Genomic DNA, 56,379 nt, shown 5'->3' with positions numbered 1-56,379 from the left:
CTCGCTGGATTTGCAGGTGGTACTGCAGATGCTTTCACCCTATTTGAGCGTTTTGAAGCTAAGCTAGAAATGCACCAAGGCCACTTAACAAAAGCAGCAGTAGAGCTTGCCAAAGACTGGCGAACCGACCGAATGCTGCGCAAGCTAGAAGCGTTGCTTGCAGTAGCCGACAGCGAAGCGTCGCTAATTATCACCGGCAACGGTGACGTAGTGCAGCCAGAACATGACCTGATTGCTATTGGCTCTGGCGGGCCATTTGCCCAGTCTGCTGCATTAGCATTACTTGAAAATACCGAGCTAGGCGCACGCGAAATTGCTGAAAAAAGCCTTACCATCGCCGGAAACATCTGTGTGTTTACCAACCTAAACCACACTATTGAAGAATTAGACGCCAAAGCCTAAGGCTTTGCAGGAAGAAATTATGTCGGAAATGACCCCAAGAGAAATTGTCTCAGAATTAGACAACCACATTATTGGCCAAAGCGACGCTAAGCGTGCGGTAGCGATTGCCCTGCGTAACCGCTGGCGTCGTATGCAACTTGATAACGAGTTGCGCCAAGAAGTGACCCCAAAAAACATCTTAATGATTGGCCCAACGGGTGTAGGTAAAACCGAGATTGCTCGTCGTTTAGCCAAACTAGCCAACGCGCCGTTTATTAAGGTAGAAGCGACCAAGTTCACCGAAGTGGGCTACGTGGGTAAAGAAGTTGAAACCATTATTCGTGATTTAGCTGATGTTGCGTTTAAAATCACCCGCGAACAAGAAACCGAAAAGTTCCGCTTTCGCGCCGAAGACCAAGCCGAAGACCGGATACTAGATGCCTTACTTCCGCCTGCTAAAGACACTTTTGGTCACGAAGAAGACACCAAAGAAAACTCGACTCGCCAAACATTTCGTAAAAAGCTACGTGAAGGCCAGCTCGATGACAAAGAGATCGAAATCGATGTAGCTCAACCACAAGTTGGTGTAGAGATCATGGCACCTCCTGGTATGGAAGAAATGACCAACCAGCTGCAAGGCATGTTCCAAAACCTTTCTGGCAACAAAGACAGCAAGAAGCGCAAACTCAAGATCAAAGAAGCCTTTAAGCTGTTGGTTGAAGAAGAAGCAGCCAAAATGGTTAACCCAGAAGAGCTTAAAGAAAAAGCCCTGCATGCGGTAGAAAACAACGGCATCGTGTTTCTAGATGAAATTGATAAAATTTGTAAACGCGCCGATACCTCAGGCCCGGATGTAAGCCGCGAAGGTGTGCAACGAGACCTATTACCTTTGGTAGAAGGTTCAACGGTAAGTACCAAACACGGCATGGTGAAAACCGATCACATTTTGTTTATTGCCTCTGGTGCTTTCCAAGTGGCTAAACCTTCAGATCTAATCCCTGAACTACAAGGTCGTTTGCCGATTCGCGTAAACCTTAGCGCTTTAAGTGCCGAAGATTTCGTCCGAATTCTTACCGAGCCAAATGCCTCTTTAACCGAGCAGTACAAAGCCTTAATGGCCACCGAAGGTTTAGACATCGAGTTTACCGAAGACGGTATTCGTCGCATCGCTAATGCGGCATGGCAAGTAAACGAGCGCACCGAAAACATTGGTGCTCGCCGCTTGCACACGGTAATGGAAAAGCTGATGGAAGAGCTAAGCTTTGTTGCCTCAGACAATGCAGGCCAAACCATCGTAATTGATGCCGATTACGTGACTAAGTACCTAGACGACTTAGTAGCAGATGAAGATTTAAGTCGCTTTATTTTGTAATCATCTTGCTAAGTTAATTCAAAGCCGCCAAGTTGGCGGCTTTTTTATGCCTCTTGTTTGTTGGTTTGCTGATTAAGCCTTCTGTAAAAGACTTGATATTTCTTAATTGAAAACGGCAACTTAGGGTTTATACTGGTAGCGATTATTCGGGCCAATTTAGGATCCAGACCATGGAATATAATACCTCTGAACTTTGTGACCTTTATGCAGATACGGTTGACGTTGTTGAACCGATGTTTGCCAGCTACGGTGGCAGAAACGCTTTTGGGGGCGAAATTACCACCATTAAGTGCTTTGAAAATGCCGGCTTAATTGCTCAGGTAGTTCAAGAGTCTGGAACTGGCCGAGTATTGTTGATTGATGGCGGTGGTTCGCTACGTCGCGCCTTGGTAGATGAAAGCATCGCCGAAACGGCAGCCGACAATGAATGGGACGGCATTATTGTTTACGGTTGCGTGCGTGATGTGGATGCGCTGGAAGACCTAGACATAGGCATTCAAGCCCTAGCCTCTATTCCGGTAGGCGCTGATGCAGAAGATGAAACCGGCGATGTGAACATTCCGGTTAACTTTGGTGGCGTGACCTTCCTTCCAGAAGATCACATTTATGCAGATACCACCGGGGTAATTTTATCGCCAGAGCCGCTAGATATAGAATAAGCGCTCAAGTAACTAATTATTCGGCGTGAACGTCTTCAATACGGCCTAATAAGGCTTTAAGACGTTCTTGCCAAGCTTGTTGCTCCTGCACTAAACGGCCGTTTTCGTCGTTTAATTTGCTGTTTTGCTCTTTAAGCTCGTCAATTTCCATACGTAATAGTTCAATGCTATCAACTGCTACCTGAACTTTTGCTTCTAATTTTTCTAATACATCAAAAGACATTAATATTTCTCCCGTTAATTCCGTCTCAAAGCCAACTCAGCTTGTTTTTTGTTGAGTCAGTCATCATGGATATATGAACGCTAGTTAGTGTTCACCTACTGATGGTGACTGCTTTTAAAGCAGCATACTCTTGTCATCTATAGCCAACAAGGGTAGAAATGTATTTCCCTAACTAGTTGTTGAATAAATAATCATGAATTTACAAAAAGGCCGTTATCGTCACTACAAAGGCCCAGAATACCAAGTTATTGATACTGCAATACACTCAGAAACAGAAGAAGTATTGGTGCTTTACAAGCCTTTATATGGCGAGGGGAAGCTATGGGTAAGACCCTACGATATGTTTTTTGAAAACGTGGAGTTTGAAGGTAAGCAAGTGCCTCGGTTTGCATTTATCGAGGCACAGTAGCTATAGCGCTAAATATTTTGCCCCATATCAATGGCTGGCATGTCGCAGCTAGGCGTGCCAACCACTTTTGCCGGTACGCCAGCCACTGTAGTATGAGCTGGAACAGACTCTAATACTACGCTACCTGCACCTACTTTAGCACCGCGGCCAACTTCAATATTGCCAAGGATTTTAGCTCCGGCCCCAATCAATACACCGCGACGAATTTTTGGGTGGCGGTCACCACGATCTTTACCGGTACCACCTAAAGTTACCGACTGCAAAATTGACACTTCATCTTCAATAACCGCGGTTTCCCCCACCACAATACCGGTGGCATGATCGAGCATGATGCCTTTACCAATGGTCGCTGCTGGGTGAATATCTACCGCAAATACCGCTGAGATTTGATTTTGCATATAACGGGCTAAGGCTAGTCTGCCCTTGTGCCAAAGCCAATTTGCTACTCGATGGCCTTGCAAGGCATGAAAGCCTTTTAAGTAAAGTAACGGGATGGCGTAGTATTTTACTGCCGGATCACGATCTTTTACCGCAACAATGTCTGCGGCTACGGCTTCTAAAATACCAGGATCAGCCAACAAAGCTTCTTCAATAAACTCTCGCAGCAAAATCGCTTGAACCGTTGAGCTGTCAAGCTTACTCGCAAGCTGAAAACTTAATGCAGAAGACAAGCTGTGATGATTTAGAATGGTGGAGTAAAAGAAACTCGATAGCATTGGCTCGTCTGCCGCCATGCGGGTTGCTTCATCTCGGATTTGTAACCATACCGTCTCAGCTAGAGTTTGTTTGATTTGATAATCCTTTACCTTTGCCACTACTTCACCTTACTCAAGATCTAATTTCTTTTCTTGCGGAACCACCGATTGAGGGTCTTGGTGGATCAATACATCAGCTTCCGGCCACTCGGCCATAAAAGCAGCTTCAACCTCATCGGCAATTCTATGCGCCTCATACAGGCTAAGCTTATCATCAAGCTCTAAATGAAGTTGTATAAATTTTGTATGCCCAGATTGGCGAGTACGAATATCATGAGCACCCAATACCCCTTCAACCGCTAAAGCAGAGCTAAGCACTTGTTTTTGAAAGGCCTCTGGAAGCTGCCTATCCAATAGATTTTGTACCGACTCTTTACCAATGCCAAAAGCGCCGTAACAAATATAAATGGCAATAAGCACAGCGAACAAGCCATCAGCCCAATACCAACCATAAAAGCTAAGCACTAAGGCCACCAGCACTGCAATATTCATGTATATGTCCATGGCATAGTGCATCGAATCGGCTTTAATTACCGCGTTATTGGTTTTAGCGATAACGTAGCGCTGGAACATGACTAAGGCAAAAGTAATAACAGTAGAAATAACCATTACCGTAATACCTACGGTGCTGTGTTCAATGGCTTTGGGGTGTAGCAATTCGCTCACGCCGCCAAACATCAGCATTAAGGCCGAACCGGTAATAAAGGCCGCTTGCGCAAGACCAGCTAAATGCTCTGCCTTACCATGGCCAAAACTGTGTTCTTTGTCGGGGGGCTGCAGGGCATAGCGCACTGCTAGAAGGTTCACTAACGACATAGCAATGTCCATTAGTGAATCAATTAAGGAAGCAAGAATACTTACCGCGCCAGTATATAAAAATGCGGCGCTTTTAATAACAAGCAAGGTCACCGCTACACAAGTTGCAACCCATGTAGCTAAGGTGACCAAGCGCTGATAACGTTGCTTATCCACTTTACAAATTCTTTGGAAGATTTTGTAAAGTATAACGTTTAGTGCATGTTAAAGTTGAGCTTTTTTATCGCCCTTCTGCATACGCTTTTGCTGTTTTTCCATCTTTTTAGCGCTTAACTCTTGGTATTTCTGCTGTTGCTCAGGGGTTAATACTTGATAAATTTCCTGTTGAGCCTGTAGCATATTCATCATACGAGTTTGATGATTAGCTTGCTGCACATCAATAAACGCTTGAGCGGCACCTTCGTCAAAACTGGCTGCGGTGATAATTTCCATACGCTGTTGATACATCGCTTGACGCTGTTCCGCATTGGCTTGAGGTTTATGCTGCTGCATAATCTCTTTTACTTGAGCCTTTTGCTCATCAGTTAAGTCTAGCTGCTTCATCATCTTCATGGCTGGATGTCCGCCACGTTGCTTACCTTCACCATTAGATTTAGCAGCAAAGGCTACAGGTGCAACAACAAGTGCGCCAACAAGGGTAGTAACTAGTAACTTTTTCATTTTCTTTCCTCAGGTCTATTCGGTCATTTGTAGTCTACAAAAGCCAATGCAAACTAACCGCAGCAAAGTGTAAAGCTATGTAAAAGGCGAACATTAAGCACGGCAAAGCGCTGTGAGTTTTGTACAATTTGCTTATTAATGTTGAATAGAGAATCGCCCAGTGGATTTACTACTTATAGATGACGACAAAGAACTGACCGAGTTACTCGGCGAACTCTTAGAACTAGAGGGATTTAGTTGTGAGGTATGCAACGACGGCTTGAGCGGCTTAGCCAAGCTAGCAGAAAAGCGTTACGACTTAGTACTGCTCGATGTAATGATGCCGGGTAAAAACGGCTTCGAAGTATTAAAAGAATTGCGTAAAGACAACCAGCAACCGGTATTAATGCTTACCGCCAAAGGTGATGAGATAGACCGAGTGCTGGGTTTAGAGTTAGGCGCTGACGACTACTTAGCCAAACCCTTCAGCGAGCGAGAATTGCTAGCGCGTATAAGAGCCATTTTACGTCGCACTCAAAACAGTCCGCCAGCCGATCCTAAACAAGACCTTATTTGCCACCAAGATCTGACCCTCTCTGTTGCTAAACAGCAAGTACACTGTGATGAGCAAGAGTTAGAGCTCACCAGTACCGAGCTGTTATTGCTACAACACTTGCTGGAGCAGCCAGGCAAGCTATTAGAAAAAGATAGCCTAAATCAAAAAGTATTGGGCAAACGCCTACAAGCGTTTGATCGCAGCTTAGATATGCACATTAGTAATTTACGTAAAAAGATCCCTGATCGCAAAGACCAACTGCCGCGTATCAAAACGGTGAGAGGCAAAGGTTACATGTGGTTAGAGTGGTAATAATGAAGCGCTTAATCAACAACCTGTTTGTAAAAATCTTCATCTCATTTTGGATGATTTTGCTGGTTACGGCCTTTGTGTCGATTAACCTGTCCAGAATGCTTAGCGAAGACAACTTCAAAGCGCCTAAATGGGCGGTAAAAAACTTACATGAATTTGCCCTACGTATAGAGCGTAACCCTGAACGCATGTTAAGCCCGCGTTTAGAGCCCCACCTTAAATCTCGTTTTGGTAAGCCCTTTATCGTTAATAGCGAAGGCGAAGTGGTAAACCGTGAAAACATCAGCCGGGGCATGAGGCGCTTTTTAGTTAACCACGATAACATTGAAGACCCTCGAATCATGCTCGATAAAAAGCACATTTTGATTGGTCCGCAAGCGCTTACCATCGATAACCAGCGTTACCTGCTCTATGTAGAGCGCCGAAGTAACCCAGAACAGCTGCACGCTATCCGTAACTTTGGTGTATCACCGTGGTTTTTATCGCTAGTAGCCGTGGGTTTAAGTTTAGCGCTTTGTTTCTTACTTACTCGTCACATCGTAAGGCCACTTAAAAAACTGCAATCTGCCGCGAATAAAGTATCACTGGGATATCTAGATACACCACTACCGGAGATCAATCGTGGTGATGAAATTGGTCAACTGTCTGATAGCTTGCAGAGAATGGTAGACACCCTTAATCAAGCCATTAGCAACCAACAACGCCTGCTTAGCGATATATCTCACGAGCTGCGCTCGCCGCTTACTCGCTTAAACATGGCACTCGCGCTACATAAAAAGCGCCAGCAAATGACTCCCGAGGTGGAACGAATAGAGCGAGAATCGCAACGCCTAGCCGAGATGATTGACGCCTTGCTATCTTTATCGCGCATGCAAGTTAACGCCAAACAACAAAAAATGACCTTGCAGGAACTCATTGAAGACTTAGTTAGCGATTGTGAGTTCGAAGCAGAACAGTTAAACAAACAGTTTAGTGCCAACTACCCGCAGCAACTGAGTGTGATTTGTTACCCAGAGCTACTCGCATCGGCACTTGAGAACGTTTGTCGCAACGCCCTTAAATACGCAGATCGTAAGGTTAAACTAAGCGCTAGTGTGCAAGACAACCTGCTCACCTTGATTGTGCGAGATGATGGCCCAGGCCTTCCAGATGACGAATTAAATAGCATTTTTCGACCATTTTATCGTAGCGGTGAAGCACGAGACCGTGACAGTGGCGGAGTAGGATTAGGCTTGGCGATTGCCGAATCGGCGATTCGCCAACACGGTGGTAGCATTAGTGCCAGCAATCATTCGCGTAAAGGGCTAGAAGTTAGCCTACGCTTGCCACTACAATAGCGCTTTTCGCAGCCACTTGGATTAATCATGATTAACATTGTGCTATATCAACCAGAAATACCGCAAAACACCGGCGCAATTATCCGTTTAGCGGCGAACAGCGGTTGTAACTTACATCTTATCGAGCCTTTAGGTTTCGCCTGGGATGATAAGAAAGTTAAACGTGCCGGCTTGGATTACCACGAGTTTGCCGAGGTAAAACGCCACCCAGACTACCAAGCCTTCTTAAACAGCGAGCAGCCTAAGCGCTTGCTTGCTTGTACCACCAAAGGCAGCGGTTTTCATAGTGACTTTGCTTTTGAAGCGGGTGATTATCTAATGTTTGGCCCTGAAACACGCGGCCTACCCGATGAAGTGCTAAATGAGATAGATGGTCAATTTAGGCTGCGTATTCCAATGTTGGCCGATAGCCGCAGCATGAACTTATCTAATGCTGTATCGGTATTTGTTTACGAAGCTTGGCGCCAACTAGGCTATGTAGACGGTGTATAACTAAGCCAATACTAAAGGTGTTCAGGCCGTGCAAATACGTGATTACCAACACAGCGATCTGAACACCATTATTAACATTTACAACCTTTCTAAACTCGACGAGTTACGCTTTGAGCAAAAAACATTTAGTCTTCTGCCATTAACTCAAGATCAGCAACGTTTCGCCTCTCTTAAACAATCAACTATTTTTGTCTATGAAACCGATAAGGTAGTAGCTTATGGCGCGCACCAAGGCTCGGTGATAAGCGCTTTGTTTGTCCATCCCGACGCTCGAAGTAAAGGGTTCGGCAAACAACTGCTAGAGCACCTATTAAACAATATCAACGACACTGCCCGCTTATATGTTGCCAAAAGCAATTGGCCTGCCAAAGCGCTCTACCAAGATCATGGTTTTGTTGTCAGCGATACCTTTCAAACCAGCTACAATGGTGTTGCTGTAATAGCCAACGAAATGCTGCGCTCAGTTAAGCCTTATGCTTAAACCAGCGCTGGCTCTTTAAAGCCTGATAATAAATCCACCCCAGGCTCAATCCTCTAATTGCCATAAAACCGCACATCGCTAACCACAGGGCGTGGTTCCCCCAACTTTGAGTAAACCACCAAAGCGGAAAGAACCCGGCGAAACTAGCCAATAACATCGAGTTACGCATAATGCGCCCCTCAGAAGTAGCAATGAAAACACCATCTAAGATAAAGCACCATACCGAGACTAACGGCAGCAAAATCATCCAATTAAGATAGCTAGCCGCAGTGCTGCGGATTTCGGGTATATCGGTAAGCAACGCAACCAGTTGCTCACCCAATACTCCAAAAACCAAACTAAAGCCAATGCCCGCCACTAAGGCTAACTGCAAACACTGTTTAATCGTTACCACAAACAAGGCACGGTCATTTTTGCCCTTTGCTTTACCCGCTAAGGCTTCTACGGCGTAAGCTAAACCATCTAAAGCAAAAGAAACAAACATCAAGAAGTTAAGTAATACTGCATTGGCCGCAACAATGTGGTCGCCCAAACGCGAGCCTTGAAAAGTGATGAAAGCAAAACAAGCTTGCAAGGCAAGTGAGCGCAAAAATATGTCTCGGTTTAGCGAGAATAATCCCGCCAAATGCTGGCGATTAAAATCGGCCCAACAATCCTTTAACGACGGTAAGGCATTAAATCGTGTTAAAAACTGCTTGCGGCACAACGCCAAACCAACAGCCAATGAGAAATAGTCGGCAATCACGCTGGCTAAAGCAGCACCCTGCACTTTCCTATCTAGCCCCACCACAAACAGCACATCCAAGGCAATGTTAGTGGTATTGGCTACAATCAGCAGTAGCATGGGGGCTCGAGCATTTTGCATGCCCAATAACCACCCCAACAACACTAAGTTAAGCAGTGCCGCTGGTGCGCCCCAAATACGGGTAGAGAAATACTGCGCCGCATAAAATTGAACCTGCTCACTGCCACCGGCTAAAGCCAAACCCAGTTGCAATATTGGTTGGCTAAGCAGCAGTAAGGCCAATCCAATAAGCACAGCAATGCAGGCAGAATTAAAGCCTATTCGCTGTAACGCTAGCTGATCATCTGCACCAAAAGCTTGCGCACTTAAGCCTGTGGTCGACATGCGCAAAAAACCACATAACCAATACACCAGGCTAATCATCATTGAGCCTAAGGCAACCCCACCAAGATAATAAGCATGATCTAAATGGCCAATAACAGCCGTGTCCACCAGCCCCAATAAAGGAATAGTGATGTTAGACAAAATCATTGGCACGGCAATGGCCGCAATGGCGGAAAAACGCGAAACAGACATGAAAGGGAAACTAAGCAGGCGATAGCGAGAGTGTAAGAGTTAGTTACACTCTCGGCAAGCCTTTAAAAGCTAGGGACTGTTTATAGCAAAGCAAACAACCAATGGTCTGCCAACAAGGCAACAAACAACAACATCAAATACACTATCGAGAAGGCAAATAGGCGCATTGCGTCACGCTGGTTATCCCCCTTATACAGTCGCCAAGCTAAGTGCATAAAACGCAGGTTAAGTGCACAACTTAACACGAGGTAAAGCACCCCACTCATGCCCACTAAAAAGGGTAGCCAAGCAACAGCGAACAGCAGCAGAGAATAAAGAACTATCAACTTTTTGGTAAAGCCCACACCGTGGGTAACCGGCAGCATTGGAATATTAACCTTGGCGTAATCTTCACGGCGAGCAATTGCCAAGGCCCAAAAGTGTGGCGGAGTCCAAGTGAATATCAGCATTACTAGCAATAAGGGTTCAGCCGATATGGCGTTGTTTACTGCCGTCCACCCCAACAATGGAGGCATAGCACCTGCTAAGCCGCCAATTACAATGTTTTGCGGCGTTGCTCGTTTAAGCCAAAGGGTATAAATCACCGCATACCCCACTAAGCTAGCTGCAGTTAGCCAAGCCGTAAGAGGATTAACCCACCAGTACAGCATGACAAAACCCACCACCGATAAGAGAGAGGCCCATAGCAAAGCCTGCCAATTGGCTATCGCACCAGTAGGTAAAGGGCGTTTGTGAGTGCGCGCCATTGCGGCATCTGCTTCACTATCAATGTAGTGATTAAAGGCGGCAGCGCCCGCAGCCATTAAACCTATGCCTAGATTACCTACTAGCAAAGCCTGCCAAGGCGGCAAACCAGAAGTTGCCAAGCATGCTCCTACCACCGCAGTGAGCACAATAAGGGCTACCACTTTGGGTTTGGTGAGTTTGTATAAGGCGCGCCAATTAATGCCTTTGTTGAGTGAACTTGGCGGGTTAAGCGTGTTCAACTTCGCCATAATGCGTCTCCTTTTGCTCAACGAATGTTGCTACGGCCGCACCCTGATAGTGAGCCAAGATTAAACTGATTAGACTTAACAACAACATGGCAGCCACTAAGTTATGCGCCACAGCTATCGCCAAGGGTACTTGCCAAAGCACATTGGCAACGCCTAAACCGACTTGAGTAAACAATATAAAAATCAGCCTAGAGGCACGCCCTCGCTCCATATCACTATGTCGTCGCTGAATGTAACTTAGCGCCAGAATGAACAAGTAAATGGCTGTTACGCCTGCCCAAATACGATGGGTAACATGAATGGTTTTGCGCTGTTCATGACTAAGCACACCAAATTCGTAATCATTGCCAGTAGCAAGCGGCAGCGGATCAAACGCATCCAGCTGGTAAGAGCTTAGCCATTCTTCATGGCAAAGCGGCAAGCCCTGACAAGAAATGGCCGAGTAGTTAGCCGATGTCCAGCCACCTAATGCTATTTGCACAACTAGTACCAATAAACCTAGCCACAACCAACGGACACTTCGCTGGGGCTTAGCTAATGGACGTTTTGCAATCATCAACCACGTAAACAATAAAGCCAGCATTGAAAAACCACCCAATAGGTGGCCCATAACCACAATGGGCATTAAACCAAGTGTCACCGTAAGCATGCCTAATATGGCTTGAAAGCCAATAAGCAGCACCGAGGCTAGCGCCCAAAAGCGGTGTTGCTTTTGCCAAAATGCCAGCGCAGCTAGTCCCACCACTAGCAAACCTAAACCGCCAGCAAAGTAGCGATGAATCATCTCATTCCAGGCTTTGTGAGCTTCTAGCGGCCGCTCTGGATAAGCATTAGCCGCGTGTTGAATATGCTCTTCACTTTGTGGAACCACTAACTGCCCATAACAGCCAGGCCAATCGGGGCAACCTAAACCGGCATCAGTTAAGCGAGTGAATGCGCCTAAACCAATGACAACAACGGCAAGTAAAATAGCGGCAATTAATCCCTTTTGCATATGCTGTCCTTAAACTCTATTGAAACCGCGAGTTTTTAATCAGTCGCTTCAAATCGGTGATTAGCCCTTTGATCTGCTCATCACCTTGAGCGGGTTGGTAGCTCAATATCACCCAACCTGTTGGGTCTATCACTAACCACTGTTGATCGTAATCAGCCAGTTGTTGATTAGCTTGTCCCAGCCTCATTTGCTCAAGGCCGTCGTTAATTTGATTAAGCTGTTCACCGGAAGTGAGGGCAACTTTTTGAGTTTGCTGTTTGGCGATGCCCAAAGCTAACCAAGCATTATTGAGTTTGCCAAGCTGTTGCAAACAAGTTTGCGAACAGTCGCCATCAATAACCTGAGCAATCGACCACTTACCTATGGGATAGTTTTCCAGCTGTCTTGGCGGCTCCATCCACTCCCCATGACTGAGTGCACCTGGTTCATACCAACCCATTTTAAGTACCACCCAAGCCAAAATAAGCGGCACTAAAAATACCGAAGCAAGTAACAACATGGTTTTTTGGTGACTTCTCATAAACCTTCCTTGTTTCTATTTTGCACGCAAAAATAAACGGTTAAGCCAGCGGCAACTAAGGCCATTAGCAACCATTGCAGCGCATAACCTTGGTGCTTTTGCGGCGATATTGACACTAACTGTTCAGAACTATGCTCAAGTTGGCTGTCTAGCACAAAAGGCAACAATTCAAGATTCCAATAATCGGACAAAGCCGCAATGTTGATTTGCTGAACCCGCAATCCCTGCGGCAGCTCTTCTAACCAGTGCTGCTGGCTAAGTACCACTGGCAAGCTGATTTCTCTTAATCGATAGCGCGAAGGTAGCTCTTGAGCACTTATGGCTTCTGGTAGTAAACGCCTATCTGCTCCAGCGGGCTGCCAAGCAAGACGCACTAGTACATTGCCTTGAGGGGTATCGGCTAAGGTATAGGCGTCGTACCCCACTACTCCTTCATTTACTTTATTGTCTAACCACAAAAACTTATCCGTGCTTGCGATGTCACTGACTCTAACTAATTGAAACGGCTGCACACCCGAAGCAAGGGCCTGTTCTAAACTGGTTTCGAGCTGCGATTGCTGCTGGTATTGATCTAATAACTGCTGTTTTTGTTCACTGCGTTGCCATTGCCACAAGGAAAGCTTGACCATTAGCCCTATCAGCGCAACCATAAGCACAACAAACAGTATCAAGCGGTAAGAAACTGTTTTTTTATCAGCCTGTTGAGAGAGCTTAGTTATGGTCATAAAACTGCTAATTACCGCGTTAATCCTGTTTGTGGTGGTGAACATGCTGTTTGCTTTACGGGTAATGCTAAAGGGCGGAGAAAAACCAATGACCCATTATTTGGGAAAACGCTTAATCTTTAGCGTGTTGGTTATCCTTTTGGTTTTACTCGCCATGGCCTTGGGCATTATTCAACCCAACCCACGCCCTTACTAAAGCACATAGACAAAAATAAACAGACACAACCACACCACATCTACAAAGTGCCAATACCAACTCGATGCCATAAATGCAAAGTGACTCTTACCGGTGAAGTGGCCTTTTAGTACCCGCAAAAACATCACCGTAAGCATGATTGCGCCTAAAGTAACGTGTAAGCCGTGAAAACCCGTGAGTAAGAAAAAGGTATTGCCATAAATGCCTGAATCAAGGCGCAAGCCTAATTCCTGATACGCGTGAATGTATTCTTCAATTTGGAAAAATAAGAAAGCAAAACCTAGCACCAAGGTAATGGCTAACCACATTTTAAGTGGCCCACGTTTATCTTTTTCTAAACTCACATGAGCAAAGTGCAAAGTCACTGACGAAATCACCAGAATTACAGTATTCAACAGTGGCAAGCCGAACCAGCCCATCGCTTGGGTGGTTGTACCGCCGGGCGTTTCAACTAGCGGCCACATGGCAGTAAACTCTGGCCATAACACCGCGCCAGTCATTTCATTATTACCAGCACCGCCCAACCAAGGCACAGCAATCATTCTGGCGTAGAATAACGCTCCGAAAAATGCACCAAAGAACATCACCTCAGAGAAAATGAACCAACTCATGCCTTGGCGAAAAGAGCGGTCCATTTGGGCACTATATAAGCCATCCATACTCTCTTGGATAACATTGCCAAACCAACCAAACATCATGGTAACAATTACCACAAAGCCACATGACAATATCCAAAGGCCGTAGCTTTGTTCACTGCCCATTTGTTGAACAGAAAAACCAGCGCCCATGGCGATTAGGAATAAACCCACCGCGCCAACAATTGGCCATATACTTTGCGCAGGAACGTAATACTTCTCATAAGGCTGCGTCATTGCTCACCTCTCCATCGGCACTTACTTGTGCAGTTTCAGATTCAATCGGCTCGCCCTCTACGGCAAATAAGGTGTAAGCCAAAGTTAAGGTATTTATATCTTTAGGTAACTCAGGATCTACATAGAAGAACAATGGCATGTCTTGTTGCTGACCTGGAGCTAGGGTTTGCTGCTCAAAACAAAAACAGCTGACTTTTTTTAGATGATTGGCCGCCAAACCAGGGCTAACCGAAGGAACCGCCTGCACCGTGCCACGTTTGGGAGTAAGGTTACTAGCACTAAAATCAACCTGTAGCGTCTCACCTGGATGGACTTTTACTTGGTTAACCTTAGGGCCAAACTTCCAATTAAGCCCTTGCGGCACATAGCTAATAAACTCCACGGTTACGGTGCGCTGTTGGTCGGTAACAAGGCTTATTTCACTGGCTTCTGTAGCTGTTTTGCCGTTAATGCCGGTAACCTGACAAAATACGTCATACAGCGGCACTAAGGCGTAACCGAAGCCGAACATAGCCACTACTACAAGCAGCAGCTTTGTGACTAAACGGCCATGGCCAAGCATATTATTTAATCTCCGGCGGTGTAGAGAAACTATGGTAAGGCGCTGGCGATGGCAATGCATCCCACTCTAAGCCCTCTGCGCCTTCCCAAGGTTTAGCCGGAGCAGGTTCACCGCTTCGAATACACTTAATCACCATGTACAGGAAGATGAACTGCGACAAACCAAAGGCAAAACCACCAATACTCACAATGGCGTTAACATCGGCAAACTGCAACGCATAGTCTGGAATACGCCGTGGCATGCCACCTAAGCCTAAAAAGTGCATAGGGAAGAACAACACATTTACCGAGATAAGCGAACACCAGAAATGTAGCCGGCCCAAGCCTTCGTCGTACATATTACCGGTCCACTTTGGTAGCCAATAATAAGCAGCGGCCATAATCGAGAATACCGCGCCTGTTACCAGTACATAATGGAAGTGCGCCACCACAAAATAAGTGTCGTGATATTGGAAATCCACCGGCGTAATCGCCAACATCAATCCCGAGAAACCACCAATGGTGAACAGCACAATAAAGGCCAGCGCGAATAACATCGGCGTTTCAAAGGTCATTGAGCCGCGCCACATGGTGGCCACCCAGTTAAATACCTTCACCCCAGTAGGCACCGAGATCAGCATGGTACAAAACATGAAGAACAACTCAGCCGCCACAGGCATACCCGTAGTAAACATATGGTGCGCCCACACAATGAAGCTTAAACCAGCAATAGATGCAGTGGCGTAAACCATCGAGGCATAACCAAATAACCTTTTACGAGAGAAGGCTGGAACAATCGCCGAGATAATGCCGAATGACGGCAAAATCATAATGTAAACTTCAGGGTGACCAAAGAACCAGAATATGTGCTGGAACAATACGGGGTCTCCCCCACCAGCAGCATCAAAAAACGACGTACCAAAATACTTATCTGTAAGCACCATGGTCACTGCACCCGCTAATACCGGCATCACAGCAATCAGCAAAAATGCAGTGATAAACCAAGTCCATACAAACAGCGGTAACTTCATGTAAGTCATGCCGGGTGCACGTAAGTTCATAATGGTAACAATCACATTGATCGCCCCCATAATCGAACTAATCCCCATAATATGCACCGAGAACACAAACAAAGCGGTACTGTCTGGGCTGTAGTTAGTAGAAAGCGGCGCGTAGAAAGTCCAACCAAAGTTAGGGCCACCACCTTCCATAAACAACGAGGCCAACAGCATGGTGAAAGCAAAAGGTAAAATCCAAAAGCTCCAGTTATTCATGCGAGGCAAGGCCATATCTGGCGCACCAATCATCATAGGAATCAGCCAGTTAGCCAAACCGGTAAAGGCCGGCATCACTGCACCAAACACCATGATTAAGCCGTGCATGGTGGTCATTTGATTGAAAAAGTTAGGTTCAACTAACTGTAAACCTGGTTGGAACAGCTCGGCGCGGATCACCATCGCCATCGCGCCACCGGTAATAAACATGGCAAAACTAAACCACAAATACATTGAACCAATGTCTTTATGGTTAGTGGTCAATACCCAACGCATTAAACCGCGCGGGGCACCGTGATGGTGCTCATCATGGTCAGCATGAACGTCACTAATCGTGCTCATTATCTCTCTCCCTACTGCGCTGCGTTTTGCACGGCCACAACATCCTTGGCCTGCACTAAATCACCGGTATCATTACCCCAAGCGTTACGCTCGTAGGTAATTACGGCAGCCAGCTCTTTTAAACCTAGCTGTTTACCAAAGGCTTGCATCGCAGTGCCCGGTACACCATTCACAACTACTTCAATATGTTTGCCCACATCACCAATAGCGATTGGACTGTCTTTCAAGCCAGGGAACACACCTGGTAAGCCTTCACCGTTAACTTGGTGACAAGCCGCACAACTTTTGTCGTAGACTTTTTTGCCCAGCGACATCAGTTCGTCTTGCTCCATAGTCATAGCAACCAGTTCTAACTCTTGGGCTTGTTTGGCTTGATAAGCAGCTTCTTCTTCGGCTAACCAAACATCGTAATCGGCCTGCGTTTTAGCGATAACCACAATCGGCATAAAGCCGTGGTCTTTACCACATAACTCAGCACACTGGCCGCGGTATATGCCGGGTTTATCAATGATGGTCCAAGCCTCATTAATAAAACCTGGGTTGGCGTCTTTCTTAACTGCAAAATCCGGTACCCACCAGGAGTGGATAACATCTTCCGAAGTCATCAAAAAGCGTACTTTTTTATCGATGGGCAATACCAGCGGTCGGTCTACCTCAAGCAAGTAGTTTTTGCGTTTTTCCAGCTTGCCGTTAACTTCATCCATATCAGATGCCAGCACACTGTAAAATTCCAGTTCACGGTCAAAGTATTTGTAATGCCACTTCCACTGGGAACCTGTTACTTGAATGGTGATATCGGCATCGGAAGGATCTTCCATGGCCAACAGGGTTTTAGTGGCAGGAATCGCCATCCCAATCAAAATAATGAAAGGAACGATGGTCCAAATAATTTCTACTTTGGTACTTTCATGAAATTGAGCCGGCTTGGCTCCTTTAGACTTGCGATGATGAAAAATAGCCCAGAACATGGCGCCAAACACCAGCACCCCAATAGCACAACAAATATAAAAAATTGTCATGTGCAGGCCATAAACCTGCTCACTAATGGCGGTAACACCCGGACGTAAGTTGAATGACATTTCTTGCGCAAATACTTGCGACGAAAAGAATGTCAGCATTATTAGCTGAATCCATCGGCCCACAGCGCTCTCCTTTGCTAGTAGCCAACGACAACAACTCTCCAAACTAGGAAAGTAGCTGCAGAAAAAGGGAAATCCCCCACCCCAAAAGTAGTAGACAGCAACAGCTAAATACAAGCTACTGCTTATAAATTAACCCCTAAGTTAAAGAAATGTAAATATATTGTTGAGATTTTTATGGATAAACACAAAAGATGTGATGCTAACGACAAAAGCCCAAATCGGGCTGATTTGGGCTTAAAAAGAGCGGAACTTATTGCTATGTAAGGCTTACATCCAATCGGCAGTGCGAATAATACCTACCGCCAAGCCTTCGATTTCGATGCTTTGATACTCTAAATCAACTTCAATAGTTGAGAGCTCTTCATTCTCTGGGTGCAAGTAAACCATTTTACCGTCGCGCTCAAAACGCTTAACCGTAACATCGTCTTCTAAACGTGCCACCACCACTTGCCCATTATGAACATTATTGGTTTTGTGCACCGCTAACAAGTCACCATCCATAATGCCGATGTCTTTCATACTCATTCCCTGCACCCGCAGTAAATAATCAGCATGAGGATTAAACAAGTTAGCATCTACCGCATAGTGCGACTCTACATGCTCCTGCGCCAAAATAGGCTCGCCTGCAGCCACTTGGCCGATTAAGGGTAAACCGGGTTCTAAGTCTTCGGCCACTGGCTCATTAGCGCTGGCTGGCAAATACTCTTCACTAATGCGAATACCGCGCGAAGCTCCAGGGATCATCTCAATAGCCCCTTTCTTAGCAAGTGCTCGTAGGTGCTCTTCTGCCGCATTAGCGGAACGAAAGCCTAATTCTTTAGCGATCTCTGCACGGGTTGGCGGCATACCCGTTTCGGAAATATGACGACGAATTAATTCAAATACTTCTGTTTGACGGGGTGTTAAGGGCTTCATAGTCTACCTGTAAGTTTATACAGCACACTGTTAGTATATACAGCATGAGCAATGAAGCAAGGATTTATCTAAATCAGTGACTTATTGTAGGTTTCAGTTTCTTTGGAAATCTTTCCGCTACTTTAAAACTACGCTCCAAATTTTGAGTTGTAGATTGCAATGTGATGGAAACTGAGTCAGAAGTAAGATGCTAAGTATCTAGCTAACTCCCCTTTGGGCAAAAGCGTGTTTCAAGTTGACCTCGTGAATGTCCGGAAATGGCACAGAGTTACCGCCTTTAGCAACTAAATCTCTACTACGCTCTTCCCCTGATAGTGATAAAATCGCCGCATCAGAATTACCGAGAAACACTATGTTTATTCATCATGTTAACGGCATCGACTGGCTGGTGATTACAGCTTTTGAAGAACTAAAAACAATGTTTATCGAAGAAGCGGGGGCGATCCCCTCATGCTTCTCTACTGCCAGCGAGCTGAGCCTGATTGATCAAGCCAAGCGCACCCATGGATATTTGCCTACATTCAGCGGCGTAATCACCGATACGGGCACTTTTCAAAGCCAATTTAACGAAGAAGATTTAAACCCACAGCTTGCCTGCTTAGTGGAGGGACGCGGGCGGGTGTTTATCTATCACGGCGGCTTTGTCGCTTTTGTGGATGACGAGCAAACCTTTATTACTCGATTGGACTGACAATTACTTTGTAAGTTGAAACCAGCGAACTGGAATCGCTAAGCATTCATTCGCATGCGTTTCGTTTATTAACAGTGTACGAATTGAATGGAGTTGGGCTCTATATTTAGAGAAAAAAGCAATGCTGCGGTTAACTGGCGAGCAATCCCCCTAGACAAACTGACTTAGAAAGAGTTTTAAAAAAGCGATTTTTGACGCTCAAACATAGCAAAAATTGTTATTTCCACCCCAAACCAAAAAACCAATAAGAAATTGAAAAAATATAGATAAAAAGCTCAAACGCTGGCACCAAAACTATAAGCAAATTTTTAACTAAGAATTTTGCTACTAAACGAAATTCTCGGCCGCGCTAAGCTTGCTAAAATTGAAAGCAACAAGAGATTCCACGAAATGGCTGCCTTCATTTTTCTAAACGATTCTATCCTTAAGCGATGCTTAGACTAAAACACGACGCCTTATAATTCAGAGCTTTTAATCGAACAGCTCTTAGAGGTAAAACCTGCTTCATCAACATGAAAAACTTTCATTATTTAGTTGCTTTATCTGAATTAGACTCATTTATGATAATTAGGGTAATGCGTAGTGGTGGTATAGAAATAATGAGTAAACATGTAGCGGTGTTAGATGGTGGAATGGGCCGAGAACTTAAAAGAATGGGAGCGCCTTTTTCACAACCTTTATGGAGTGCTCAAGCACTGATCGAATCACCTTCCTTAGTACGCCAAGCTAATCAAAACTTTATAGATGCGGGCGCCGAAATAATTACTGTAAACAGCTACGCTTGTGTGCCTTTTCATCTAGGTCAGGAATTATTCGAACGCCAAGGGGCAGTGCTTGCGCAACTGGCGGCTAAGATCGCTAACTCTGTAGCAAAGGGTGCTATAAGCAACAGCCAGCGCTCGATTACGGTTGCTGGGGCCATCCCACCGGTACTAGGCAGTTATCGACCCGATCTGTTTGAACCAAAGCAAGCAATGGGCATACTCGACACTTTGGTAGCAGCTCAAGAACCCCATGTAGATATGTGGATTGCCGAAACCATTTCTATCATTGAGGAGTTTAGTACTATTCAACAGGCACTTAAAAACAGCACTAAGAAAAAGTACTACTCTTTCACCCTGCAAGATGTCCCCAGTGAGCAGGCAAGCCTAAGGTCTGGCGAGTTACTTGCTGACACAATAAAACAAGTTTGCGATACCGGCGCTGATGGAATGCTATTTAACTGTTCTATTCCTGAGGTTATGGCCGAGGCAATAAAACAGACTAAGGCGCTAAGTAAAGCGTTCGGAAAAGAGTTAGAAATAGGCGCTTATGCCAATAGCTTTGGTCCCATTCAAGCAGGTCATAAAGCCAATAACTCATTAAATCAAACTAATGCTGTATCGGCTGAAGAGTACCTAGAGTTTGTAAAACAGTGGCACCAGCTTGGAGCCACCATCATAGGGGGTTGCTGTGGTATTCATCCTGAACACATTCAAGCAATTAGCCACTGGAAATACGCTGAGCATTAAGCGCTCGAAGCAATAGAACCTGTTAAATTAATGGCCTTGGCTCAACATAAATACCACTGTTGCCGCCAAAGTAAGTCCTAAGCAGCGATTAACAATTAGCATTTGCGAAGAGGATTTTAGTAAGCGTTTTAGCGCCGCGCCAAAGTAGGCCCACACCATGGTACACAAAGTTGTGACAATTAAAAAAGCTACGATGATAACACTCACCTGCAATAGGTAGTTTCCCGACACATCGGTAAATTGCGAAAATACGGTCATGGCAGCAATCCAAGCTTTTGGGTTCAACACCTGAATTAAGGCACCAGCTCCAAAACCCGCTGAATGCTCTACTCTATCTTTCTCGGCCACACTATGCTGGCTGATGCCCCAAGCAATATACAATAAATAAGCTGCTCCCAAGTATTTGAGAGCGCTATATAACTCAGGATTGGCGGTAAGTAAGCTAATTAGCCCTGCACTGGTGCCCGCAAATACAATCAGCACTCCGAATGAGGTGCCTGCAATAAATGGCAAAGCTGCAGCAAAGCCAAAGCGATTGGATATGCCCAATAAAGCTAAATTACCAGCTCCAGGTGTAATAGACATGGATGTAGCAAACAACAAAAAAGCGACTGCAATTTGAACACTCATAAACATCCACTCCACACAAATTCGATATTCAGCATAGTTTTAATAGCGAGGTGAATAGTTTATTTGCTTATGCAGGAAGAACTTTGCTTTATGCGTTAAAATACACCCCATTAAAGGCAGAATATTTCAAAATTAAATATGAGTAGACAAGAAAACACCCAAGAGACGCTTGATGATACCGATATTGCGATCCTGAAGCATATTCAACGTGAAGGTCGCATTAGCAATAGTAAGCTGTCTGAAAAGGTTAACTTAAGTGAAACACCTTGTTGGCGGCGCTGGAAAAGACTCGAAGAAGCCAATTACATCAGTGAATACACCGCAGTGCTTAATCGCAAAAAACTGGGCTTTAGCATGGTAGGCTTTACCTTAGTTTCACTAGGTAGTCATGATGTTGAAAACACCGATAACTTCGAGGAATTTGTATCAGCCACCGAGTGGATCCCACTGTGCCATTGCATCGCAGGTGGGGCTGATTACATGGTACAAGTAATCGCCAAAGACTTAGATGAATATTACGAACGCATTAGCCAATTGCGAAGAGTACGCGGTGTAAGTGCCTTGCACTCCAATATCTCGGTTAAAGAGATAAAGAACAGCTACTCCATCCCCTTAGAGTAAGGCAGAGCAGAGTCTTAAGAAATTAGCGCAATAGCAACAATGCACACTTAATAAACCAAAGGAATTCAACCAGGAATAAGTTCTTGGTTGAATAACACAAGCTTAATTTCCAGCACGGTGTACTACGTAAATAACAATATCTTGATTGTTATGAATATCGCTAGGAACAAGCTTCCTCCTTCGTTAATCGCCCCTAAACGTTCTGGAGTATCTGACTTTTTAACCGCAATCATCGCAATGCGGTATCGGCCCTTCATCATTACCTCAACCTCATAAACCAAGCTTGAGCTGATGGCTGAGGCACAAAATGAAGAATCAACCTTGACGGTTCCAACCCTCGCATTCTAGTCGCTAGGTCGGCACCAAAGCGCTTGTAATAAAAAGCGAACTAAGTACTAAAAGCGGAAAGTTAAGGCTTGTTGTCTTTGTGGAATTTTTGCTTAGAGAGCAATAAAGGACGACTTTTGTACGATCAAAATCAAATAATTCGTACTTTAAGATAAATAAAAGCCGCTGGCCAATTGCTTAAAAAGTGACTGAGGTATATGCTTAGCCCCTATTAATAATACAATATGATTTACTGGAGTTGAAAATGACAAAACCTGTCATCGGTTTCATCGGCCTTGGTCTTATGGGCGGCAACATGGTTGAAAACCTGCAAAAGCGCGGTTACCAACTAAATGTAATGGACTTAAATAAAGAGGCTGTTGCAACGTGTGTTGCTCGTGGTGCTAAAGAAGCAAGCTCAGCAAAAGAACTAGCAGCATCTAGTGACATTGTAATGCTTTGTTTAACCACTTCTGCAGTAGTTGAAAAACTTATCTACGCTGACGACGGCATTTTAGCTGGTATTAAAGAAGGCGCGGTATTAGTAGATTTTGGCACTTCTATCCCAGCCTCTACCCGTAAGATTGGTGAAGACCTAGCCGCTAAAGGCGCAGGCATGATTGACGCACCATTAGGTCGTACTCCTGCTCACGCTAAAGATGGTTTGCTAAACATTATGGCAGCTGGCGATATCGATACTTTTAACAAAGTTAAACCGGTATTAGACGAGCAAGGTGAAAATGTATTCCACCTAGGTGCTCTTGGCGCTGGTCACACTACTAAGTTAGTAAATAACTTTATGGGTATGACTACCGTTGTTGCTATGTCGCAAGCTTTCGCTGTGGCCGATCGCGCTGGTGTAAACCGCCAACAATTATTCGACATTATGTCAGCAGGTCCTTCTAACTCACCATTCATGCAGTTTTGTAAAAACTACGCTGTAGATGGTGTTAGTGACTTAGGTTTCTCTATTGCTAACGCAAACAAAGACCTTGGCTACTTCTTAGAAATGGTAAAAGACTTAGGTACTGAGTCTAAAATCGCTGAAGGTTCTTCAGCTAACTTAGCCGCTGCACTAGATGCAGGCCTAGGCAACGGCAATGTACCAGAGATTTTCGATTACTTTCTTAAACTAGAAAAGTAACTCGAGCTATTAATAACAAGGGTGTAACAGCTAAGCTGTTACACCCTTGTTTGTTTTAAAGCCAGCATTTCTCCAAGCTAGCATCAACAGAATACTGGCAAACAACCCTGCCGATAGCGGCTCACTAACTCTGGTAGCTTCTGCCACAATCAGCACCGGATTAATGTCTATCCAATAGTAATCTTCATCGCCTTGCACCAAGGGGCTGTTAAAAATACGCTCAACCTCATCAGGTGTAATCAGGGTTTGATTGTTCAACGATGGGTTCATCAAAAACGCACCATTCATATGAGGCAAACCTAAATTATGACCGAGTTCATGTGCTAATAGCTCTCCACCAAAAGATCCTGCAGCATAGGAAGACTCAACCACAAAATCGTTACCAAAGTACTCACCACAACCAACAATCCCCGTAAGCACAAAGCTGCCACAGGCGCTAATAGTGTCGATGAAATAGAAGTTAACTACATTGGCTGGGCCAACGTGCTGATTAAATAACTGGGTAACTTCTGCGCTAGTGGTTATATCAAGCAGTTCAGGAAACACCAACTCGCTGGCCGTACCAATACGAATATCGATGATATTTTGGCCAAAGCTAGCTTGCGAATATATTTCATCCATTGCCGCTTCGTTGGTTGTTATAAAGGCCGCCTGAACCATTGATGAAACAAATAGCAATAAGGCGAATACTGAGCTTTTTGTGGACAGGGTCATAACACATTCCTTAGCGTGGTAAGCCTAATGAAAACCTTGAATAACATATTATTAACAATAGCATCCACAACTGAATAAACTAATTTTTGTAGCAAGAATAACCTACCCAGAGTAACTCTTGAGCCATATTTCAGTTATTTATCTAGATCCTGAATTATTTAAGATATTGCATCAAATCAAAGCCAAATTTAGATAAGTCTGCTACCCTATGCCCTGTATCAATTCACCACTATAAGCTCTTGAGATGTTACATTTACCCTCTCCAGTTTTAGCCGTTTTGCGAGCAATAATTGGCTTTTTTACTCGCGGAAAATTTGTCCCAGACAATCCCATCACTGAGTTCAATTTAGATTTAACTCAGCCGATTATTTATGTGATCCCTAGTCATTCATTGGCCGATGTATTAACTCTACAGCTAGCCTGTAAAGAACTTGGCTTACCCGATCCCTTTGAACCGGTAATGTTTGCTGGCGAAGCGCATAAACGGGTAGCTTTTTTAGTTGATGGCAAAGGCGAAACCCTAGAGCAAACCATTGAGCAGTTTACCTCCGCCTTGGCCATTCACCGTAGTGACGAAAGCCACAACGCGCAGTTGGTGCCAGTTAAGTTGTTTTGGGACCGTTACCCGGGGCGCGAGAGTGTAGACGACTTAATGGGCGGCAAGCCAGAACGCCCTGCAGGGGTGTTAAAGAAAACCTGGCAGGTTATTTTTAAAGGCCGTGAAAACTTAGTCCGTTTTAGTCCACCGGTTTCGCTTAAAGACATGGCACAACGCCAAGGCTCCGACAAACGTATTGGCCACAAACTGGCACGTGTTGCCCGAATTCACTTTAGCCGCATGCAAATGATCGCAACCGGCCCCAAGTTACCAAACCGTCGCCACATGTTTGAGCAGCTACTGGCTTCGGCAACCATTCGTGAAGCGATTAATGAAGAAGCAAAAGCCAAGAACATCGACAAGGCTGCCGCTCGCCAAGCCGCCTTAAAATATTTAGAAGAAATTGCTGCCGACTTCTCGTATCGTAACTTACGCATGGCCGACGCGGTACTCAGTTGGGTTTGGAACAAAATCTATTCCGGCATTGAAGTAAACCACGCAGAAAAAGTGCGTAAGCTGGCCCAAGAAGGTCATGAAATAGTTTACGCACCTTGTCATCGTAGCCACATGGACTACCTACTGCTGTCTTATGTTTTATACCACCAAGGCATGGTGCCGCCGCACATTGCAGCTGGAGTAAACCTAAACTTCTGGCCTGCCGGTCCGTTCTTTCGCCGCTCTGGTGCGTTTTTTATTCGCCGCAGTTTCAAAGGTAACAAACTCTACTCCACCGTATTCAGAGAGTACTTAGGGCAACTATTCAGCCGCGGTTATTCGGTAGAATACTTTACCGAGGGCGGTCGCAGCCGCACTGGGCGTTTATTGCCACCTAAAACCGGCATGTTAGCCATGACCGTTCAAGCCATGCTAAAAGGATTGGAGCGCCCGGTAACGATTGTCCCCGTGTACTTTGGTTACGAGCACGTAATGGAAGTAGGCACTTACTACAAAGAGCTAAAAGGCAAATCTAAAGATAAAGAATCGTTATTTTCCCTGTTTGGCATGCTGCGTAAATTGCGCAACTTTGGCCACGGCTATGTAAACTTTGGTGAGCCGATTAACGTAAACCAAAGCTTAAACAAACTAGCGCCGGAGTGGCGAGAACATCCAGAAGAAGGTTTAAAACCCAACTGGTTGGTGCCTGCGGTTAACGATATTTCCAACCAATTAATGGTGAATATTAACAGCGCCGCTGCGGTAAATGGTTTGTGTTTAAGCGCCACTATTTTATTAGCTGCCGAGAACCGAGCCCTGCCGCGCAAGCAACTGGTTAAGCAGATAAGTTTATACACATCTTTAATCGAAAATGTGCCTTATAGTGACCACGTAACACTACCGGAAGTGGATGCAGAAACGCTGTTGGATCAGGCTATTAGTCTCGATAAGTTTGAAATTCGCAGCGACTATCTAGGCGAAATTATTGGTCTAGATGAAAAACAGCAGGTACTGCTTAATTTCTATCGCAATAACATTATCCATTTGCTGATTATTCCAGCCTTTATTGCCACCGCGTTATTGCAACATCGTAGCCTGTGCCGCAGTCAATTAGTCGCCTTACTTGAGCAGCTTTATCCTTTACTAAAAGGTGAATTGTTCCTGCGTTATCAAGTAAGTGACATGAGCGATCTGGCTGACCGCTACTTAGAAGAATTTGCCGCACTAAAACTAATTAGTGATCAAGGCGATTGCTTTAACATTGACAGCCAACGTCGTGGACGTTTGTTGCTGCTAGCTCAAGTGGCTCAAGAAAGCTTGCACCGCTACGCCATTGTTGCGGCATTGCTAGCCAAGCGCCCTCACCTAGAGCGTGCAGAGTTAGAACAGCAAGCATTGGCCGGCGCACAACGTTTAGCGCAGTTACACAATATCGACGCGCCGGAATATTACGACAAACGCATAACCACCAACTTGCTCTCACTAATCCGCGAGCAGGGTTTAAGTGACAGTCAATCGGCAGAGGGTTTGTTCAAACAACTCTCGCCATTGCTGGCCGATGGGGTGTATCAATCGATCAGTGAATTGTTAGACTTAGAAGCTTAAGCCGCACTAATAGCCAGCCATGCATAATGGCTGGCTATGCCTATAAACACCGCCAAACCTACATAGTTGTTGTTTAAAAAAGCTTGGAAACACGCTTCTCGCTCACGATACCTAATCAATTTTTGCTGATAGACAAACAATACCGCTGCAGCGAGCAAACCAAGATCAAAGATAAAACCTAATTGCTTCACATGACCTAAAAGCGCCAAGCACAGCAAACTGGCAGCCTGCAACAGCGCCACAATGAGTTTATCGAAACGGCCAAACAAGATGGCGGTAGACTTAATGCCCACTTTTAAGTCGTCATCACGATCAACCATTGCATACTTGGTATCGTAGGCCACTGTCCAACACACATTAGCCACTAATAGCAACCACGCCTCGGCAGGCACAGCGTTGGTTTGCGCCGCGTAAGCCATGGGAATACACCAACTAAAAGCCAAGCCAAGAAACAACTGCGGTAAATGGGTATAGCGTTTCATAAACGGATAAATTGCCGCCAATACAAGGGCTGCAAAAGATAGCAAAATAGTAAGGGTGTTTTGACTTAGTACCAACAGAAACGACAACACCACCAAGCCAAAAAATAGGGTGAGCGCTTCACGCTCGCTGACCACTCCAGTGGCCAACGGACGCTGAGCAGTGCGTTTCACATGGGCATCCACTTTACGATCGGCAAAATCATTGATCACACAGCCAGCCGAGCGCATGAAAAACACCCCTAATACAAACACCAACAAAACAGAAAAATCAGGTAATCCTTCGGCGGCTAACCAAAGTGCCCACAAAGCCGGCCACAGCAACAATAAAGTGCCAATGGGTTTGTCCGCCCGCATTAACTGCCAATAGGGTTTTGCGTTAGCTAGCTGCAACACCACTTTCTCCTTGATAGGCAATACAAGATGGCAAAAAAATCTCAGAAACCAACAATGGTGCCGAGGCTAATAAGAAACGTGAACGTCGCCCCCACAAAGGCTGCGGGTCTTTAACATGCTGATAAATTGCCGAGCTTTGGTCAATTTGAGCTAACTCTAAAGTTTGTCGTTGGCCTTTATCAGTAAATAGTAACTCACCTAGTGGTTTATTAGCGAGTCGGCTCACCTCGGCGGCATCCCCTTCTAAGGAGCTTTTAGGTATCACGCTACGCGCAAATACCCACGGCTCGCCATCACAGCATAGCAGTACTTCACGCACCCAATAGGGTCCTGAGCAGGCCAATGTCTTAAGCTCATGATTGGCTATCTCGGCGTAACCCTCAAACAACACTTGAATAGAGAATTGCTGGCAATGTTGGCGTAAGCGCGCGGTTAACGAACCTGGGTACTCCAGCCAGTCACGCAACTGTAGTGCTGTCATGCTTACTTGTTGTGGCAATTGCCACTTACCATCGGCCCCGCAAGGCTGCTGTTGATTTGGTTTCACGCGATCACATTGCAAAGAATTAGACTGGCATTATCCAGTAAACAGCGGTTTAAAGTAAACTCTACTTTGTACGAATGCTTCGCTGATTTGCCTTACATTTATCAGTAAAATTTGTGGGGTTAAGCTAAGTTATAAAGCCCCTTTACCAGGGCAGGTGTTATTTCGCGATGAGATATTGTTTGAGAGAAAATCGTATTAAGCGCGGCAAGGTCTGCACAGCCTAGCAGGCTAGGTAAACATTAGAGCCGCTGCCTTGTATAAATAAGCCATAAATTACTGCAAAATCAGCTCGAAAGGCCAACAGCCCTTAACAAGTCTTGTATTATTTTCCATCACCAGCTTGACCTAGTGCCCGCTAACAGAAACAATAAAGCTAGGACTACCAAGGAAATACACCGTCGCATGAAATTTGTTCACAGCTTGCTGTTATGTTGCAGCTTATTCTTCTCCTCGCTGGCCCACAGCCAAGAAGCAGGAAACTCTAGTTATGCATATTTTGGCTTCGAACCCGATATCATTACTAACTACATTAGCACCGGTAAGAAGCTTGGTTATGTGCGTATTACTGCCGAAGTAATGGTCGAGAACCAAAGTGCTTTAAGCAGCATTGAGCACCACGCACCACTCATTCGCGACGCAATTATCGAGATACTGGGTCATCAACGTGAAGAAGACATTAAGTCTTTAAAAGGCCGCGAAGAAATTCGCATTTTATGCCAAGAAGCGGTTAACGATTTATTAGTACAAGAAACCGGTAAAAAACTAGTGAGCAAATTGCTGTTCACTAAGTACTTATACCAATAAAGCTAGTTGATAGATTAAACCCGAAAAGCCCATCGTCGATGGGCTTTTTGCTTATTAACAACTTTAGTACAAGAAACCGGTAAAAAACTAGTGAGCAAATTGCTGTTCACTAAGTACTTATACCAATAAAGCTAGTTGATAGATTAAACCCGAAAAGCCCATCGTCGATGGGCTTTTTGCTTATTAACAACTGATGTTAATTGGGCTGCTGCTTGTCGAAAAATCTATCTAACAGCGCCTGAGCACAGCCAACCAACAAACCAAATAAGTGGGCCAAGTTAGCAGTAGAAGGCCCCACCACATCCATAAAACCAATGACCAGCCATACCAACATAAAGCCAACAATAGCCGGGCTAAGCTGCAAACCAGCCTGCGGGCGCAACCAACCAGTAAACCAACAGTATCCCAGTAAGGCGTAAACTACCCCCGACAAACCGCCAAAGTAGGGGCCAGTTGCCAGCAGCTGCGCCACGTTAGGTATCACCGCAGCTACAAGGGTAATCAGCAATAATTTAGAGCTACCCAACTGGCGTTCAATTTCGCCCCCCAACTGCCACCACCACAAGCCGTTAAAGACAATATGGATCACCGAGAAGTGCAGAAAGATAGGTGTTATCACTCGCCAAAACTGATCAGAGGCTAACATACTCAACTGTGGCGTAATGGTAAGGTTGAGCATCAAATAACGCTCAAAACCAATGTTCATAAACAAATAAACCACGGCGGAAATCAGCAAAACCGCCAAAGTAACCGGGCCAGCATGTGCAAAAAAAGCACTTTTAACTAGGCCCTTTCCACCATAAGAGAATTTAGCTTTACGGCTATCGGCCACAGTCCAAGAAGCTGCTAGGTATTTTTCATCATTAGGGTTTTCAATAAACTGCTTGAGTTCATATTCAGCTTTATCTAGATGTTGCTCATCAATTAAGAAAACCGCCACACCTTGATCAGCGGGTGCCAATTGGCACTCAATCTTAAGCACCGCCATATAATCGACAAAAGCTTGGGCTACCCGAGGATTACCCATCACGATTAATTGCTTCACTCAGCATCACCTGATTCAAAAGGAGCAACTTGGCGCCAGGCTTCAAAGCCACCTTGCAGGCTATATACTTCTTCAAAGCCTTGGTGAATCAAATACTGTGCAGCACCTTGGCTAGAAATACCGTGGTAACACATTACGATAAGTGGCGTATCAAACTCGGTTTCCGAAATAAGCTGATTTAGGCTGCCATCGCTTAAGTGAAAGGCATTAACAGGATGAGCTTGAGAAAAAGACTGCGGGTCACGCATATCTAGCAATACCGCGCCTTCTGAAGCGAGCTTTTGCTGAGCGCCATTTACATCAATTTGTTCAAACTGTTCCATCATCTTTTTCACCGCTGCAATTTTTGTTTCACTTTAACTGGTTTAAGGACAAAGAAAAAGCCACAAACCATAAGGAGATTACTAGGGTCTGTTGATCTTTGGTGTTGGAATTTTGTTTAAGATAAGCGGGCTTTAATCGCGGCGAGCACTTAGAAGCCTAGTGGGCTAAGCAAGAAGTGCTTAACAAAGAGTAAAGTTCGCTTATCCGAACCCTTCAGGCAGCATTTCTTAGCCATTTATTCAGCGTTAGCGAGTGATTATTAAGACCACTTAACTGCACACTCACTGCCTTGCCTAAATGGCTAATAAATTGCTGCAAAATCCATCAGCAAAGATCAACAGACCCTAGCTGTAAGCATAAAAAAAGCAAGCCGAAGCTTGCTTAAATTAGCTCTGGAAAAGGATTTAGGCGCCAAGATAGGCTTTACGTACATCCTCGTTCACCAGCAAGTTATCACCTGTGTCTTCAAGAACAATCCTGCCATTTTCCAGTACATAACCGCGGTCGGCTAAGCGTAACGCTTGGTTAGCATTCTGTTCTACTAAAAACACCGTCATTCCACGTTGGCGCAACTGCTCCACAATATCAAAAATCTGCTGAATGATAATTGGCGCCAAACCAAGCGAAGGCTCATCTAATAGCAGCAACCGAGGGTTGCTCATTAAGGCGCGGCCAATGGCTAACATTTGTTGCTCACCACCAGACATAGTACCCGCACGCTGACTCACCCGTTCTAACAAACGCGGGAACAAGCTATACACCTCTTCAATGCGCTCGGCGGTTTCTTGCTTAGTCGCAAAAAACGCGCCCATGTGCAGGTTTTCTTCAACGGTTAAACGCGAGAAAATCCGGCGGCCCTCTGGTACCACAGCAATGTCGCCACGCATGATGTCGTGGGTTTGACTATTGGTAATGTCTTTACCGTCAAACAAAACTTGGCCACTGCTGGCTCGCGGGTCGCCACACAAAGTCATTAGCAAAGTGGTTTTACCGGCACCATTGGCACCAATTAAACTCACAATCTCGCCTTGGTTCACTTTTACACTTACATCGTGCAGAGCTTGAATTGGGCCGTAGTGGGTTGAAACATTTTTTAACTCTAACATTGTTATTTTCTACCTCAGCCTAAAACTCGCCCAAGTAGGCTTTAATCACCTCGGGGTTATTGCGAATTTCTTCTGGCGTACCATTGGCTAAAGGACAGCCTTGGTTAACCACGTAAATACGATCTGATATGCCCATCACCAACTTCATATCGTGCTCAATCAGCAATACCGATACATTTTCCTTGTCACGCAAGTCCATAATCAAGCGATCTAGATCGTCGGTTTCCTTAGGGTTTAAACCAGCGGCAGGCTCATCAAGCATCAAAATTTCTGGACGTGTTACCATGCAACGGGCAATCTCTAAGCGGCGCTGCTGACCATAAGCCAAATTACCGGCTTTGCGATTAGCAAACTCTTTTAGATCAACCTTATCAAGCCAATATTCAGCAAAGGCCAAGGCATCCGCCTCACTCTTTTTAAAGCTTGGCGTTTTTAGTAAACCCGCTAAGAAGTTGGTATTTAGGTGGCGGTGCTGCGCTACCAATAGGTTTTCGACCACGCTCATATCTTTAAACAAACGAACATGTTGGAAGGTACGAACAACGCCTTTACGGGCAATTTGATGACCAGCTAAACCTTGAAGTGCTTCGCCACGGTAAAGAATTTGCCCAGCAGTAGGTTTATAAAAGCCAGTTAAGCAGTTAAATACTGTGGTTTTACCCGCCCCATTTGGGCCAATTACCGACACCACTTCTTTCTCGTTTAGCTTAAGGGCAACATTATTTACCGCCAACAAGCCACCAAAACGCATGGTAAGGCCATTTACATCTAATAAAGCACTCATGCCTTGGCCTCCTCTTTTAACTCAATATGAGGACGAGACATTGGCAATAAGCCTTGTGGTCGCCAAACCATCATAAATACCATCATCAAACCAAACATTAACATGCGATATTCATTAAATTCGCGCGCCATCTCTGGCAATACCGTCATAATAATTGCCGCCAGAACAACACCAATTTGCGAGCCCATACCACCGAGCACCACAATCGCCAAAATAATTGCCGATTCAATAAAGGTGAAAGATTCGGGGCTAATAAAGCCCTGACGTGCAGCAAAAAAGCTACCAGCAAAACCGGCAAAGGCAGCACCAATAGTAAAGGCACTCAACTTAACTACAGTAGGGTTTAAGCCTAATGAGCGACAGGCAATTTCGTCCTCACGTAGTGCTTCCCATGCACGGCCAATTGGCATTCTTAATAAACGGTTAATCACAATTACCGTTAGCACCACCAACAACAAGGCCATGAGATACAAGAAAATCACTTTGTATTGTGAGTTGTAGCTAATGCCAAAAAAGTTGTGGAAGGTATCAAACCCTTCGCCTTTCAACCGGCGGTTAAACTCCAAACCAAACAAGGTAGGTTTAGGAATACCACTGATCCCGTTTGGGCCACCGGTAAGGTGAGTTAAGTTATTCAGCAATAGGCGAATAATTTCACCAAAACCTAGCGTTACAATAGCTAAGTAATCACCCCGTAAGCGCAATACTGGGAACCCCAATAAAAAGCCAAACAAGGCCGCCATAGCGCCTGCAATAGGCAAACAAAACCAAAAACCAAAGCCGTCGGCACTTAGCAGCGCATAAGTGTATGCACCTACTGCATAAAAGCCTACATAACCTAAATCCAGTAAACCGGCTAAGCCAACCACTACATTTAGGCCCAAGCCAAGCATCACATAAATAAGCGTGAGCGTCGCCAAATCCACCGAGCCACGGCTTACCATAAAGGGCCAAATAATTGCGCCAGCTAAGGCAAAAGACACCAGCAAGCGATAAGCCTTTGGGTTTTGCTCAGGACTAGGCAGTTTAAAGTTAAAACCCTTGCTTGGGGTTTTTCCGACTTTCTTCTTAAATAACAGCGGATGAAGTAACTGGCTAACAAATACTGCCGCCATGCCAATGAATAACCATTTCAAATGACCTTCATCTGCCAAAGCCAAGTTTAAGCCACTGCTGCTTGGCTCCATACGAATGCCCAATAGCCAGCCAGCCAACAGCATAAAAGTGATGGTAGAAATTAATGCACCAGAGAGATTGAGCTTACTCATACTTTCTCAACCTCCGGCTTACCTAACAAACCTGTAGGCATAAATAACAATACAAAACACAACAGACCAAACGACACTACGTCTTTGTATTCAGTACTAAAGTAGCCTGCGGTAATTGCCTCGGTAATGCCTAATAACAAACCACCTACCACTGCGCCAGGAATAGAACCAATGCCGCCCAATACCGCTGCAGTAAAGGCTTTTAAGCCTGCCATAAAGCCAATGTAAGGATTGATCACACCGTAATAAATACCCAATAGCACACCCGCTACTGCCGCCAATGCAGCACCAATCACAAAAGTGAGAGAGATAACTTTATTGGTATCGATACCCAACAGATTTGCCATGCCGATATCTTCAGAACAAGCGCGACAGGCACGTCCCATACGCGAGTGAGTAATGAAGGTGGTTAGTGCAATCATGGTGACAAAGGTCACTACAAAAATAACTAACTGCATGTAGGAAATAGTTAGGTTAAAGCCGTCTTCTGGACCAAATGTCCAACCACCAGTAATTAAACTGGGCATGGCAATGTCTCGACTGCCCTGCGACAGTCGCACCAAGTTCTGCAAGAAGATAGACATACCAATGGCCGAAATGAGCGCAATTAGGCGATTACCGCCGCGCACTGGCCGATAGGCGATCTTTTCAATGGTCCAGCCATAGGCGCTGGTAATAATGATGCTTATTGCAAACGCACCAAATAACAAAATAGGTAAGGAGTCTAGGCCCATTAAGGCCAATGCAGCTAACACGATAAACGCGACGTAACTACCGATCATATACACTTCACCATGAGCGAAGTTAATCATGCCGATAATGCCGTACACCATGGTGTAACCAATGGCGATAAGTGCGTAGGTGCTACCAATGGTTAAACCATTAACTAGCTGCTGAAAGAAATAGAAAAATTGCTCAGACATAACTGCCCCAATCTAGTGGCCAACGCCACCTATACCGGCAAGTAAGCGTATTCAGTGTTGCGGCCCAAACCGCTGATAACCTTGTTATCCAGCTGACTTATCTTGTCTGGTATATTTAGTGTCTTAAAAACAGAAACACCGACTAACTTATCGTTAGCCGGTGTGGTATTACGCGCTTACTTAGCTGCTGAAGAAGAACCGTCAGCGTGCCAAGTGAATACACCAAAGTCGAAGCCTTTAAGGTCGCCTTTAGCGTCCCACTGTAGTGGGCCCATAACCGTTTCAACGGTGTTACCACGTAGGAATTCGGCTACAGCTTCTGGATCATCACCCGCAGCATTTACGCCAGCAACAATACTTTGCATGGCAGCAAAGGCTGTCCATACGAATGGGCCAGTAGGATCGTCGCCATTCTTAACTAGAGCATCTACCACTGGTTTGTTGGCAGGATCTAGGTCGTATTTCTTAGGAAGCGTAACCAATAAACCTTCTGAAGCCGCACCAGCAATCGCAGAAATGTCTTTGTTACCCACACCTTCCGGCCCCATAAAGGTGGCTTTTAAGCCTTTTTCTGAAGATTGACGAAGAATCAAACCTAGCTCTGGGTGGTAACCTCCGTAGTAAACAAAATCTACGTTCTCTTTCTTCAACTTAGCAATTAGTGCTGAGAAGTCTTTATCACCGGCTGTTACACCTTCAAAAGCCACTACTTTAGTGCCAGCAGCTTCTAGCTCATTTTTCACAGAAGTAGCAATACCTTCACCGTATTGTTGCTTATCGTGAATCACGGCTACACGCTCGGGTTTAACCGCATTGATAATATAACGTGCGGCAGTTGGACCTTGGTCGCTGTCTAGACCAATGGTGCGGAAAATAAGTTGGTAATCACGGGTAGTGATGTCTGGGTTAGTTGAAGCAGGCGTAATCATCAATACACCTTCATCTTCATAAACGTCTGACGCTGGCTGAGTTGCACCTGAACAAAGGTGACCAATTACGTATTTAACGCCGTCGTTAATGATTTTGTTGGCTACGGCCACGGCTTGCTTTGGCTCACAAGCATCATCGTAAACAACTGCTTCAATTTGTTTGCCAGATAATGCGCCAGCTTGGTTAAGCAATTCTACTGCTATGCCGCCACCAGCAAATTGCATGTCACCGTATTGCGCAACCGGACCCGTTACTGGACCAGCAATTGCTACTTTAATTGTGTCAGCTGCTTGTGCAAAAGTAGCAGCGCCAAATAGAGCTAGCGATACCGCTACCCCTGAAGCTGATTTTGTCCATTTAGTCATTGATAACTCCATGTTAGCTTTTTGTTATATTGAGTGTGTTTGCAGAAGTGCCGCATTAAACCATAATGCAGATTTCACCCCATTGGCTGTTGTTTTACCCTAAGTTTGCAGTGTTTCACAAGTCGGCCTCCTGAAGCTGGCACTATCACATAGGGTTTTAACAACTTATTTATCTAGACTAAAAACAATACACCGATCACATACAGCAACATATTTCGCACAACTAAACTTTTAAACTACAAATAGATCTAAATCCAAAATTTAAACCTTATTTATCTCAAATATGCTACTGCTCTGCTGAATTACTAAATTTTGATAAGGTTAAATTAAATTTTACAGGATAAAAATAAAGCCATTTGGCCTAAAGCCATAAGAATAGGCTGAAATCACCAGTAAGTTTTTGAGGTTTTACGCTTAAACAAAGAATAAATATGCAGGGGTTAATAGACGACTATAAGCTTTAGCAGAAACAGCACCGCTGCTGTTTCTGCTCTTTTGATTATGCTTCTAGATCTGCTGGGCTAGGGTTTAAATGAAGAGTACGAGTAGGGAAGGCAAACTCGGCACCGTTAGCTTCCACAATCTCTACGATCTTATTCAAGACATCTTGCTTCACTTCGTGATATTTCACCCAGTTGGTGGTTTTAGTAAAGGTGTAGATAAAGAAGTCCAGTGACGAAGCATTAAAGCTATCAAAATTTACCATCAAGGTTTGGCTGGTATCTATCTCGGGATGATTGCGTAGCATTTGCTCTACTTCAGCCACCACCTTACTCATCTTGCTTGCGTCATCATAACGAATACCAATGGTTTCTTTGATTCGCCGATGGCTCATTCGACTTGGGTTTTCTACGGCAATGCTAGAAAAAATAGAGTTAGGCACGTACAAAGGGCGTTTATCGAAGGTGCGAATTTTAGTGACTCGCCAGCCTATGTTTTCAACCGTGCCTTCAATGCTGCGATCGGGCGAGCGGATCCAATCACCCACCTTAAAGGGTTTATCAAAGTAGACCAACAGAGCACCAAAAAAGTTAGCCAGCAGGTCTTTGGCGGCCATACCAACAATTAACCCACCCATACCGCCAAAGGCTAATACGCCAGAAATACTAAAGCCTAAAGTTTGAAACACCGCCAACAAAAACAAAATGATTACAGCAGCTCGGCATAACTTTGCCACTGCCTGCACGGTGGTTTTATCTTTACCCACCACTATCAGCTGCTCTTCGGCTCTGCGCACAAAGCGCATGGCTGCCCAAGCAAACATCAACACAACCATCACTTGGCGAATAATTGGAATGTAAGGTTTAAAGTCTGAATCCAAGGCATTAGCAAAGGCAACTGCCACTAATGACAAACCCACTACCGCAATCATCCAGTTAATCGGTTTCCAAAGTGAAAACCAAATAGCGTCATCCCATACGGTTTTGGTTTTCTCGGTTAGGCGGCTCATGCGTGAGGCTAAAATACGCCAAACCAAAAAGGCCACTAGGGTGATGCTTAACACGACAAATACATCAAATAACCAATTAGATGTGGCTAGTTGCGCTTGCTCCTGCTCTAACCACTGGGCAAATTCTTCAAACATTAATCCATCTCTTTGTTCAATAACTAGGGGCTGTTTATCTTTCGCGGTTAATTTTTGTTCGCGAAAAAATCGTTTTAGGCGCGGCAAGGCGAGTGTAGCCTAGCATTCTAGGTAAATTCGCCTTAAAAAAGCATAAAACGATTTTAGCCGAACCCTTCGGGCAGCATCTGTGGCTTATTTCTACTTCGTTATCAACTTCTCATGTAGGCTCACTACACGTTAAAGCTTCTGCCTTGTATTAATAAGCCACAAATTGCTGCAAAAATCAGCTCAAAAGATAAACAGCCCCTAGACTAGCTTAACTCAATAAGTACTCACTTTTGGAAAAAGTCTATACGAGCCTTAATAAACAAAACGCGGCTTTAGCCGCGTTTTAATTGATCTTTTACCCGCAAAATTAGGCGGCAATACCAGAGTGACGCAACAGAGCATCAACTTTAGGCTCACGTCCCCTAAAGGCTTTAAATAGCTCCATAGGTTCTTGCGAGCCACCTTTCTCAAGAATATTGCTCAAGAAATGCGAGCCAGTTTCAGGGTTGAAAATACCCTCGTCTTCAAATTTAGAAAAGGCATCTGCCGACAATACTTCAGCCCATTTATAGCTGTAGTAGCCTGCACTGTAGCCACCAGCAAAAATATGGCTAAAGCTGTTCTGAAAACGGTTAAAGCTAGGTGGCTTAATTACCGATACTTGTGCACGCACTTCGTTTAATAGATCTAATACACTACGGCCATTGGCTGGCTCGTGGTGTAAGCGGAAGTCAAATAACGAAAACTCTAATTGGCGCACCATAGTCATCGCCGATTGGAAGTTGCGAGCCGCTAGCATTTTGTCTAACAAAGCTTGTGGCAGTGGCTCACCCGTTTCGTAGTGGCCAGAAATAAAGGCCAAAGCATCACTTTGCCAACACCAGTTTTCTAAAAACTGGCTAGGTAGCTCTACAGCGTCCCAAGCCACACCGTTTATGCCAGAAACCGCCGCTTCGTCCACTTTGGTAAGCATGTGGTGAATACCGTGGCCAAACTCATGGAACAAGGTAATCACTTCATCATGAGTAAATAGCGCTGGTTTATCACCTACCGGTTTATTGAAGTTACAGGTTAAGTAAGCAACAGGTTTAATCAGCTCACCCTTGGCGTCGACACGGCGGTCAATACAACCATCCATCCAAGCGCCGCCGCGTTTATGTTCGCGGGCATATAAATCTAGATAGAACGAGCCGCGCAGCTCTCCACTTTGATCGCTAATTTCAAAAAAGCGTACGTCAGAATGCCAAGTATCTACGTTTTGCTTCTCGCTTACCTCAACCTTAAATAGGCGTTTAACCACTTCGAACAAACCGCCAAGTACCTTGTTTTCTGGGAAGTAAGGGCGTAACTGTTCATCAGAAATAGCATAAGTATGTTGTTTTAGTTTCTCAGAGTAATAGGCCATATCCCAAGCCGCTAAGTCAGATACCTGATGCTGCTCTTTGGCAAAGGCTTCTAGCTCGGCTAATTCGCGCTCGGCTTGCGGCTTAGAGCGCGCAGCAAGGTCATTCAAAAAGCCCAATACTTGAGAGGGTGACTCAGCCATTTTAGTGGCTAGCGATTTATCGGCGTAACTATCAAAACCCAGCAGTTTTGCTAGCTCGCTACGCAGCTCTAGTTCTTCATCAATAATTGCGGTGTTATCGAACTTTTCTTCGGTACTAGCTTGCTCCGAGGCACGGGTGCTAAAAGCGCGATACATTTCTTCACGCAGCTCACGCTTGTCGGCATAGGTCATCACCGGCAAGTAACTTGGAAACTCTAAGGTTAGTAAGTAGCCATCAAGTTCTTTGGCTTCTGCGGCTTGTTTAGCGGCAGCTAAAGCAGACTCTGGCAGACCGGCGAGATCATTTACATCGGTAATCTGTTTTTGCCAAGCTAAAGTGGCATCCAATACATTATTAGAAAACTGCGAAGATAGCTCAGACAAGCGCTTCACAATCTCACCATAACGGCTTTGCTGCTCGGCTTCTAAACCAATGCCCGACAATTCAAAGTCACGTAATGCGTCACTAATCGATTTTTGCTGGGCTAGATTATAACTGGCGAAGGCGTCGCTATCGGCGAGTTGTTTGTAGGCTTGATACAAACCTTTATGTTGGCCAACAAAGGTGCTGTATTCAGACAATAGCGGTAAACAAGCTTCATAAGCTTCGCGCAACTCTTGGCTATTTACCACCGAGTTACAGTGGCTCACTGGTGACCACAAACGGCTTAAACGGTCATTCACTTCATCCAAGGGCAAGATAAAGTTTTGCCAAGTGGGAGTGTTGTGCTTAAGCACCTCATCAATGGTGGTGCGGCATTCCTCAATCACTTGCTCTACGGCAGGCTGCACATGTTCAGGTTTAATTTTGCTAAACGGCGGTAATCCAGGTAAATCAAGTAAAGGGTTACTCATAGGGGATCCTTAAAGATTGAGAAATGTTAGCTATGAATAGATTAATCTGGGGCTAAAAATTTGTAAATCAACCCACGTTTAGTGATTTGGACAGTTTACATAGCTTTGAATTAGACTATGATTTCCTTAGGGATTATTTTGGTTTCTTGGTTTATCAATAACCTAGACCAACAGGACTCATCGATTAATGGACAATAATAACAATACTCCAAGAGTTGAAAACTCAGGGCTGTGGCAAAAACTAGCCTTAAATAAAGGCACTAACAGCCTATCATTACGGATGCTGTCCTACATCCTTATCTGCTCTACCCTGCTTGCTCTTATCATCACTCTTATCCAACTTCGCTACGACTACAAACAAGACGTTCAAGTTATCGAAGAAAGCATTGATCAAATTGAAGTAAGTTTTTTGCAACCCATCGCCGCCAGTTTATGGAACTTAGACGAAGAGCAAGTTGAGGTACAAATTGAGGGCATTATGAATTTGCCCAATATGCAATATGTGTTGGTAAAAGAAATCCTAGGATCTTCTGAGGTACCTTTGCTAGCGCGCGGCCGCTCTGCTGATCGTTACGACTTATCCCAAGAATTTGAGCTTATCTATCAAGGTGAAATGGTAGGTAAGCTGTTTGTGGCAGCCTCACTTGAGCAGGTTTATGAGCGCTTGTGGCAAAAAGCTATGTTGATTTTAATCAGCCAAACCGTGAAAACCTTAGTGGTTTCAATTGGTATTTTGTTCATCATTTATTACGTGATTGTACGCCACCTAAATACCATTGTGGAGTACACCCGCAACCTTGACCTAGATAACTTAGGCGCACCGTTAAAAATTGATACTGGCAATAAAACGCGCAACGATGAGCTAGGAGAACTGGTTAATACCCTTAACCAAATGACCCAAAAGATCGACCACGAGTTTGATCAAAAACTCAAGGCTACTGAACAGCTGGCACATGAGCGCGATTTCTCTGCAACGGTAATTAATGCGAGTAACGCGGTTATTGTCACCCTTGATAATCAGCTTAATGTGCTCACCGCTAACCCTGCAGGGGTAATGCTCACCGGATTCCACCAAGAAGAATTAGAAGGGCAAAATTGGCTAAGCGTATTTATTGATAATGATATGCGCGAAAAAATTGAAACCGATTTGCGCCAGTTGCGGGTTATTCAAGACCAAGAATTAACTCTTACGGATCAAGCCAACAATCAATACACCCTACTGTGGACCTTTGTGCCTTTTTACGAGGGCAACCATGTATCACGAATGATTGCCTTTGGTTACGATGTAACTCCTCTCAAACGCGTTGAAAAAGAGATTAAAGAGCTCAACGATGAGCTAGAGCAAAAAGTGCAATCTCGTACCGAGCGACTAGAAGAAAGTAACCTGCAATTAGCCAGTGCCTTCGACAAGCTTAAGAACGCTCAGCAATCTCTGGTTGAAGCCGAAAAAATGGCATCACTGGGTGGCTTAGTGGCCGGCGTTGCCCACGAGATTAATACGCCAATTGGTATTAGCGTAACAGCCGCCTCTTACTTGCAAGAGCAAGGTAACCAGCTAGAGAAGAATATTGAGAGCGGAAAATTAAGCCGCAAGTTTATGGAAGAATTGATTCAAAACCTCAACCAATCTACCGAATTACTACTAAACAATTTACGCCGTGCTTCTGACCTTATCAGCAGCTTCAAACAAGTAGCGGTAGACCAAAGCTCCGAGGCTTGTTACACCTTTAACCTTAACGAAAATGTTAACCAAGTAATCACTTCTTTAGGCCACAAAATTAGACGTTCGGGCTGTGAGATAGTCGTTGATTGTGATGACGACTTAGAGCTTTATAGCTTCCCTGGGAGCTTTACTCAAATCTATTCCAACTTGATTTTAAACTCGGTTAAACACGGCTTTGAAGGCTGGGAAGGTGATAAACGTATCGACATTTCCATTCACCGAGAAGACGATCAACTGCATATCGACTACCGCGACTCGGGACGCGGCGTAGATAGCAACATTGCTCAGAGAATTTTTGACCCCTTTGTCACCTCAAAACGAGGCCAAGGCGGCAGTGGTTTAGGCACACACATTGTCTACAACCTAGTGGTTCAGCTACTTAAAGGGCACATTGCTTTTGACAGCAAACCTGATGAAGGGGTGCACTTTTCTATCCGCTTACCTTACCAAGCGCAAAAAGCTGATTAACATCTGTCTTTAGTACAGGCTATACTGCTGCAAGTTTTCGGCCCCTATTCGGAGTACCTTAATGAGAGAATTCGACTACCTATGCATTGGTGCAGGCAGTGGCGGTATCGCCTCGGCAAATCGTGCCTCTATGTACGGACAAAAAGTTGCCTTAGTTGAAGCCCGCCACGTTGGCGGCACCTGTGTAAATGTGGGTTGTGTACCCAAAAAAGCCATGTGGTTCGGCGCTCAAGTTGCAGAAGCCATTCATCGCTACGCTCCAGACTATGGCTTTGATGTTCAGGTAAATAAGTTCGATTGGTCTACGCTAGTGGCGAGCCGCGAAGCCTACATTAAGCGTATCCATGGCTCTTATGACCGCGTGTTAGGCAATAATGGCGTGACCGTTATCAACGGCTTTGCCAAGTTTGTCGACGCCAATACTGTTGAAGTAAATGGCGAACATATCCGAGCAAAACACATTCTTATTGCTACCGGTGGCCGCCCGACGATTCCTAATATTCCAGGCGCAGAGCTAGGCATTGATTCGGATGGTTTCTTTGCTCTTACCGAGCAACCCAAGCGAGTATTGGTGCTAGGAGCTGGTTATATCGCGGTTGAGCTCGCTGGCGTATTGCACTCGCTAGGCAGCGAAACGCATTTAGCCGTTCGCAAGCATGCTCCGCTGCGTAACTTTGATCCTATGCTAAGCGAAACCTTAGTAGAGATAATGGCCGAAGACGGGCCAACATTACATACAAATAGCACTCCTAAAGCCATTGAAAAACAGGCTGATGGCAGCCTAGTTGTTAGCTTTGAAAATGGTAATAGCTTGCAAGTAGATAGCGTAATTTGGGCAATTGGCCGTGAACCCGCCAATGACAAAATTAACCTAGAAGGCATTGGTGTTGAAACCGATAACTACGGTTACATTAAGGTTGATGAGTACTCAAATACCAACGTTGCTGGTGTTTATGCAGTGGGTGACAACATCGGTAAGGTTGAGTTGACTCCTGTGGCAGTAAAAGCCGGCCGTTTATTGTCTGAGCGGTTATTTAATGGCCAAACTAACGCAAAAATGGATTATGACTTAATTCCTACCGTAGTATTCAGTCACCCGGCCATTGGTACCATTGGTTTAACCGAGCCGGAAGCTATTGCTCAATACGGTGAAGATAACGTGAAAGTGTATAACTCTAGCTTTGGAGCCATGTATACCGCCGTTACGCAACACCGCCAAGTAACCAAGATGAAACTAATCTGTGCTGGCGAAGAGCAAAAAGTAGTAGGTCTTCACGGTATTGGCTTAGGCATGGATGAGATCTTACAAGGCTTTGGTGTAGCCATGAAAATGGGCGCAACTAAGGCTGATTTTGACGCTTGTGTCGCGATTCACCCCACTAGCGCAGAAGAGTTTGTAACGCTTCGCTAGTACATAAAAGGCTAAGCATAATAATGCTTAGCCTATTTTTTGCCGCTGATTTGTTCTGAACCCTCGCTTTACGCTTCCTATTTACCTTAAACCTTCAGCAATTGTGAACAATAAAATCCTCACACATAGCAAACCGCCAACTACACTAAATAAATAGGTCGATTTCTTTGTAAGGCTTTGAATATATGGACACTGTTTATTCAGTTGGAGAACTGGAATCTTTTCTTGTGGCCCTTACCGTATTGTTTATCGGGCGCATTATTTGCCACTATGTGGCCATCCTTAAAAAGTACAACATTCCCGAGCCAATTGTGGGCGGCTTAGTGGTAGCCATTGTAATAACCGTACTTAAAATGCGCGGTATTGAGCTTAGTTTTTCGCTACCCTTGCAAGACACCCTAATGCTAATGTTCTTCGCAACCATTGGCCTTGCCGCCAACTACAAATTACTGATTAAAGGCGGCAGGAAGGTTTTTGTTTTCCTTGCTATTGCTTCACTGTATATCGTGCTACAAAACGGCTTAGGTGTAGTACTAGCCACTTTGCTTGGTTTAGAACCTGTGATGGGTTTGTTCGCCGGTTCCATTACGCTCTCAGGCGGGCACGGAACTGGCGCGGCTTGGTCCCAGATCTTTGCCGATGAATACAACATTCAAACCTTAGAATTTGCCATGGCCGCCGCTACATTTGGATTAGTGATGGGCGGAATTATCGGTGGCCCTGTTGGTCAACGGCTAATTAACAAAAAAAACCTAGAGTCACCCTTCTCTAAGGGAAAAAGCCACCACAAAACCCACCCGGATTTAGTCACGTATAGCCGCAAAGAAGAAGATTTAGTTACTCCAACATCAGTGATCGAAGTGCTATTTTTGTTACTGGTTTGCGTGGTAATGGCCAAGATAGCTAAAGGTCTGGAAACCGAACTTGCCCTCTCTTGGCTGAAAATGCCTGATTTTGTATACGCTTTATTTTTTGGGGTACTGATAGCCAACGCCAGCGAGTTTAGTGGCCGCTATGAAATTAACCACGAATGTGTCGACTTACTTGGCACTCTCTCTTTATCGCTGTTTTTGTCGATGGCTTTAATGAGCTTAAGGCTCTGGGAGATTTTTGATTTAGCCTTACCACTACTCATTATCTTGCTCTGCCAAACCATTATGATTGCGTTGTTTGCTAGCTATGTTAGCTACCGATTTATGGGAGGAGGTTATGACTCTGCGGTAATTGCTGGCGGGCATTGTGGCTTTGGGTTGGGTGCGACCCCTACGGCGGTGATGAACATGAGTGCGCTAGTGTCTCGTAATGGCCCTTCACCACCAGCATTTATGGTGGTGCCTATCGTCGGCGCTTTCTTCATCGATATCGTGAATTTGATCGTGCTACAAACTTATATTAGCTTTTTAAGTTAAGAGATTAGTCAGCAGCAATAAAAAGGAACTCTATTGAGCTCCTTTCTATTTTGATGTTTACTAGTTTGTTTTACGTCTAATCCACGCTAAACCCGCTAATGACAACAACATAATAAGCAAGGTTTGCGGCTCTGCAACTGTGGCATTAATTACCTGAATAGAGGTACGTGCCAATACTTCATCCTGCGGTCCAAAAGCGGTTAATGCAAAATCAAATATACCTACTTCTGTAGAAACAAAATCGATAGGGGCAAACTCCATGTTCCATGAGTTTTGCGCCAAGTTATACACATTTAGCAAACTAGCATAATTAGTTGGGTCTACCAAACCTCCACCATTGCCAGTGCTGTTATCGCCTAAAGCGTTGTCAGAGTTCGATACATTGACCGGATCGAAACCAATAAAGTTAGTGGCCGCGCTAGGGTCAAAATCAATTTCTAACAAATATGAAAGGCTATCTAAGGTGCCACCGCTACCATCAAAGTTGCTGTTTATCGACCATTCAAAATTCCAAATGGCGGTAGCCAGAGAACCCGGTGCAAAACCAAAGCCTGTAGGAGGTGCAATGTTGTCGAATTGGTAAGTACCATCACCGTTGCTATTAAAGATATTCTGCGGGTTATTAAACTCGTCAAAACGTAGCTTTGCTCTTAAGCCCAACTCGATGCCATTTTGTCGATCAACGGTAAAAGCACCGTTAGCATTACCACTTCCAAATATCACATCGTTAGTTACATTTTGGTCATACATCACTGTAGCTGTAGCCGTTTGCGTTAAAAGCAAAAGACCGAAGCCAATACTAACCATGCTTGCTTTTATTATTCTCATTTAGCACTCCATGCGGTTTGTTAGATGTTCTGTTACAAGAGCTTTGCATGCATAAATTGCTCCCACGAAAGGAACTGGATAGTTTTCATGAAGTTAGATTTAACGTCATTATTTATTTACAAATCAAACAGTTATATTTGTATAGATATTTGACAAACATTAGATAGATGCTTAGTGAGCTTGCTCACAATTTGATGGCCTATCAATGAACAAAGCCGAGAAAAGATGATTGGTATGATGATTTTTCGCAAGTGAACAGTGTAAAAAAAGCCGACAAGCACCCAGCTACTAGCCAGGTGCTCATAGTCTATTTAAAGCTTGGCTAGGGTTTGCTTTATTGGGAACAATACATCGCAACCTAGCTGCATTGCGCGCTCCGGCGACCAGCCAAAGGCTTCGTCGGGCATGTCGGCATTGTCTTTAAAAGGCATTTCGATAGTGTAAGACAGGGTTTTAAACTGTTCGCCTAACCAAGCCGCCGCAATAGTTAAGTTAGCCTGTCCTGGCTCGTCTTTGGCATAACCATGGGTATCTTGAAAATCAGGAGATATAGCCATAAACGCCTCTTTAAAGGTGTCTTCGAGCAGTTTGTGGCGCTCATTGTAAGAAGGAATACCTTCACATCCCGCTACAAAGTTATAGGGTAAATCTTCATCACCATGAATATCTAAAAACAAGTCTCCACCTAGCTCTAGCATCTTCTCTCTTACTAGAAACACTTCGGGGCTGCGCTCCATAGTAGGATTCTGCCATTCTCGGTTTAGGTTAGCCCCCACAGCGTTGGTTCTTAAATGCCCACGAACCGAACCATCGGGGTTCATATTAGGCACCACATAAAACACGGTGTCTTCTAATAGCTTCATTGCTAGGGGATTGTCTTGGTCCAGCAAATTGCCTAACAAGCCTTCAACAAACCATTCGGCCATGGTTTCACCCGGGTGCTGACGGGCAATCACCCAAACTTTATGTTTAGCGTTCTCAGCATCGCCTACACTAAGCAAACTCATATCTCGGCCATCTAAGGTTTGCCCTAAGGTTGTGAGGTTTACCCGATAATCCTGCTGCATGGTATGCAGTAAATCCTGATGGCGCTCATAACTGTAAGGCGCGAAGTAGGCAAAATAAACGCTAGGCTGCTCCAATAGCAAAGAGAAGTGTAATTGCTCGCCATCAAAGTCGGTATCAATTCTAAACCACTCTTCACGGTCGTAAGAGGCGACAACTTGATAACCTTGCCAGCCTTTAGCGTAGGCAGATTGGCCCGCGTTGAGCAGAGAAAAACGATATTGTTGCTCCAACGGCCCTTCAAAACGAAAGTGAAACCACTGGAAGAACTCAGATTGATTATCGTGTTTTATCTCCAGTTGAATATTTTGAGGATCATTGAGCTCTACAACACGAATATTGCCACTATCAAATTTATCGCTGATATACATACTTGCCCTCACAGCAAAGTTAATCGATTTGCTGGCAGTATAGCGCTTAATAGGCAACAAAAAAGGAGCATTAAGCTCCTCTTATTAACTCGGCCAGCTAATGGCCTATTCTTCAGTCAGTTCAACAATTCTAAAGTAACGAACATCTAGATTTTTATCTAGATTGATAGTGCTTTCCACAGTTAAAGACTCACCTTGCTTCGGAGGCACTTCTCCAAAATCAATAGTATGTTGGAAAACTTGCTGACCAGTTTGATCAATAAGCACCAGTGCTAAAGCCTGCTCAAGGGGCCCCTCGGCCAATAACTGATAACTAATTGCCACTTTTTTACCCATATCGTCAGAGGCTTCAAAAAAAGCCGAGCGTATGTTGCTTTGGTCAGTGGCGATTAGCGTATTAAAAGCGAAAATTCGTAGCTCTGGATGATTCTCTTTATTCAGATCAAAGTTGTTGCGGCGCTCTATCAACAAGGCTTCTTTGAGCTGGCGGTTTTGATCTTCAATGATTTTGAGCTCTGCCAAGCTATCGTCATAATCATTTTTTACTTCATTGTAAGTGGGTAACACTGCCATCAAAGAGAATACTGCACTAAAACTCACAACGCCTAAACCAAGGCTAATCCAACGATAGCGGCGAAGGTGTTTGTAGCCCTTTTTATAATGCTTATGACGAGCTTTATGATGCTCATAGCGGGCTTGTAAGCTGATGCCGGAACGATGATTGGCAGATGCGTGCTGCTCCACTGGCTGCTGAGGTTCCAAATCAATATCACTAGGTAGTTCACTGCTAGACATTATCTCTTCCCTAAGATTGTCCTTTTACACTGCTAGCGATAACAAACCAGCAGTTGAATTAATCGATGCTAAAACCATAGCAGCTAGTTGCAAAGAATACTGAAAGATTTTTCTATCTGCTTAATAAATGTACTGAAATAGAGCCATATGAACTAATAGTTCGATCACAAAGCGCTACACTTTAACAATTTAGCAAGTACAATGAGCGCCAATTACGCAGTTGAGGTGGGATAAAATGGCTATTCAATGGTATCCAGGGCATATGCACAAGGCCCAAAAACAAATTAAAGAAGTGATGCCTAAAATCGATTTAATCATCGAAGTATTGGATGCGCGTATTCCCTACAGCAGCGAAAACCCAATGGTAGCTAGCCTGCGTGGCGACAAGCCTTGTATAAAGGTTCTGAATAAAAGCGACCTAGCCGACCCAAAAACTACTGCCCTTTGGCAAGAATACTTTGAACAGGAGCAAGGAGTAAAAGCGATCCCTCTTTGCACTATACAAGGTAATCAAACCCAAGACTTACTTAAGCTGTGCCGAAGCATGTTGCCTAACAAAGGCGGCGTAGATAAACCTATTCACACCATGATATGTGGTATTCCTAACGTTGGTAAGTCTACCTTAATTAATGCCTTAGCCGGTCGCCAAATAGCCAAAACTGGCAACGAGCCAGCGGTAACTAAGGCGCAACAGCGGATCCGCTTAGATGGCAATATTATCCTCTCGGATACACCGGGTATTTTGTGGCCAAAGTTCGATAACGTAGCCAGCGGTTACCGCTTAGCAGCCACCGGTGCAGTTAAAGACACCGCTATGGAATACGATGACGTTGCCGCCTTCGCCTGTGAGTACTTGTTACAAGCCTACCCAGAGCAGCTTAAGGCACGTTATAAACTCGAAGAATTACCAGAATCTGAAGTTGTATTAATGGAAGAGATTGGTCGTAAACGTGGCTGTTTAGTGCGCGGCGGACAGGTTGATTATGTTAAAGCAGCCACCATTATTCTTAATGAATTACGCGATGCCACCATTGGTCGTATCACCCTAGAAACGCCTGAAATGGTTGCGGTAGAGAAAGTAGAAACCGCTAAAATTGTGGCAGAAAAAGAAGAGCGTAAAAAGATGGTGGAAGAGTTGCAAAAAGCTAAGAAGCGCCAACGCCGTAGAAAAAACAGTTAAGCACTTAAGCGGCTATCATTTTGCAGTACAAACAAAAACACCACGCAATGCGTGGTGTTTTTTGATTTAAGCGTTCGCTTACTCAATCATGTAAGCAATAGCCGCTTTAATTTCATCTTCACTACAATCGCCACAAGTACCTTTTGCTGGCATTGCGTTAAAGCCCTTCCAAGCATGGTCGAACATAGTTTGATCACCTTGGGCAATACGTGGTGCCCAAGCAGCGCTGTCGCCTTTCTTCGGTGCGCCCGCTGCGCCAGTACTGTGACAGGCAGTACAGAAAGTGTTGTATACCGCGTCGCCAGCACGAGGCCCGCTTGAAGCAGCAGGTGCTTTGGCAACTTCTAACTCGCCATCGAGATAAACTTCACCCACTGGCTTAATACGCTCGGCAATCGCCTCATCAGACATATCAGCCGCAAAAGCATTCGGCACAATTGTTAAGCAAATAGATAGTACCAGTGTTTTCCAGTTCAAAAGCTTCACCCTTATCTCTCCTCATCGTGCCTACTGACCGCAGTATTAGGCATCCTTGTCATTATTGGCAAAATTATACCCGCTATTACCTTGAGGTTAAACCATTGTAAAAACGAATATTAGCCAGATGTGTCCGAGTTGTTAGCTAAACGAATTTAAAACTGCTTAAGTTCACTCGTTTAGCTTTACTCCAGCTAACTAGGATTTTTTAATATGTCGCGCCACGGTAATTGTGGATCGCCCAAAGAGATAAAGTTAGGGTTTTCTAAAGACTCTCTTTGGTTGTAGCTTAGCTCGCGTAGATGCAAATCTAACAAGGTACCGCCTGCTTCTTGCAAAATAACCTGCGGAGCACCAGTATCCCACTCGCCGGTAGGCCCAACCCGTATATAACAATCCGCAGCACCCTCTGCCACCATGCAACTTTTTAAACTGGCACTGCCTAGTGGGTACAATTTGTAATGATAGTTACAGTTTAATATTGCCTGCAGCAAAGCTGGACGCTGAACGCGGCTCGTCGCTACTCGAATATGCTCCGGCTTATCGGGGTAATGGCGACTTTTTATTGAAGTACGTGTACCGTTTTGCTCTTTAAAAGCACCGTGGCCTTTTACCGCAGCATACAAAATTTGCACAATGGGTCCGTACACCACGCCAAGCACTGGTTGGTTATTTTGAACTAAGGCAATCTCGGTAGCAAAATCGCCACTACCAGAAACAAACTCTTGAGTACCATCAAGCGGGTCAACTAACCAATAGCATTGCCAAGCTTCTCTGTCCGCTAAACTAATATCGGCTTGTTCTTCAGATAAAATCGGGATCTCTGGGGTAAGCTTGCTAAGTGCGTCCATAATGAAATGATGCGCAGCATAATCCGCCGAGGTTACCGGCGTAGCATCATCTTTTACTTCGCTAACAAAATCACCTTCTTCATAGATTTTACGAATAATTTCGCCAGCACCACGAGCAATTTCAATCACCTCTGACAACACACTAGCAGGGTCTATCATCCTATATACTTCTCACCTTGTTCTGCTTTAACCATTTCTCAAGGAGTAACAATGACGCAACACTACGCGCTTCAGAGAAGGCCGGATTTGCGTACAAATTATCTATCTCATCAAGTGGTAGCTTTATCACTTCTAAGGGTTCTGGCTCATCGCCTTCCAACACACTGGGCTGCAAACCCTGCGCTACATACACCGACATATGACTAGAGAAATAGCCCGGTGCTACCGATAACTCGGTGAGTAGTTGCAAATCTTGTGCTTTAAATCCCACTTCTTCTTGTAATTCGCGATTAGCGGCATCAATAGCTGCTTCACCACGATCGACCAAGCCTTTAACAAAGCCTAGTTCATAACGCTCTGTTCCGGCGGCATATTCACTAATAAGCAGCAGTTCATTTTGTTCGGTAATTGGCAATACCATTACCGCACCCTGCCCTGATCCCACTAAGCGTTCATAAATCCGTCGTTCGCCGTTGCTAAACTCGAGGTGTAATTCTTCAATTTTGAAGAAACGACTTTCGGCAGCAATGGCGCTGTCTAATAATCGAGGCGGATGATGCTTGCTCATCTATCTTCCTGCTATCATTAACTTAATGTCATTGTTACATTGCTGTTAGAAGCACTCAAGGATTAGCGACTAAGAATGTTTGACTGGACTAAAATCGATACCGTTTTATTAGATATGGATGGCACTTTATTAGATCTGCATTACGATAATTACTTCTGGATGCACTATCTGCCTATCTCCTTCGCTCACCAAAATAACCTGAGTTTAGACGAGGCGCGCGAGCGTTTGTTCGCCGACTACGAAACTGTATCCGGCACTCTGGATTGGTATTGTTTCGATTATTGGAGCAATAAAACCAATATTGATATTCGCAACTTGAAAACAGAAGTTCAACATAAGATTCAGTGGCGAGACGACGTAAAACCCTTTTTAGAAGCACTAGCTACAACTGGGAAAAAACGGGTATTGCTAACTAACTGTCACCCCGACGGACTAACTACCAAAATTAAAGTCACCGGCCTAGATCAATACCTTGATACCTTGTTTAGTGCCCACCAGTTTGGTTATCCCAAAGAAGACCCCAAGCTTTGGCAGGCCTTAATAGAGCACCATCCCTTTGACCCAGAACGAACTTTGTTTATTGACGACAACGAGACCGTGCTCGATCAAGCCAACAAGTTTGGCATTAAATACCTGTTGGGGATCAATAATCCAGACTCAAAACAAGCCAGTAAAGAATTTACCCACTTCCCGTCTATTGATGACTACCATCACTTTACTAAAGAGCTATTAGGCTAGCAGGGTTAAGCAAACAAAAAAGCTAGCTCTAAGAGCTAGCTTTTACTTTAGCGAGGCAGGCGGCCTTGTTGCTTAAAGCGATAAAAACCTTGAGGGTCTGGGCGGCCTATGTACTTAAGGTTACCACTCATGGTTTGGGGCATTTCTGCACCCGCTTTTATTTTGCCTTCGGCCAACCAATTAGGCTGTCCAACAGAGGCTAGCAATTCCAGCTCAAGCTGAGGGTCGCTATGGTTGAGCTGAATAGTAGGTTGCCCTTCATTACAGCTTAGTTCTGCATTTGCGTTATCTAAGCGTAGTTCGCCCAATGGGGTACCAATTAACGGCCCTAGCCAACGCAGCTGACCGGATAATTGCTCACACCAAGGGCTGCCTTGGCTGGCTTCGGCAAGGTTTAATTGAATATCACCCTCAATAGATAAGGGCAGCGGCATTGGCACCTGTTCAACCACCCAACTGGCAGGGGCTTCTAATTGCCAATCTTTGGCATACCAACCGGAAAAGCTCAAACCTACTTGCCCTTCTCCATGTAGCTCTTGGCCAGTACCAAGCTGCACGTCAGCAGCAATTCGCCCCAATAATAAGGCGCTTGGTTTCAACTGCCAATTTACTTGGTTTAGGCTTAAGTTTGGCGTATCAACACTGATTAACTTGCCATTCCATATGCTGCCGCTGGGGTGATTAAGCGCAATGCCCTTTGGTAACGGTGCATAATTTAGTACCACCGCCAGGGGCGTGGTGGCTATCAAACTAACTAAATACACCAATATAAGTAATAGCGCTAAAGCGAGGTACTTCTTCATTCAGCTTTTCCTAAACGTAAACGTCGAACACCAACAATGCCTTCTTGTTTACCTTCATCTAAATCTACGTTTTCAACAATAATGCCATAGCGTTGGCTTAGCATTTTCAACCAAGTCATTAACTGATTAAATGGCACACTTTCAATCCACACCTCTACCTCATCACCCTTAGGTTGAATACGGCTGATAGTAATGCGCTGCTGGCGAGCCGAGCTACTCACGGCTTGGCTTACTTTTACTTCACTGCTAGTTTGTTGAGGACGACCATTAGCAATAATCACGGAGCCTTGTTGCTGGGCCCACTCTAAAGTTTGCTGCTGGCTAGCCAAGCGCTGTTTAGCTTGAGCATTAGCACCGGCTATTGGTGACCAAATGCCCCAATACAAAACGGCTATCGCCACTAATACCGCGGCAGCCGTAACCAGGTTTTGTTCACGCTTATTTAAACTTTGCCACCACTGCTTCATGATGCGTTCCTTATGACTAAAGTGCCGACCACCGCACCCGCTTTGTTGCTCAAGGTACCTTGCTCACTCTCAAAAGGTTTAACCGACTGACGAAACTGCTCAAAGGTTTGGAAGTTTTTAGCTTGCGCCTGCAAGCGTATTTCACCCTTTTTATGGTCATAGCGCAGGCTAATCGGATTCAGATCTTTGTTTTTATCAAAAGCAGTAGACAGATGAATCATCATCTTCAAAAAGTCTTGCTCTGGGGCCTCGCCAATGCCTGCAAGTGCTTTACGAAAATCACTACGGATCCGGCTATCACGAACGCGTGAAACTTCAGGAAATACCCTTTTGTAAACAGTTCGAATGTTTTCATCAACACTGGCTATTTGTTGTTCTGTTTTGTGGGTATCAATAAGCTGATAGGCCAAGGCCAATACAAAACACACTCCGGCGGCAATCGCCACTTTTCGCCATTGCAACCAAAGTTGAGCAAGAGGGTTAGCCGCAGCATACGGCCCTTGTAACAGATTAAGCTTGGCTTTTTTAGCACCATCACTTAATAGCTTCATCGGCAGTTCCGGTGCTCGAGCCTGCCATTCAACGGTATCATTTTCGAGCTTAGCTGCTGGGCTGTAATGCTGAATGACAAGTTCAGGATACTGCTTCGCAATAAGTGGAAAAGCAGTGGCGAACCACGCTTCATCTATGCTCATTACCCGGCCATCAAAGAAGCGCAACAACCATTGCTGGTTAAGCTGAATGGCTGTCGCTTGGCCTTCGTCGGCTTCAGGTAAACATAGGGCATCAACACACCAGGTTTGGCTTTCTATGCCAGCAGCTTCAAGCATGTCTAGCCAGCTTTCCATTTGCTGATGGCTGACACAGACAACATCAATGCTATCTTTGCCTTTTTCTAGCAAGCAAATATGTAGACTGTCGGGATCTTGTGCCAACTGCTCTTCGAGCATAAAAGGCGCAACCTGCTGCCATGAGCGCTGTGCCGACTTAGGTAAATCTAAGCGGTGCTGGCTAATATCACTGGCCGGAATTAATACGATAACTCGGCGCTGTTCGGCCTTTTCCTGGAGTAAACCTAACTCGGCGCTACTGGCCAATTCACCGGCAGCAATAAGCTCCTGCTCGCTGTCGGACCAAACCATCCAGTTAATGACTTCTTTGCCGGTGCTCGGCAGGCGAATGATGAGTTGTTCGTTCACAGTTGGTCTCCGTAAGAGCGTCTAATCACTTTAAGATCAGAAGTACCACTGCGCTGAATAACACTGGTCATTTGTGCTTGTCCTTGTTCATTTTCCACTAACAATTGCGCCTTAAAGTAGTTCGATTGCAAGGCCAATGTTTGCTGTAAACCCGGCTGGGTAAGCGGGATCCCCGCTAACGCTGGATGAGTCATCATCTCATCCAAGGTACGATACCCCTCATCGGGACGGTCATTCAAGACCTGCAGTGCGCCGGTGTTATCCAGATCAGGATAAAATAGCGCTTCTAAAAGTTGCGGCTGGTCGGCAGCTACAGTATTCACATTTACCGCTAACCCAGTTTCAGGTATCGCACAGATAAAAGGTGCAACCCGGCGATATATTCCTGCAGTAACACCATAAACCGCTCTAAACTCACTTTTATCTACCATCGGCATATTCGCTGGCAGATAAGACGGATTTAAACCTTCATATACACCGTCTTCTGCACCTTGTGGCAGCGGTATAGTATCTGCGTCAATCCAATCCCTAGTTGCATCAGTTATTTGCTCGGCGCTATAGGCATCAACACCAACCGCCACCAACAAGCCAATAAACTGATCAGCCACTTTAGGCGGTTGCCCGTCAGTTTTATTCGGCTGCCCTAGAGCATTTAGATTAAAACAGGCCTGCATATCAACAATGTGACCTTTAATCACCGAATCTTCAACCGGGAACACCATGCCTTCGGTGGCCCAATATTGGCCAAGGTGCACCCGATCATCATCTTCTAAATCTTGCTTTATCACCTTTAAGGCAAAAGCTTCGGCGCCTGATAGCATCCAGTTTGAGCGCAACGAATGCTGTAAGTTAGTCGCTCTAGCTAAATCGAGTTGCAAGCGCTGACTAAACTGTGCAGCCACCACAACCATTACCGCCAAAATTAGCATTACGGTAAGCAGTGCTACGCCACGTTGGCGCTGAGGGCAAGCATGAATACTCTGCATTATGAACCGTCCGGATCAGGTTGGCTGCCAGAGTTATTGTTGCCATTATTGGTGCCCGAATCACTACCACCTTGGTTGGTGTTACGATTGGCGTCTTCTTGGGCCTGACTGGCAACCGCCGCACGGCTGCCTTCCGGGCTTAAAAACACCCTGCGTAATTCACCATAATCTTTATGTCGCAAGGTCACTTCTACCGCACGCGGTAGTTGGTTGCTATCTGATACTTGCTGGCTCCAACCACTGGAACCATGAAAACGGAAATTGAGTTCTTCAACATCGCTAAGCAACACCATCTCGCGTGGTTCGTAACCCACAACAGCATCGGGATGGTTGTAAAAGCGTTTAATCAGTTTTTCGTCTTTTAACACATATGCCACGCGTTGCAGTTGCGAACGACGAATCACCGACTGCGGATTACGCCAGCCTAACACCAGCATTTCTATGCCCATGTCATCGCTTTCTAACAAATACTTCTCAGCTATGATTAAGGGGCGCTGTTCTTCGGTTTCATCTCTCACCGAACGCGGTGCCAGCTGAGTAAAATCGCGCTGCATAAAAAACATCGCGCGTTGCAAGGCTTGTAGGCTTTCGCCATGGCGCTGCGAAATCTCATCGCTACGCATAACCCCTTGCAATACTTGGTAAGCAGCCATAGTAAGCAAAGCAAAAATAACAATTGCCACCAGCATTTCTAATAAAGTAAAACCGCGCTGCTTCATCAACGGCTCACATAGCTGGTTATTTCGGCCAAGGCGGCTTTTTCCTCGGCATTACGATAAACCGAAATAGTCACTGCCACAAAATTAGGATCGCCAGTGGCTACCCCTTGAGAGCGCCAATGCCAATCAGTATCGCCAAATTTGGTGGTTCCTTTTCGACTAGACGTACCGGGCCATGTCTTACTGAGCTTGAGCTCGGCCATTTGATTGTCGGCAATCCATAGGGCAAAGGTTTTATCTTGAATGTAAGATAAACTGCGCAAGTTTTCTGAGGCACTTTTCATAACAGCCGTACCAGCAATGGCTAGCACCGCTAAGGCCACCATCACTTCTAGTAAGGTCATACCCCGTTGCTTGTTCATTGCTCTTGATCTCGAGCGATGGTGAGCTGACCTAAATCATCACTGCTTACTTGCCAGCGATTAAGGCTATCTTCATAAGCAAACACCAGTTTAAAGGGCGTCACTTCACCACTACTTAGCAGCAGTACTTGCGGCACTATGGTTTGTTCAACTTCCTCGGTGATGAAGTCCTTTTCAAACAAACCATCACCTTCAAAACCCAAGGTTCCACTGCCATAACCTTGTTCTTCGAGCTCCACATTTTCTAGGCTTAACTCCAGAAAATACGG

The 56,379-nt window shown here is 45.0% G+C and carries 61 protein-coding genes (2 of these 61 only partly in view); 20 read left to right on the top strand and 41 right to left on the bottom strand.

The window, feature by feature from the left end; translation table 11 throughout:
• The 3 genes from hslV to rraA form a co-directional block, all read left to right on the top strand.
• A protein-coding gene (gene hslV / locus OV592_RS02030; RefSeq protein ID WP_016399711.1) for an ATP-dependent protease subunit HslV crosses the window boundary here: on the top strand, positions 1-402 show its 3' portion. It extends 129 nt beyond the left edge of the window; only the last 402 of its 531 coding nucleotides appear in the window; its start codon lies off the left edge, out of view; its stop codon occupies positions 400-402.
• 19 nt (positions 403-421) lie between these two features.
• Positions 422-1,753: an HslU--HslV peptidase ATPase subunit gene (gene hslU, locus OV592_RS02025; protein ID WP_016399712.1), complete on the top strand. Its 1,332-nt coding sequence runs from the start codon at positions 422-424 to the stop codon at positions 1,751-1,753.
• A gap of 170 nt (positions 1,754-1,923) precedes the next feature.
• Positions 1,924-2,412 (top strand): ribonuclease E activity regulator RraA, encoded by a 489-nt coding sequence (rraA, locus tag OV592_RS02020; protein WP_016399713.1) that lies wholly within the window; start codon positions 1,924-1,926, stop codon positions 2,410-2,412.
• Positions 2,413-2,428: 16 nt separating this feature from the next.
• Here the strand turns inward: rraA and OV592_RS02015 are convergent, their stop codons facing one another.
• Positions 2,429-2,635 carry a cell division protein ZapB gene (locus OV592_RS02015; protein ID WP_016399714.1) on the bottom strand — a complete coding sequence of 69 codons (207 nt, stop codon included), beginning with the start codon at positions 2,633-2,635 and terminating at the stop codon, positions 2,429-2,431.
• A 193-nt stretch (positions 2,636-2,828) separates the two neighbouring features.
• On the opposite strand from OV592_RS02015, the gene OV592_RS02010 reads away from it, so the two are divergent.
• A complete protein-coding gene (locus OV592_RS02010; protein WP_338623477.1) occupies positions 2,829-3,044 on the top strand; it encodes a DUF1653 domain-containing protein in 216 nt (71 codons plus the stop codon).
• Between the two features lie 8 nt (positions 3,045-3,052).
• Here the strand turns inward: OV592_RS02010 and cysE are convergent, their stop codons facing one another.
• Genes cysE through OV592_RS01995 form a run of 3 tightly spaced genes read right to left on the bottom strand, consistent with a single transcriptional unit; the run spans position 3,053 to position 5,275 of the window.
• Complete coding sequence (gene cysE / locus OV592_RS02005; protein ID WP_016399716.1) at positions 3,053-3,859, bottom strand: serine O-acetyltransferase; 807 nt, start codon at positions 3,857-3,859, stop codon at positions 3,053-3,055.
• Between the two features lie 9 nt (positions 3,860-3,868).
• Complete coding sequence (locus tag OV592_RS02000) at positions 3,869-4,771, bottom strand: cation diffusion facilitator family transporter (RefSeq protein ID WP_406610228.1); 903 nt, start codon at positions 4,769-4,771, stop codon at positions 3,869-3,871.
• 48 nt (positions 4,772-4,819) lie between these two features.
• A complete protein-coding gene (locus tag OV592_RS01995; protein WP_016399718.1) occupies positions 4,820-5,275 on the bottom strand; it encodes a Spy/CpxP family protein refolding chaperone in 456 nt (151 codons plus the stop codon).
• A gap of 160 nt (positions 5,276-5,435) precedes the next feature.
• On the opposite strand from OV592_RS01995, the gene OV592_RS01990 reads away from it, so the two are divergent.
• Genes OV592_RS01990 through OV592_RS01975 form a run of 4 tightly spaced genes read left to right on the top strand, consistent with a single transcriptional unit; the run spans position 5,436 to position 8,432 of the window.
• Positions 5,436-6,122: a response regulator gene (locus OV592_RS01990; RefSeq protein WP_406610227.1), complete on the top strand. Its 687-nt coding sequence runs from the start codon at positions 5,436-5,438 to the stop codon at positions 6,120-6,122.
• Positions 6,123-6,124: 2 nt separating this feature from the next.
• Positions 6,125-7,459, top strand: a complete 1,335-nt coding sequence (locus OV592_RS01985) for an ATP-binding protein (protein ID WP_406610226.1) — start codon at positions 6,125-6,127, stop codon at positions 7,457-7,459.
• 27 nt (positions 7,460-7,486) lie between these two features.
• Positions 7,487-7,951 (top strand): tRNA (uridine(34)/cytosine(34)/5-carboxymethylaminomethyluridine(34)-2'-O)-methyltransferase TrmL, encoded by a 465-nt coding sequence (gene trmL, locus OV592_RS01980; protein WP_220719253.1) that lies wholly within the window; start codon positions 7,487-7,489, stop codon positions 7,949-7,951.
• Positions 7,952-7,979: 28 nt separating this feature from the next.
• On the top strand, positions 7,980-8,432 hold the full coding sequence (locus OV592_RS01975) for an N-acetyltransferase family protein (RefSeq protein WP_406610225.1): 453 nt from the start codon (positions 7,980-7,982) through the stop codon (positions 8,430-8,432).
• Here the strand turns inward: OV592_RS01975 and dinF are convergent.
• The 5 genes from dinF to OV592_RS01950 all read right to left on the bottom strand — a co-directional run bounded on the left by dinF (position 8,416) and on the right by OV592_RS01950 (position 12,987).
• On the bottom strand, positions 8,416-9,753 hold the full coding sequence (dinF, locus tag OV592_RS01970) for an MATE family efflux transporter DinF (protein ID WP_406610224.1): 1,338 nt from the start codon (positions 9,751-9,753) through the stop codon (positions 8,416-8,418). The two genes, OV592_RS01975 and dinF, sit on opposite strands and share 17 nt — an antisense overlap.
• 80 nt (positions 9,754-9,833) lie before the next feature.
• Positions 9,834-10,748, bottom strand: coding sequence for a heme o synthase (gene cyoE, locus OV592_RS01965; protein ID WP_406610223.1), 915 nt, complete (start codon positions 10,746-10,748; stop codon positions 9,834-9,836).
• A complete protein-coding gene (locus OV592_RS01960; protein ID WP_406610222.1) occupies positions 10,726-11,742 on the bottom strand; it encodes a COX15/CtaA family protein in 1,017 nt (338 codons plus the stop codon). Before OV592_RS01960 ends, cyoE begins: the two co-directional genes overlap by 23 nt.
• 16 nt (positions 11,743-11,758) lie before the next feature.
• Positions 11,759-12,262, bottom strand: a complete 504-nt coding sequence (locus tag OV592_RS01955) for a hypothetical protein (protein WP_406610221.1) — start codon at positions 12,260-12,262, stop codon at positions 11,759-11,761.
• The gene (locus tag OV592_RS01950; protein ID WP_406610220.1) at positions 12,259-12,987 is read right to left on the bottom strand and encodes an SURF1 family protein; all 729 of its coding nucleotides are present in this window, start codon (positions 12,985-12,987) and stop codon (positions 12,259-12,261) included. Before OV592_RS01950 ends, OV592_RS01955 begins: the two co-directional genes overlap by 4 nt.
• Between OV592_RS01950 and OV592_RS01945 the strand changes: the two genes are divergently transcribed.
• Entirely contained in the window at positions 12,980-13,183 is a 204-nt protein-coding gene (locus tag OV592_RS01945; protein WP_016399728.1) for a DUF2909 family protein, read from the top strand. The genes OV592_RS01950 and OV592_RS01945 overlap by 8 nt on opposite strands.
• Here the strand turns inward: OV592_RS01945 and OV592_RS01940 are convergent.
• The 5 genes from OV592_RS01940 to lexA form a co-directional block, all read right to left on the bottom strand.
• Positions 13,180-14,055, bottom strand: coding sequence for a cytochrome c oxidase subunit 3 (locus OV592_RS01940; RefSeq protein ID WP_152783580.1), 876 nt, complete (start codon positions 14,053-14,055; stop codon positions 13,180-13,182). The genes OV592_RS01945 and OV592_RS01940 overlap by 4 nt on opposite strands.
• On the bottom strand, positions 14,039-14,617 hold the full coding sequence (locus OV592_RS01935) for a cytochrome c oxidase assembly protein (protein ID WP_338623456.1): 579 nt from the start codon (positions 14,615-14,617) through the stop codon (positions 14,039-14,041). The genes OV592_RS01940 and OV592_RS01935 overlap by 17 nt, the downstream gene beginning before the upstream one ends.
• A gap of 1 nt (position 14,618) precedes the next feature.
• Positions 14,619-16,211 carry a cytochrome c oxidase subunit I gene (ctaD, locus tag OV592_RS01930; RefSeq protein ID WP_016399731.1) on the bottom strand — a complete coding sequence of 531 codons (1,593 nt, stop codon included), beginning with the start codon at positions 16,209-16,211 and terminating at the stop codon, positions 14,619-14,621.
• 11 nt (positions 16,212-16,222) lie between these two features.
• Complete coding sequence (coxB, locus tag OV592_RS01925) at positions 16,223-17,329, bottom strand: cytochrome c oxidase subunit II (RefSeq protein ID WP_040306634.1); 1,107 nt, start codon at positions 17,327-17,329, stop codon at positions 16,223-16,225.
• Between the two features lie 291 nt (positions 17,330-17,620).
• The gene (lexA, locus tag OV592_RS01920; protein WP_338623453.1) at positions 17,621-18,268 is read right to left on the bottom strand and encodes a transcriptional repressor LexA; all 648 of its coding nucleotides are present in this window, start codon (positions 18,266-18,268) and stop codon (positions 17,621-17,623) included.
• A 352-nt stretch (positions 18,269-18,620) separates the two neighbouring features.
• Between lexA and OV592_RS01915 the strand changes: the two genes are divergently transcribed.
• A complete protein-coding gene (locus tag OV592_RS01915; protein WP_406611409.1) occupies positions 18,621-18,959 on the top strand; it encodes a cytosolic protein in 339 nt (112 codons plus the stop codon).
• Between the two features lie 599 nt (positions 18,960-19,558).
• Positions 19,559-20,470 (top strand): homocysteine S-methyltransferase family protein, encoded by a 912-nt coding sequence (locus tag OV592_RS01910; RefSeq protein WP_406610219.1) that lies wholly within the window; start codon positions 19,559-19,561, stop codon positions 20,468-20,470.
• A 27-nt stretch (positions 20,471-20,497) separates the two neighbouring features.
• Here the strand turns inward: OV592_RS01910 and OV592_RS01905 are convergent, their stop codons facing one another.
• Positions 20,498-21,100 carry a LysE family translocator gene (locus OV592_RS01905; RefSeq protein WP_406610218.1) on the bottom strand — a complete coding sequence of 201 codons (603 nt, stop codon included), beginning with the start codon at positions 21,098-21,100 and terminating at the stop codon, positions 20,498-20,500.
• 138 nt (positions 21,101-21,238) lie between these two features.
• Here OV592_RS01905 and OV592_RS01900 point away from each other — a divergent pair, with 138 nt between their 5' ends.
• Positions 21,239-21,721, top strand: a complete 483-nt coding sequence (locus OV592_RS01900; protein WP_406610217.1) for an Lrp/AsnC family transcriptional regulator — start codon at positions 21,239-21,241, stop codon at positions 21,719-21,721.
• Positions 21,722-21,843: 122 nt separating this feature from the next.
• Here OV592_RS01900 and OV592_RS01895 read toward each other — a convergent pair whose 3' ends face one another.
• Entirely contained in the window at positions 21,844-21,981 is a 138-nt protein-coding gene (locus OV592_RS01895) for a hypothetical protein (RefSeq protein WP_406610216.1), read from the bottom strand.
• 332 nt (positions 21,982-22,313) lie between these two features.
• On the opposite strand from OV592_RS01895, the gene OV592_RS01890 reads away from it, so the two are divergent.
• Positions 22,314-23,192, top strand: coding sequence for an NAD(P)-dependent oxidoreductase (locus tag OV592_RS01890; protein WP_406610215.1), 879 nt, complete (start codon positions 22,314-22,316; stop codon positions 23,190-23,192).
• Between the two features lie 30 nt (positions 23,193-23,222).
• On the opposite strand, the gene OV592_RS01885 is transcribed toward OV592_RS01890, so the two are convergent.
• Positions 23,223-23,906 (bottom strand): hypothetical protein, encoded by a 684-nt coding sequence (locus OV592_RS01885; protein WP_406610214.1) that lies wholly within the window; start codon positions 23,904-23,906, stop codon positions 23,223-23,225.
• Between the two features lie 244 nt (positions 23,907-24,150).
• Between OV592_RS01885 and plsB the strand changes: the two genes are divergently transcribed.
• Positions 24,151-26,544, top strand: a complete 2,394-nt coding sequence (gene plsB, locus OV592_RS01880) for a glycerol-3-phosphate 1-O-acyltransferase PlsB (protein WP_406610213.1) — start codon at positions 24,151-24,153, stop codon at positions 26,542-26,544.
• Here the strand turns inward: plsB and ubiA are convergent.
• Positions 26,541-27,416, bottom strand: a complete 876-nt coding sequence (ubiA, locus tag OV592_RS01875; RefSeq protein ID WP_338626410.1) for a 4-hydroxybenzoate octaprenyltransferase — start codon at positions 27,414-27,416, stop codon at positions 26,541-26,543. The two genes, plsB and ubiA, sit on opposite strands and share 4 nt — an antisense overlap.
• Positions 27,403-27,966, bottom strand: coding sequence for a chorismate--pyruvate lyase family protein (locus OV592_RS01870; protein ID WP_406610212.1), 564 nt, complete (start codon positions 27,964-27,966; stop codon positions 27,403-27,405). The genes ubiA and OV592_RS01870 overlap by 14 nt, the downstream gene beginning before the upstream one ends.
• Before the next feature lie 402 nt (positions 27,967-28,368).
• Between OV592_RS01870 and OV592_RS01865 the strand changes: the two genes are divergently transcribed.
• Complete coding sequence (locus OV592_RS01865) at positions 28,369-28,770, top strand: flagellar basal body-associated protein FliL (protein ID WP_406610211.1); 402 nt, start codon at positions 28,369-28,371, stop codon at positions 28,768-28,770.
• Positions 28,771-28,966: 196 nt separating this feature from the next.
• Here OV592_RS01865 and glpG read toward each other — a convergent pair whose 3' ends face one another.
• From glpG to prlC, 9 genes are all read right to left on the bottom strand, one after another.
• Positions 28,967-29,815 (bottom strand): rhomboid family intramembrane serine protease GlpG, encoded by an 849-nt coding sequence (glpG, locus tag OV592_RS01860; RefSeq protein WP_406610210.1) that lies wholly within the window; start codon positions 29,813-29,815, stop codon positions 28,967-28,969.
• Positions 29,812-30,138, bottom strand: a complete 327-nt coding sequence (gene glpE, locus OV592_RS01855; RefSeq protein ID WP_040306647.1) for a thiosulfate sulfurtransferase GlpE — start codon at positions 30,136-30,138, stop codon at positions 29,812-29,814. Before glpE ends, glpG begins: the two co-directional genes overlap by 4 nt.
• 405 nt (positions 30,139-30,543) lie before the next feature.
• Positions 30,544-31,245, bottom strand: coding sequence for an ATP-binding cassette domain-containing protein (locus tag OV592_RS01850; RefSeq protein ID WP_016399754.1), 702 nt, complete (start codon positions 31,243-31,245; stop codon positions 30,544-30,546).
• Between the two features lie 19 nt (positions 31,246-31,264).
• The gene (livG, locus tag OV592_RS01845; protein WP_406610209.1) at positions 31,265-32,029 is read right to left on the bottom strand and encodes a high-affinity branched-chain amino acid ABC transporter ATP-binding protein LivG; all 765 of its coding nucleotides are present in this window, start codon (positions 32,027-32,029) and stop codon (positions 31,265-31,267) included.
• Complete coding sequence (locus tag OV592_RS01840) at positions 32,026-33,297, bottom strand: high-affinity branched-chain amino acid ABC transporter permease LivM (protein WP_406610208.1); 1,272 nt, start codon at positions 33,295-33,297, stop codon at positions 32,026-32,028. The genes livG and OV592_RS01840 overlap by 4 nt, the downstream gene beginning before the upstream one ends.
• Positions 33,294-34,220 carry a high-affinity branched-chain amino acid ABC transporter permease LivH gene (gene livH, locus OV592_RS01835; protein WP_016399757.1) on the bottom strand — a complete coding sequence of 309 codons (927 nt, stop codon included), beginning with the start codon at positions 34,218-34,220 and terminating at the stop codon, positions 33,294-33,296. Before livH ends, OV592_RS01840 begins: the two co-directional genes overlap by 4 nt.
• Before the next feature lie 176 nt (positions 34,221-34,396).
• Entirely contained in the window at positions 34,397-35,515 is a 1,119-nt protein-coding gene (locus tag OV592_RS01830; RefSeq protein WP_152783596.1) for a branched-chain amino acid ABC transporter substrate-binding protein, read from the bottom strand.
• 499 nt (positions 35,516-36,014) lie between these two features.
• Positions 36,015-37,100: a mechanosensitive ion channel family protein gene (locus tag OV592_RS01825; RefSeq protein WP_406610207.1), complete on the bottom strand. Its 1,086-nt coding sequence runs from the start codon at positions 37,098-37,100 to the stop codon at positions 36,015-36,017.
• A gap of 397 nt (positions 37,101-37,497) precedes the next feature.
• Positions 37,498-39,531 (bottom strand): oligopeptidase A, encoded by a 2,034-nt coding sequence (prlC, locus tag OV592_RS01820; RefSeq protein ID WP_406610206.1) that lies wholly within the window; start codon positions 39,529-39,531, stop codon positions 37,498-37,500.
• A 187-nt stretch (positions 39,532-39,718) separates the two neighbouring features.
• Here prlC and OV592_RS01815 point away from each other — a divergent pair, with 187 nt between their 5' ends.
• The 3 genes from OV592_RS01815 to gltS all read left to right on the top strand — a co-directional run bounded on the left by OV592_RS01815 (position 39,719) and on the right by gltS (position 44,542).
• Entirely contained in the window at positions 39,719-41,722 is a 2,004-nt protein-coding gene (locus tag OV592_RS01815) for an ATP-binding protein (protein WP_016399761.1), read from the top strand.
• A 61-nt stretch (positions 41,723-41,783) separates the two neighbouring features.
• Positions 41,784-43,133 carry a glutathione-disulfide reductase gene (gene gorA / locus OV592_RS01810; RefSeq protein WP_406610205.1) on the top strand — a complete coding sequence of 450 codons (1,350 nt, stop codon included), beginning with the start codon at positions 41,784-41,786 and terminating at the stop codon, positions 43,131-43,133.
• A gap of 185 nt (positions 43,134-43,318) precedes the next feature.
• Complete coding sequence (gltS, locus tag OV592_RS01805) at positions 43,319-44,542, top strand: sodium/glutamate symporter (protein WP_406610204.1); 1,224 nt, start codon at positions 43,319-43,321, stop codon at positions 44,540-44,542.
• Positions 44,543-44,602: 60 nt separating this feature from the next.
• Here gltS and OV592_RS01800 read toward each other — a convergent pair whose 3' ends face one another.
• From OV592_RS01800 to OV592_RS01790, 3 genes are all read right to left on the bottom strand, one after another.
• A complete protein-coding gene (locus OV592_RS01800; protein ID WP_406610203.1) occupies positions 44,603-45,370 on the bottom strand; it encodes a PEP-CTERM sorting domain-containing protein in 768 nt (255 codons plus the stop codon).
• Between the two features lie 311 nt (positions 45,371-45,681).
• The gene (locus OV592_RS01795) at positions 45,682-46,806 is read right to left on the bottom strand and encodes a M14-type cytosolic carboxypeptidase (protein WP_338623414.1); all 1,125 of its coding nucleotides are present in this window, start codon (positions 46,804-46,806) and stop codon (positions 45,682-45,684) included.
• Between the two features lie 105 nt (positions 46,807-46,911).
• A complete protein-coding gene (locus tag OV592_RS01790; protein ID WP_406610202.1) occupies positions 46,912-47,601 on the bottom strand; it encodes a hypothetical protein in 690 nt (229 codons plus the stop codon).
• Between the two features lie 235 nt (positions 47,602-47,836).
• Between OV592_RS01790 and ylqF the strand changes: the two genes are divergently transcribed.
• Entirely contained in the window at positions 47,837-48,781 is a 945-nt protein-coding gene (gene ylqF / locus OV592_RS01785; protein WP_406610201.1) for a ribosome biogenesis GTPase YlqF, read from the top strand.
• A gap of 78 nt (positions 48,782-48,859) precedes the next feature.
• Here ylqF and OV592_RS01780 read toward each other — a convergent pair whose 3' ends face one another.
• The 3 genes from OV592_RS01780 to nudE all read right to left on the bottom strand — a co-directional run bounded on the left by OV592_RS01780 (position 48,860) and on the right by nudE (position 50,836).
• Positions 48,860-49,267: a cytochrome c5 family protein gene (locus tag OV592_RS01780; RefSeq protein ID WP_016399769.1), complete on the bottom strand. Its 408-nt coding sequence runs from the start codon at positions 49,265-49,267 to the stop codon at positions 48,860-48,862.
• Between the two features lie 185 nt (positions 49,268-49,452).
• A complete protein-coding gene (cysQ, locus tag OV592_RS01775; protein ID WP_406610200.1) occupies positions 49,453-50,268 on the bottom strand; it encodes a 3'(2'),5'-bisphosphate nucleotidase CysQ in 816 nt (271 codons plus the stop codon).
• 1 nt (position 50,269) lies between these two features.
• Positions 50,270-50,836 (bottom strand): ADP compounds hydrolase NudE, encoded by a 567-nt coding sequence (gene nudE, locus OV592_RS01770; RefSeq protein WP_016399771.1) that lies wholly within the window; start codon positions 50,834-50,836, stop codon positions 50,270-50,272.
• Positions 50,837-50,911: 75 nt separating this feature from the next.
• Here nudE and yrfG point away from each other — a divergent pair, with 75 nt between their 5' ends.
• Positions 50,912-51,574: a GMP/IMP nucleotidase gene (yrfG, locus tag OV592_RS01765; protein WP_406610199.1), complete on the top strand. Its 663-nt coding sequence runs from the start codon at positions 50,912-50,914 to the stop codon at positions 51,572-51,574.
• A 47-nt stretch (positions 51,575-51,621) separates the two neighbouring features.
• Here the strand turns inward: yrfG and OV592_RS01760 are convergent, their stop codons facing one another.
• The 7 genes in view from OV592_RS01760 to gspH are tightly spaced (each overlapping or abutting the next) and all read right to left on the bottom strand, a layout consistent with a single transcriptional unit that may run on beyond the window.
• Positions 51,622-52,377 (bottom strand): type II secretion system protein N, encoded by a 756-nt coding sequence (locus OV592_RS01760; RefSeq protein WP_406610198.1) that lies wholly within the window; start codon positions 52,375-52,377, stop codon positions 51,622-51,624.
• Positions 52,374-52,844 (bottom strand): type II secretion system protein GspM, encoded by a 471-nt coding sequence (gene gspM / locus OV592_RS01755; RefSeq protein WP_152783621.1) that lies wholly within the window; start codon positions 52,842-52,844, stop codon positions 52,374-52,376. The genes OV592_RS01760 and gspM overlap by 4 nt, the downstream gene beginning before the upstream one ends.
• On the bottom strand, positions 52,841-54,043 hold the full coding sequence (gene gspL, locus OV592_RS01750) for a type II secretion system protein GspL (protein ID WP_406610197.1): 1,203 nt from the start codon (positions 54,041-54,043) through the stop codon (positions 52,841-52,843). Before gspL ends, gspM begins: the two co-directional genes overlap by 4 nt.
• A complete protein-coding gene (gspK, locus tag OV592_RS01745; RefSeq protein ID WP_016399776.1) occupies positions 54,040-55,029 on the bottom strand; it encodes a type II secretion system minor pseudopilin GspK in 990 nt (329 codons plus the stop codon). Before gspK ends, gspL begins: the two co-directional genes overlap by 4 nt.
• Positions 55,029-55,748, bottom strand: coding sequence for a type II secretion system minor pseudopilin GspJ (gene gspJ / locus OV592_RS01740; RefSeq protein ID WP_406610196.1), 720 nt, complete (start codon positions 55,746-55,748; stop codon positions 55,029-55,031). The genes gspK and gspJ overlap by 1 nt, the downstream gene beginning before the upstream one ends.
• Positions 55,748-56,110 carry a type II secretion system minor pseudopilin GspI gene (gspI, locus tag OV592_RS01735; protein ID WP_040306579.1) on the bottom strand — a complete coding sequence of 121 codons (363 nt, stop codon included), beginning with the start codon at positions 56,108-56,110 and terminating at the stop codon, positions 55,748-55,750. Before gspI ends, gspJ begins: the two co-directional genes overlap by 1 nt.
• Positions 56,107-56,379, bottom strand: the end of a protein-coding gene (gene gspH / locus OV592_RS01730; protein WP_016399779.1) for a type II secretion system minor pseudopilin GspH. 315 nt of this gene lie beyond the right edge of the window; the window shows 273 of its 588 coding nt (coding positions 316-588); the start codon falls outside the window, past its right edge; it ends in the stop codon at positions 56,107-56,109. The genes gspI and gspH overlap by 4 nt, the downstream gene beginning before the upstream one ends.

This window comes from Agarivorans sp. JK6 (assembly GCF_045277145.1).
GTDB lineage: Bacteria > Pseudomonadota > Gammaproteobacteria > Enterobacterales > Celerinatantimonadaceae > Agarivorans > Agarivorans albus.
This window is presented reverse-complemented; position numbering and strand designations above follow the sequence as displayed.

Excerpts from the sequence above, each read along its gene's own strand:
- hslU (WP_016399712.1), top strand. The coding sequence starts at position 422 with ATGTCGGAAATGACCCCAAGAGAAATTGTCTCAGAATTAGACAACCAC.
- rraA (WP_016399713.1), top strand. The coding sequence starts at position 1,924 with ATGGAATATAATACCTCTGAACTTTGTGACCTTTATGCAGATACGGTT.
- OV592_RS02015 (WP_016399714.1), bottom strand. The coding sequence starts at position 2,635 with ATGTCTTTTGATGTATTAGAAAAATTAGAAGCAAAAGTTCAGGTAGCA.
- OV592_RS02010 (WP_338623477.1), top strand. The coding sequence starts at position 2,829 with ATGAATTTACAAAAAGGCCGTTATCGTCACTACAAAGGCCCAGAATAC.
- OV592_RS01995 (WP_016399718.1), bottom strand. The coding sequence starts at position 5,275 with ATGAAAAAGTTACTAGTTACTACCCTTGTTGGCGCACTTGTTGTTGCA.
- OV592_RS01985 (WP_406610226.1), top strand. The coding sequence starts at position 6,125 with ATGAAGCGCTTAATCAACAACCTGTTTGTAAAAATCTTCATCTCATTT.
- trmL (WP_220719253.1), top strand. The coding sequence starts at position 7,487 with ATGATTAACATTGTGCTATATCAACCAGAAATACCGCAAAACACCGGC.
- dinF (WP_406610224.1), bottom strand. The coding sequence starts at position 9,753 with ATGTCTGTTTCGCGTTTTTCCGCCATTGCGGCCATTGCCGTGCCAATG.
- cyoE (WP_406610223.1), bottom strand. The coding sequence starts at position 10,748 with ATGGCGAAGTTGAACACGCTTAACCCGCCAAGTTCACTCAACAAAGGC.
- OV592_RS01960 (WP_406610222.1), bottom strand. The coding sequence starts at position 11,742 with ATGCAAAAGGGATTAATTGCCGCTATTTTACTTGCCGTTGTTGTCATT.
- OV592_RS01955 (WP_406610221.1), bottom strand. The coding sequence starts at position 12,262 with ATGAGAAGTCACCAAAAAACCATGTTGTTACTTGCTTCGGTATTTTTA.
- OV592_RS01945 (WP_016399728.1), top strand. The coding sequence starts at position 12,980 with ATGGTCATAAAACTGCTAATTACCGCGTTAATCCTGTTTGTGGTGGTG.
- OV592_RS01950 (WP_406610220.1), bottom strand. The coding sequence starts at position 12,987 with ATGACCATAACTAAGCTCTCTCAACAGGCTGATAAAAAAACAGTTTCT.
- OV592_RS01940 (WP_152783580.1), bottom strand. The coding sequence starts at position 14,055 with ATGACGCAGCCTTATGAGAAGTATTACGTTCCTGCGCAAAGTATATGG.
- OV592_RS01935 (WP_338623456.1), bottom strand. The coding sequence starts at position 14,617 with ATGCTTGGCCATGGCCGTTTAGTCACAAAGCTGCTGCTTGTAGTAGTG.
- ctaD (WP_016399731.1), bottom strand. The coding sequence starts at position 16,211 with ATGAGCACGATTAGTGACGTTCATGCTGACCATGATGAGCACCATCAC.
- coxB (WP_040306634.1), bottom strand. The coding sequence starts at position 17,329 with ATGCTGACATTCTTTTCGTCGCAAGTATTTGCGCAAGAAATGTCATTC.
- lexA (WP_338623453.1), bottom strand. The coding sequence starts at position 18,268 with ATGAAGCCCTTAACACCCCGTCAAACAGAAGTATTTGAATTAATTCGT.
- OV592_RS01915 (WP_406611409.1), top strand. The coding sequence starts at position 18,621 with ATGTTTATTCATCATGTTAACGGCATCGACTGGCTGGTGATTACAGCT.
- OV592_RS01910 (WP_406610219.1), top strand. The coding sequence starts at position 19,559 with ATGAGTAAACATGTAGCGGTGTTAGATGGTGGAATGGGCCGAGAACTT.
- OV592_RS01905 (WP_406610218.1), bottom strand. The coding sequence starts at position 21,100 with ATGAGTGTTCAAATTGCAGTCGCTTTTTTGTTGTTTGCTACATCCATG.
- OV592_RS01900 (WP_406610217.1), top strand. The coding sequence starts at position 21,239 with ATGAGTAGACAAGAAAACACCCAAGAGACGCTTGATGATACCGATATT.
- OV592_RS01895 (WP_406610216.1), bottom strand. The coding sequence starts at position 21,981 with ATGATGAAGGGCCGATACCGCATTGCGATGATTGCGGTTAAAAAGTCA.
- OV592_RS01890 (WP_406610215.1), top strand. The coding sequence starts at position 22,314 with ATGACAAAACCTGTCATCGGTTTCATCGGCCTTGGTCTTATGGGCGGC.
- OV592_RS01885 (WP_406610214.1), bottom strand. The coding sequence starts at position 23,906 with ATGACCCTGTCCACAAAAAGCTCAGTATTCGCCTTATTGCTATTTGTT.
- plsB (WP_406610213.1), top strand. The coding sequence starts at position 24,151 with ATGTTACATTTACCCTCTCCAGTTTTAGCCGTTTTGCGAGCAATAATT.
- OV592_RS01865 (WP_406610211.1), top strand. The coding sequence starts at position 28,369 with ATGAAATTTGTTCACAGCTTGCTGTTATGTTGCAGCTTATTCTTCTCC.
- glpE (WP_040306647.1), bottom strand. The coding sequence starts at position 30,138 with ATGGAACAGTTTGAACAAATTGATGTAAATGGCGCTCAGCAAAAGCTC.
- OV592_RS01850 (WP_016399754.1), bottom strand. The coding sequence starts at position 31,245 with ATGTTAGAGTTAAAAAATGTTTCAACCCACTACGGCCCAATTCAAGCT.
- livG (WP_406610209.1), bottom strand. The coding sequence starts at position 32,029 with ATGAGTGCTTTATTAGATGTAAATGGCCTTACCATGCGTTTTGGTGGC.
- OV592_RS01840 (WP_406610208.1), bottom strand. The coding sequence starts at position 33,297 with ATGAGTAAGCTCAATCTCTCTGGTGCATTAATTTCTACCATCACTTTT.
- livH (WP_016399757.1), bottom strand. The coding sequence starts at position 34,220 with ATGTCTGAGCAATTTTTCTATTTCTTTCAGCAGCTAGTTAATGGTTTA.
- OV592_RS01830 (WP_152783596.1), bottom strand. The coding sequence starts at position 35,515 with ATGACTAAATGGACAAAATCAGCTTCAGGGGTAGCGGTATCGCTAGCT.
- OV592_RS01825 (WP_406610207.1), bottom strand. The coding sequence starts at position 37,100 with ATGTTTGAAGAATTTGCCCAGTGGTTAGAGCAGGAGCAAGCGCAACTA.
- prlC (WP_406610206.1), bottom strand. The coding sequence starts at position 39,531 with ATGAGTAACCCTTTACTTGATTTACCTGGATTACCGCCGTTTAGCAAA.
- OV592_RS01815 (WP_016399761.1), top strand. The coding sequence starts at position 39,719 with ATGGACAATAATAACAATACTCCAAGAGTTGAAAACTCAGGGCTGTGG.
- gorA (WP_406610205.1), top strand. The coding sequence starts at position 41,784 with ATGAGAGAATTCGACTACCTATGCATTGGTGCAGGCAGTGGCGGTATC.
- gltS (WP_406610204.1), top strand. The coding sequence starts at position 43,319 with ATGGACACTGTTTATTCAGTTGGAGAACTGGAATCTTTTCTTGTGGCC.
- OV592_RS01800 (WP_406610203.1), bottom strand. The coding sequence starts at position 45,370 with ATGAGAATAATAAAAGCAAGCATGGTTAGTATTGGCTTCGGTCTTTTG.
- OV592_RS01795 (WP_338623414.1), bottom strand. The coding sequence starts at position 46,806 with ATGTATATCAGCGATAAATTTGATAGTGGCAATATTCGTGTTGTAGAG.
- OV592_RS01790 (WP_406610202.1), bottom strand. The coding sequence starts at position 47,601 with ATGTCTAGCAGTGAACTACCTAGTGATATTGATTTGGAACCTCAGCAG.
- ylqF (WP_406610201.1), top strand. The coding sequence starts at position 47,837 with ATGGCTATTCAATGGTATCCAGGGCATATGCACAAGGCCCAAAAACAA.
- cysQ (WP_406610200.1), bottom strand. The coding sequence starts at position 50,268 with ATGATAGACCCTGCTAGTGTGTTGTCAGAGGTGATTGAAATTGCTCGT.
- nudE (WP_016399771.1), bottom strand. The coding sequence starts at position 50,836 with ATGAGCAAGCATCATCCGCCTCGATTATTAGACAGCGCCATTGCTGCC.
- yrfG (WP_406610199.1), top strand. The coding sequence starts at position 50,912 with ATGTTTGACTGGACTAAAATCGATACCGTTTTATTAGATATGGATGGC.
- OV592_RS01760 (WP_406610198.1), bottom strand. The coding sequence starts at position 52,377 with ATGAAGAAGTACCTCGCTTTAGCGCTATTACTTATATTGGTGTATTTA.
- gspM (WP_152783621.1), bottom strand. The coding sequence starts at position 52,844 with ATGAAGCAGTGGTGGCAAAGTTTAAATAAGCGTGAACAAAACCTGGTT.
- gspK (WP_016399776.1), bottom strand. The coding sequence starts at position 55,029 with ATGCAGAGTATTCATGCTTGCCCTCAGCGCCAACGTGGCGTAGCACTG.
- gspJ (WP_406610196.1), bottom strand. The coding sequence starts at position 55,748 with ATGAAGCAGCGCGGTTTTACTTTATTAGAAATGCTGGTGGCAATTGTT.
- gspI (WP_040306579.1), bottom strand. The coding sequence starts at position 56,110 with ATGAACAAGCAACGGGGTATGACCTTACTAGAAGTGATGGTGGCCTTA.